Genomic DNA, 55,211 nt, shown 5'->3' with positions numbered 1-55,211 from the left:
ATTCAATGAACTCGGCCGACGGCGCGACGACGAGGGCGACCAGGACGGCGCGCTCGAAGCCTACGCTCAGGCCAGCGCCGTCCACCCGTACTGGGCGGCGCCCTGGTACAACGCCGGGCTCATCCACAAGTACCGCGGCGAATGGGCCGCCTCGCTGCAGGCCAATGCCCGCGCGGTGCAATGCGAGCCGGACAACCAGGGCGCGCTCTGGAACCTGGGCATCGCGGCCACGGCGCTGGGCGACTGGGCCACGGCGCGGCGCGCATGGCGCCAGTACGGCATCGGCATTCCGGACGGCGAAGGGCCGATCGATTTCTTCGTCGGCCTCACACCCATTCGCGTGCACGGCGACGAGGCCAGCGAGGTGGTGTGGGCCGACCGCATCGACCCGGCCCGCGCCATCCTGCGCAGCGTGCCGACGCCGGCCTGCGGCCACCGCTGGGGCGACCTCGTGCTGCACGACGGCGCGGCCAACGGCTACCGCATGCGCGGCGATCGCGAGGTGCCGGTCTTCGACGCGCTGGAGCTGATCGCGCCGTCGGAGCACGCAACCTATGAAGTGACCATCGAGGGCGTGGCGCAGGAAGACATCGACGCGCTCATCCGGCGTTTCGAGGCGGCCGATGCCAGCGCCGAGAACTGGACCACCAGCATGCAGGTGCTCTGCCGCGCCTGCTCCGAAGGGCGTCCCCACGGCGAGGGGCACAACCACGAACCCGGCGAGCCGCCCGGCGCGCGCGGCCCGTGGCGCCTGGGCATCGCGGCCCGGGAGGAGGGCGCCGCGCTGCGCATCCTTGCGGAATGGCGCGAAACAGCGGCGCCGGGCTGCGTGCTCGGCGAGCTGCGCTGCCTGCTGATGGGCGTGCCTCGTACTTGATGGCGCGCTATGCTCGGAAAACCATGAAGCTGCACAACTATTTCCGCTCCTCTTCCTCGTTCCGCGTGCGCATCGCCCTCAACCTGAAGGGCCTCGATTACGAGTACGTTCCCGTGCACATCGCGCGCGGCGAACACCGCACCGGCTCCTATCCCGCCATCTCCGCCGACATGCTGGTGCCGTTGCTCGAAGACGAGGGCGAGCGCTTCTCGCAGTCGATGGCCATCATGGAATACCTCGACGAAGTGCACCCCGAGCCGCCGCTGCTGCCCAGCGACCCGGCCGGCCGTGCGCATGTGCGCGCGCTGTCGCAGTCGATCGCCTGCGAGATCCATCCGCTCAACAACCTGCGCGTGCTCAAGTACCTCGTGAAGGACCTGAAGCTCGACGAGGAAGCCAAGAACAACTGGTACCGCCACTGGGTGCGCGACGGCATGCTTGCCTTCGAGCGCCAGCTCGCGCAGCACCCCGCCAGCACGTACTGCTGGGGCAACACGCCCACCATGGCCGACTGCTGCCTGGTGCCGCAGATCTTCAACGGCCGCCGCTTCGACTGCGACTTCAGCGGCCTGCCGCGCACCATGGCCGCATTCGAGGCCTGCATGGAGCTCGACGCCTTCCAGCGCGCGCAGCCCTCGCAGGCGCCCGACGCGGAAGCCTGAAGCCGATGGATGCGCGCTGGCTCGTGCCCGAGTGGCCCGCGCCGCCGAACGTGCGGGCCGTGTGCACCACGCGCGACGGCGGGGTTTCGCAGGGGCGCTACCAGAGCCTGAACCTCGGCGACCACGTGGCCGACGATGCCGCGCACGTCGCCGAGAACCGCAGGCGCCTGCGCGAAGCCATCGGCGCGCGGCCGGTCTTCCTGCAGCAGGTGCACGGCACCGGCGTGGTCGCCCTCGACGACGAGCGGCACGTGGTGCGCTACGGCACGGCGGCCGATGGCTGCACCGCCACCGCCACGGGGCTGGCCTGCACCATCATGGTGGCCGACTGCCTGCCCGTGCTCTTCACCGACGAAGCGGGCCACCGCGTGGCGGCCGCGCATGCCGGCTGGCGCGGACTGGCGGGCGGCGTGCTCGAGCAAACCGCACGGTCGTTCGCACCGGACTTGTCCGGCAAGGTCATCGCATGGCTGGGGCCCTGTATCGGGCCGAAGGCCTTCGAGGTCGGCCCCGAGGTCAAGGCCGCGTTCGAGGCGCATGCGCCCGAGGCCGCCGCGTGCTTTGTCCCTTCTGCATCCGCCGGCAAGTGGCTGGCCGACCTGCCCGCGCTCGCACGCCAGCGCCTGAACGCGGCTGGCGTCGCTTCGGTGCATGGCAACGACGGCACCGACGCGTGGTGCACCGTCGCCAATGGCTCAAGGTTCTTTTCGCACCGGCGCGACGGCGTCAGCGGGCGTTTCGCCGCGCTGGTCTGGAAGGTCTGAGGCCGCTGCTTCTTCGGCCCTGGCGGCGCGGCGTGCGGCTTCCTGCGCTTCGGCCTCGCGCTGCTTGATGGCCCGCCGCCGCGCCGGGGTACTCATCAGGTAAACCACCAGTGCCAGCGGCGCCAATCCGTACAAAAGAAATGTGAAGATGGCGCCCAGCACCGTGCCCGTGGTGTTGGTGGCTTCGGCCACCGCCATCATGAGTGCGACGTAGAGCCAGCCGATCACGATCAAATGGATAAACACGGAATTTCAGTCGGTAAGGGAAAGAGCGGCGTTGTGGGTGCCTTGTGAATGCAGGATACTCAAATCACGCAAGCCATCCGTTTCGTTTCAGGCGAGGACCAGGAGACATGATGAAGCAACAAGCCGCGGGGGCCGATGCGTTCGCGCCCTTCCAGCAAGCAATGACCGAGGGATGGACCAAGGCGCTGGAAGCTTTCCAGCAATCCGCCACGCAGGGGGCCACGGCCTTCAACGTCGGCGGTACGCCGCTGTGGCAGATGCCGCAGATGTCGCCGTCGAAGCTGCCCGAGCTGCCGAAGCTGTCCATCGACCCCGAAAAGCTCAAGGCCATCCAGCAACAGTACGTTGCAGAAGCAACCGATCTCTGGCGCCGCGGCTTCGACGCCAGGCCCGAAGGCGACAAGCGCTTCGCCAGCGAAGCCTGGGGCAGCAACCCGCTGTCGGCCTTCTCGGCGGCCGTGTACCTGCTCAACGGCCGCACCATGCTCAGCATGGCCGAGGCCATCGACGCCGACGAGAAGACCAAGGCGCGCATGCGCTTCGCGGTCGAGCAATGGATGGCGGCGTCTTCGCCCAGCAATTCGCTCGCCTTCAATGCAGAAGCCCAGAAGAAGGCCATCGAGACGCAGGGCGAGAGCATTGCCAAGGGCATCCAGAACCTGCTGCACGACATGAAGCAGGGCCACGTCAGCATGACCGACGAGAGCGCCTTCGAGGTGGGCCGCAACGTGGCCACTACCGAGGGCGCCGTGGTCTTCGAGAACGACTATTTCCAGCTGCTCGAATACAAGCCCCTCACCGCCAAGGTGTACGAGCGGCCGTTCCTGCTGGTGCCGCCGTGCATCAACAAGTTCTACATCCTCGACCTGCAGCCCGAGAACTCGCTCATTCGCTATGCGAACGAGCAGGGCCACCGCGTGTTCGTGGTGAGCTGGCGCAACCCCGACGAGTCGATGGACAAGGCCACTTGGGACGACTACATCGAGAACGCCGCCATCAAGGCGATCCACACGGTGCAGGAGATCAGCGGCAGCAAGCAGATCAACACGCTGGGCTTCTGCGTGGGCGGCACCATCCTGAGCACAGCGCTGGCGGTGCTCGCGGCGCGCGGCGAGAAGCCGGCCGCGTCGGTCACGCTGCTGACCACCTTCCTCGATTTCAGCGACACCGGCATCCTGGACATCTTCGTGGACGAGCAGATGGTGCAGTACCGCGAAATGCAGCTCGGCAAGGGCGGCCTGCTGCCCGGCGGCGACCTGGCCTCCACCTTCAGCTTCCTGCGGCCGAACGACCTCGTCTGGAACTACGTGGTCGGCAACTACCTCAAGGGCGAGACCCCGCCGCCGTTCGACCTGCTGTACTGGAACAGCGACGCCACCAACCTGCCGGGGCCGTTCTATGCCTGGTACCTGCGCAACACGTACCACGAGAACAAGCTGGCCAAGCCCAACGCGCTCACCGTGTGCGGCCAGAAGATCGACCTGGGCAGCATCGACATTCCGGCCTACATCTACGGCTCGCGCGAAGACCACATCGTGCCCATCGGCGGCGCCTATGCCTCCACGCAGCTGCTGCCGGGCAAGAAGCGCTTCGTGATGGGCGCGTCGGGCCACATCGCCGGCGTGATCAACCCGCCCGCCAAGAAAAAGCGCAGCCACTGGATCCGCGAGGACGGCAAGTTCCCCAAGACCCAGGCCGAATGGCTCGCCGGCGCGCAGGAACACCCTGGCAGCTGGTGGACCGACTGGGCACAATGGCTCAAGGGACACGCGGGCAAACAGATTCCCGCGCCCAAGGCGTACGGCAACGGCAAGGCCTACAAGGCCATCGAGCCGGCGCCGGGCCGCTATGTGAAAGCCAAGGCCTGAGCGCAACAGATTTCAAATCACTTCAACGGAGAACCTCATGGAAGACATCGTCATCGTTTCGGCCGCGCGCACGGCTGTCGGCAAGTTCGGCGGCTCGCTCGCCGGCATTCCCGCCACCGAGCTGGGCGCCATCGTCATCAAGGAAGTGATCGCGCGCGCCAACCTCACGGCCGAACAGGTCGGCGAGGCCATCATGGGCCAGGTGCTCGCGGCCGGCGCCGGCCAGAACCCCGCGCGCCAGGCATGGCTGAAGAGCGGCGGCGCCAAGGAAACGCCGGCGCTCACCATCAACGCCGTGTGCGGCTCCGGCCTGAAGGCCGTGATGCTGGCGGCCCAGGCCGTGGCCACGGGCGACAGCGAGATCGTGATTGCCGGCGGCCAGGAAAACATGAGCGCCGCGCCGCACGTGCTGCCCAATTCGCGCAACGGCCAGCGCATGGGCGACTGGAAGCTGGTCGACACCATGATCGTGGACGGCCTGTGGGACGTCTACAACCAGTACCACATGGGCATTACCGCCGAGAACGTGGCCAAGAAGTTCGGCATCGACCGCGCCGCGCAGGACGAGCTGGCGCTGGGCAGCCAGACCAAGGCCGCGGCCGCGCAGGACGCCGGCAAGTTCAAGGACGAGATCGTCGGCGTGAGCATTCCGCAGAAGAAGGGCGACCCCGTCATCTTCGATACCGACGAGTTCATCAACCGCAAGACCAGCGCCGAAGGCCTGGCCGGCCTGCGCCCCGCGTTCGACAAGGCCGGCGGCGTGACCGCGGGCAATGCCTCGGGCCTGAACGACGGCGCCGCTGCCGTGATGGTCATGACGGCCAAGAAGGCCGCCGCGCTCGGCCTGAAGCCGCTGGGCCGCATCGCCAGCTACGCCACCGCCGGCCTCGACCCCGCCATCATGGGCATGGGCCCGGTGCCCGCGTCGACCAAGGCGCTGCAGCGCGCCGGCTGGAAGGCCGCCGACCTCGACCTGCTCGAGATCAACGAAGCCTTCGCAGCGCAGGCCTGCGCCGTGAACAAGGAAATGGGCTGGGACGTGAACAAGGTGAACGTCAACGGCGGCGCCATCGCCATCGGCCACCCCATCGGCGCGTCGGGCTGCCGCATCCTGGTGACGCTGCTGCACGAAATGCAGCGCCAGAACGCCAAGAAGGGCATCGCGTCGCTGTGCATCGGCGGCGGCATGGGCGTTGCGCTGACGATCGAACGCTGATCGCAGCAACCGGGCGCTTGCGCCCGTCGGTGTCGCCGCTCAGCGCGACATCGACGGCCGCTGCGCCATTGCAGCGCGCCAGCGCAGCAGCTCGGGGTGCTGCTCCCCCGGCTTGACCCGCACCACGCGGGCGAAGTCCACCGCGACCACGGCGGTGATGTCGGCAATGCTGAACCGGTCGGTGGCGATGAATTCGCGGCCGGCCAGCCGCTCGTTCAGCGTCTTGAAGAAGTGCTGCACGCGCGCCAGCCCGCGCTGCGCGAGCTCGGGAATCTGGGCGTAGTTCACCGGGCCCGGCAGGGCGCGGTCGGCCATGGCCGGCGAGCCGTTGCGCAGTGTTTCGGCAATGGCCAGCAGGCCTTCGAATTCCACGCGCCAGTTCCAGCTGGCGATCTCGGCTTTTTCGGCTGGCGTGCGGCCCAGCAGCGGTGGCTCGGGGTAGCGCGCTTCCAGCCAGGCCGCGATGGCGGCGTTGTCGGTCAGGAGGCCGTCTTCCTCGGTGCGCAGCGCGGGCACCGTGCATTGCGGATTGATCTCGCGATAGGCGGCGCCCAGCTGTTCGCCGCGCACGAGGTCGACCTGCACCGTTTCATGGGCAATGCCCTTCTCGGCAAGCAGGATGCGCGCGCGCCGCGGGCTGGGCGCCGTGGCGCAGTCGTAGAGAATGATCATCGTCTGTCCAACTCCTGGAATTCATCGCATGAATGGCACGACCGCCTATACGCCGCCCACCGTCTGGTCCTGGAACAAGGAAAGCGGTGGCCGCTTCGCGAACATCAATCGCCCGATCGCGGGTGCCACCCATGACAAGGACCTGCCGACCGGGAAGCACCCGCTGCAACTCTATTCGCTCGCGACGCCCAACGGCGTGAAAGTCACGGTGATGCTGGAAGAACTGCTGGCGCTGGGCCATGCCGGCGCCGAGTACGACGCCTGGCTGATCCGCATCAACGACGGCGACCAGTTCGGCAGCGGCTTCGTGGCGGTGAACCCGAATTCCAAGATCCCGGCGCTGCTGGACCGCAGCGGCGCGGCGCCCGTCCGGGTGTTCGAGTCGGGCGCGATCCTGCAGTACCTGGCCGAGAAGTTCGGCGGTGCCTTCCTGCCGGCCGAGCGCGCGGCGCGCGCCGAATGCCTGTCGTGGCTGTTCTGGCAGATGGGCAGCGCGCCTTATTTGGGCGGCGGCTTCGGGCACTTCTACGCCTACGCCCCGACGAAGATCGAATACGCCATCGACCGCTTCGCGATGGAAGTCAAACGCCAGCTCGACGTGCTCGACCGCCGGCTGGCCGAGAGCCGCTACCTGGCCGGCAGCGAATACACCATTGCCGACATGGCCGTCTGGCCCTGGTACGGCACGCTGGCCAAGGGACAGCTGTACGAAGCGGGCGAGTTCCTGCAGGTGGGCGAATACAAGAACGTGCTGCGCTGGACCGACGAGATCGCGCAGCGCCCCGCGGTGCAGCGCGGGCGCATGGTCAATCGCGCCTGGGGCCAGCCGTCGAGCCAGTTGCTCGAGCGGCATGACGCCAGCGACTTCGACACCCGCACGCAGGACAAGCTGCAACCGCCGGCCTGAGCCAACCCGCAACAAACAAGGAGCTTCGATGAGCGACAGGATCCTGGTCTTCTACGGCTCGTACCGGTCCGACCGCATGGGCGTGCGCCTGGCCGACTACATCGTCGCGGGGCTCAACGGGCGAGGCGCGCAGGCGGAGCTGATCGACGCCAAGGCCGTCGACCTGCCCATGCTCGACCGCATGTACAAGGAGTACCCCAAGGGCACCGCGCCGGCGGCGATGGAAGCCCTGGCCGAAAAGATCCGCACGGCCGACGCCTTCGTCTTCGTGACCGGCGAATACAACTGGGGCCCGCAGCCCGGCCTCAAGAACCTGACGGACCACTTCCTGGAGGAGTGGTTCTGGCGGCCCGCCGCGGTTGCGAGCTACTCGGCGGGGCGCTTCTCGGGTGTGCGCTCGGGCACGGTGTGGCATTCGATCCTGTCGGAGATGGGCATGGTCGTGGTGTCGAGCACGCTCGCGGTCGGGCCGATCTCTCAGACGCTGGACGCGCAGGGCAAGCCCACGGGCAGCGCGGGCGATTCGCTCGAGCGATCGTTCGGGCGGTTCGCCGACGACCTGGCCTGGTGGACCGAGGCGGCACGGGCGCAGAGAGGGCGCAAGGCGCCGCCTTACTGAGCCCTGAAAGCCCGGTATCGGCGGTGCGCCCGAAGCATCTTGTTCACCGCCCAAAATTTAGGCAGGTTGTTGAATTCCCTTATAAAACAACAGCTTAGATTGCTTTTACAAGGCTCCACCTGAGTTACCCCCAAAGTTGTGCACAGAAAATGGGGAGTAACCCTGGCGGGTGCGGTTCCGCGCGCAAGTTGGCGGCACGCGGCGAAAAAATTTTGCTCTGCATCGTGCGTTCAGGTCGCGCTCCAACGATCCTCTGCTAGGAATGCGACTAGAAAAATGCCTTCGGACCGGTGTCCGGGCGCCAAGGTTGTGCACCGCTCAAATTTTGAGCAAAGTGTGGAATACCTATATAAAACAACGAGTTGTAGCGCTTTTACAATGCTCCTCATGAGTTACCCCCAAAGTTGTGCACAGAAAATGGGGAATACGCGCATCGGCTCAGGTTTCGCGCGCAACTTAGGGTGAATCGGGCTGCCCCAGCGTCCGCGCCTCGTCGGCGTAGTGCCGGCACAAGGTTTCCACCAGCGCCTGTGCATAGATCGGCAGCGCCGCCCGGTCGCGCACCAGCAGGTAGCGCTCCCGCACGCACCATGCATCGCTGAGGTCGATCAGCGCGAGCTGCATGCTGTCCTGGTTGCGCCGCGCGGCCGACTCGGGCACCACGCCGATGCCCACGCCGCTGCCGATCATCCGGCACATGGCGTCGAAGCTGCCCAGCTGTATGCGCAGCTTCTGGCGCTTGCCCAGGTTGTCGGTGATCTGCGCCAGGAAGGTCTGCAGCGTGCTGCCCTGCTGCATGCCGATGGCGTCCTCGTCGAGCGTCTCGGCAAAGGCGATGCTGCGGCGCCTGGCGAAGCGGTGCTTGCGCGAAGTGACCAGCACCAGCCGGTCGGTGCTGAAGTGGATGGCTTCCAGCCCCAGCGTGTCGACGCGGCCGGCGACGATGCCGATGTCGGCGCGGCCGTCGAGCACGCCGCGCGGAATCTGAGCATTCGGTTTTTCCTGAAGGTCGACGTTGATGCGCGGGTTGTTCGCAAGAAAGCCCGGCAGGATCTCGGGCAGGAAGTCGGTCACGGCCGTGGTGTTGGCGAACACGCGCAGGTGTCCGCGCAGGCCGCCGCCGTATTCGAGCAGGTCGGCGCGCAGCTGCTCCGTCTGGTGCAGCACGAGGCGCGCGTGGTGCAGGAAGGCTTCTCCCGGCGGCAGCAGCCGCACGCCGCGGGCCTCGCGCTGCAGCAGTTGCAGGCCAGCCTGCGTTTCCAGCGCCTTGATGCGCGCGCTGGCGGCGGCCAGCGACAGGTGCTGGCGCTCGGCGGCCCGCGTGAGGTTGCCGAGTTCGGCCGTGGCCACGAAGAGCCGCAGGTCGGTGAGGTCGAAGAGCATCGCCTGATCTTAGTCAAGCCTTCGGAATCGCAGAAGGCTGGGTTCCGAATTCGCAGATTGCGCGCGCGGGTGGCGCCGACGACCATGCGGCCATGGAGACAAGAAACATGAGCTTTCGCGCATTCGCGCTGCTGGCGCTCGCCGCCGCGGCCACCCTGGTGCAGCCGGCTGCGGCCAGCGCCGAGCCATACCCCTCGCGCCCCGTCACGCTGGTCGTGCCGCAGGCGGCCGGCGGCACCAACGACATCGTCGGGCGCCTCGTGGGCCAGAAGCTCGGCGAAGTGATGAACAACGCCAGCGTGGTGGTCGACAACCGGCCCGGCGCGGGCGGCAACATCGGCACGCAGCTGGTGGCCAAGGGGCCGAAGGACGGCTACACCCTGCTCATGACCATCAGCAGCAGCCAGGCCATCAACCCGGCGCTGTACAAGAACCCCGGCTTCGATCCGGTCAAAGACTTCAAGCCCGCCGGGCTGATCGGCTCGGTGCCCAACGTGCTGCTGGTCAACCCGTCGTTTCCGGCAAAGAACTTCGCCGAGTTCCTGAAGCTCGCCCGGCAGAAGGGCGCCAACTACCAGTACGCCTCAGCCGGCAACGGCACGCTCAACCACCTGCTCGGCGAAATGCTCAACAGCATGGCCGGCATCTCGCTGCAGCACGTGCCGTACAAGGGCGTGGCGCCCGCGCTCAACGACGTGCTGGGCGGGCAACTGCCGATCGTGTTCGCGAGCCTGCCTTCGGCGCTCTCGCACATCAAGGCCGGCAAGCTGCGCGCGCTGGCCGTGAGCGGCGACAAGCGCTCGCCTGTGCTGCCCGACGTGCCCACCATCTCCGAGGCCGTGCCCGGCTACAACGGCACGCTGTGGATCGGCCTGTTCGCGCCCGCCGGCGTTCCGGCCGACGTGCTCGCGACATTGCAGGACGCCACGCGCAAGGCGCTGGCCTCGAAGGACCTGCGCGACAAGCTGGACCAGCAGGGCGTCGAGATCGCGCCCGACACCACCCCCGAACAGTTCGCGAAGCTGCTGCAGGACGACCTCGCCAAGTGGGCGCGCATCGTCAAGGCATCCGGCGCCGCGGTCGATTGAACCGAAGCATCGAAGCAACCCCCACCCATGAGCGAGCAAACCTCCCCGAACCTCCGCCTGATCGACGACGACACCCTGGCGAAGCTGCAGGCCTGGCAGGGCCGCAGCGAAACGCTGGCCGACGACATCACCGCCGCGCCCGTGCGTGCGCTGTCCGCCACCCTCGACCGCGACGACGCCGCGACCGCGGCCGGCACGCGCCTGCCCGAGCTGTGGCACTGGCTCTACTTCCTGCCGCACCACCGCCAGTCGGAAATCGGCGAGGACGGCCACGCCCGGCGCGGCGGCTTCCTGCCGCCGGTGCCGCTGCCGCGCCGCATGTGGGCCGGCGGCCGGCTCCATTGGGAGGCTGGCAATCCGCTGCGGGTCGGCGACAAGGCGGAGCGCACCTCGACCATCGCGTCGGTCACGCACAAGGCGGGCCGCACCGGCGAGCTGGTGTTCGTGCTGGTGCGCCACGAGGTGCGCAACGAGCGCGGCCTGGCGCTGACCGAGGAGCACGACATCGTCTACCGCGCCGCCGCGCAGCCCGGCGAATCGGGCCCGCCACCCACGCCGGCGCCGAAGGACGCCGCCTTCAGCCGCGACATCGCGCCCGACGACGTGCTGCTGTTCCGCTACTCGGCGCTGACCTTCAACGGCCACCGCATCCACTACGACCGCCGCTACGTGACGCAGGTCGAGGGCTACCCCGGCCTGATCGTGCACGGCCCGCTGATCGCGACGCTGCTGGTCGACCTGCTGCGCCGCAACGTGCCGGGCGCGCAGCTCGCGCGTTTCGAGTTCCGCGCGGTCCGCCCGACCTTCGATACCGCGCCGTTCCGCGTGCACGGCAAGCCGGGTGCGGACGGCAAGACATTCAGCCTCTGGGGCGAAGACGCCGACGGCTGGCTCACGATGCAGGCCACGGCCGTGCTGGCCTGAAGAGGGAGGACGAACACATGACCCGACCACTGGACGGCATCACCGTCGTTTCCCTCGAACACGCCATTGCCGCGCCGTTCTGCACCCGGCAGCTGGCCGACCTCGGCGCGCGCGTCATCAAGGTGGAGCGGCCCGGCGCCGGCGACTTCGCGCGGGCCTACGACGAGCGCGTGGGCGGCGAAGCCTCGCACTTCGTGTGGGTCAACCGCTCGAAGGAGAGCATCACGCTCGACCTCAAGCAGCCCGCCGCGCTCGAGGTGCTGCGGCAGCTCGTGGCCGAAGCCGACGTGCTCGTGCAGAACCTCGCGCCCGGCGCGGCGCAGCGCATGGGGCTCGGCGCACAGGCACTGCAGGCGGAGCATCCGAGGCTCATCGTGTGCGACATCTCGGGCTACGGCGACGACGGCCCGTACCGCGACAAGAAGGCCTACGACCTGCTGATCCAGAGCGAGGCCGGCTTCCTGTCGGTCACCGGCACGCCCGACGAGCCCTGCAAGTCGGGCAATTCCATCGCCGACATTGCGGCGGGAATGTACGCCTACACCGGCATCCTCGCGGCGCTGCTCCAGCGTGGCAAGACCGGCAAGGGCTCGCACATCGACGTGTCGATGCTGGAGTCGCTCGCCGAATGGATGGGCTACCCGATGTACTACGCCTACGACGGCGCACCGCCGCCGCCGCGCAGCGCCGCGTCGCACGCGACCATCTATCCCTACGGTCCGTTCCCGGCGGGCGACGGCGGCACGGTGATGCTGGGCCTGCAGAACGAGCGCGAATGGCGCGTGTTCTGCGAGAAGGTGCTGCTGCAGCCGGGGCTCGCGACCGACGCGCGCTTCGACAGCAACGCACGGCGCAACGAACACCGTGAGACCCTGCGCGCGGTGATCGTCGAGACCTTCGGCGCGCTGAGCACGGCGCAGGTGCTCGAGCGGCTCGACACCGCGCAGATCGCCAACGCGCGCATGAACGACATGGCCGGCCTCTGGGCGCATCCGCAGCTGCAGGCGCGCGAGCGCTGGCGCCAGGTGGGCTCGCCGGCCGGGGACATTCCCGCGTTGCTGCCGGCCGGGCGGCAGAGCGCGTTCGACTACCGCATGGACCCGATCCCGGCGGTCGGCCAGCACACCGACGCCATCCTGCGCAACCTGGGGCGCAGCGAGGCGGACATCGCGGCACTGCGCGAGGCGGGGGCGGTGTGAGCGGCAATTCCCTCGCGTCCCTGGCTCCCCTGGGGCCCTTGGCGCTGGCGCGCGCCTTCCTCTTCGTGCCGGCCGACCGGCCCGATCGCCATGCCCGCGCGCTGGCGACCGGCGCTGGCGGCGTGATCGTCGACCTGGAAGACGCCGTGGCGCCCGAGCGAAAGGTAGCTGCGCGCGACGGGCTCGAGGCCTCGTTTGCCGCACTATCGGCCGCCCAGCGCGGCCGCCTGCTGGTGCGCGTGAACGCCCAGGGCACGCCGTGGCACGGCGACGACTGCGCGCAGGTCGGCAAGCTGGTGAGGCAAGGCCTGGTCGCGGGCGTCGTGCTGCCCAAGGCCGAGCGCGCCGAAGACCTGGCGCGGCTGGCGGAAGCCGTCGGGCCTCGGGGCGTGCTGGTGCCGCTGATTGAATCGGCCGCCGGCCTTGCCGCCGTCAACGAGCTGGCCGACGCCCCGCAGGTGCTGCGACTGGCTTTCGGCAATCTCGACTTCCAGGCCGACCTGGGCCTGGCCTGCGGCGCGGACGAAGCCGAACTGGTTCCGGTGCGGCTGGCACTGCTGCTCGCCACGCGCCGCGCCGGGCTGCCCGCACCCATCGACGGCGTGACGCCCGACTGGCGCGACGCGCAGCGCCTCGCGGCCGACACCGCGCGCGCCCGCCGCGGCGGCTTCGGCGCCAAGCTGTGCATCCACCCCGACCAGGTCGCGCCGGTGCATGCGGCGCTCGGCCCGAGCGCCGACGAACTGGCCTGGGCCCGCCGCGTGATCGAGGCGACGCGGGCGTCGGGCGGCGGCGTGGTCAGCCTCGACGGCCGCATGGTCGACGCGCCCGTCGTGCGGCTCGCCGAGCGGCTGCTCGCGCTCGATGCCCCGCCTTCAATCTGAGACAGCTACCCATAACCATAGGAGACAAAGAAGTGACAGCAACCAAGAAGACCTGGAAATTCAAGACCCTGATCGCGGCCTCCTCGGCGGGCGCCTGCCTGCTGGCGGCGCAATCGCCCGCCTCGGCGCAGGCCGCGTGGCCCGACAAGCCCGTCACCATGGTCGTGCCGTATTCCGCCGGCGGCCCGACCGACGTGGTGGCGCGCATGCTCGCCATTCCGATGGGCAAGTCGCTCGGGCAGACGGTGATCGTCGAGAACACGGTGGGCGCGGGCGGCACCATCGCGCCGGCGCGCGTGGCCCGGGCCGCGCCCAACGGCTACACCATCCTGATCCACCACATGGGCATGGCCACCGCGCCCGCGCTCTACAAGAAGCTCAACTACGACCCGCTGAAGGACTTCGAGTACGTCGGCCAGGTGCTGGACGTGCCGATGACGCTGCTGTCGCGCAAGGACTTCCCGGCCAGCAACTACCAGGAACTGCTGGCCTACGTGAAGGCCAACAAGGACAAGGTCACGCTGGCCAATGCGGGCGTGGGGGCGGTGTCGCAGCTGTGCGGGCTGCTCTTCATGAACCAGATCGGCGTGCAGCTCACCACCGTGCCCTACAAGGGGGCGGGCCCGGCGCTGAACGACCTGATGGGCGGGCAGGTCGACCTGCTGTGCGACCAGACCACGCAGACCGCGCCGGTCATCAAGGACGGCAACCGCGTGAAGGTGTTCGGCGTGACGACGCCCAAGCGGCTGTCGAGCATGCCGAACATCCCGACGCTGGACGAGCAGGGCCTCAAGGGCTTCGACGTGCGGGTGTGGCATGGCATCTACGCGCCAAAGGGCACGCCGCCCGCGGTGATCGAGAAGCTGAATGTCGCCTTGCGCGCCGCGCTGCAGGACGACATGGTCAAGCACCGCCTGGCCGAACTCAGCTCGGAGATCGTGCCGCTGGACAAGCAGACGCCGGAGAGCCTGCGCACGCACCTCGCGGCTGAAGTCGACAAGTGGGGCAAGGTGATCCGCGCGGCGGGCGTGCAGGCGGACTGAGCCTTCGCTTCAGGCGGGCGGGGCTTCTTCGGGCTGCGCCCGCAGCGTCTCTTCGAACAGCGCGAGCAGCTGGCGCGCGAACAGGTCCATGTTGAGCGGCCGGTCGGTGCCGCCGTTCTCGATGGTGCGGCTCACCGTGGCCGCGCCGCCGACCACGGCGAGGCACACATGCCCCGGCGCGTCGCCGTAGGGGCTGCCCGCCGGTCCGGCGGCGCCGCTTTCGCTGATGCCCCAGCTCGTGTGGTGGCTGTCGCGCACCCGGCCGGCGACCAGGCGGGCGTAGGGCTCGGTCTCGCCGCGCATGCCGGCCATGTCTTCGGCGGTGAGGCCCAGCAGCGCCCGGCCCGCGCGCCGCGAATAGACCACCGCGCCGCCCCTGAAATACGCCGACGCGCCCGGCACGGCGAGCAGCGCGGCCGACACCAGCCCGCCGGCCGAGGATTCGACGACCGAGACGGTCTGGCCCCGCGCACGCAGCAGGCCGCCCACGCGCGCGGCCAGCACCGCCAGCGGCTCCGGGGTGGAGATGGAGGAGGGCTGCGTGCTCATGGCTTGGCGAACGTGGTGCCGGGGCGCTTCACGTAGGCCGGCGCGCGCTCGTGGCTCGCCGTGCTGCCGTAGACCGTGTCGGCCGGGTAGTACTCGGCCTGCAGCTGCACCTTGGCGGCGGCTTCCTCTCCCGCGGTGTGGGCGATGAAGGCCAGCATCAGGTCGGTGCCGGCCGAAACCCCGGCGGAAGTCCAGACGTTGCCGTCCCGCACGAAGCGCTGCTCGACCACCTTCACGTCGCCCAGCGCGCGCAGTCGGTCGAGCGAACCCCAGTGCGTGGTCGCGGTCTTGCCCGACAGCAACCCGGCCGCGTGCACCACGAAGGCGCCCGTGCACACCGAAAGCAGCGCGCGGCAGGCGGGCGCCTGGTCGGCCAGGAAACGGGTCAGTACAGGGTTGTCGACCTCGCGCCGGGTGCCCATGCCGCCGGGCACCAGCAGGTAGTCCAACGGCGGGCAGTCGGCAAAAGACACGTGCGGGTTGACCGACAGGCCCTTGGCGCAGGCCACCGGCTCGCGCTTCTCGGCCACGATCAGGCAGTTGGCGGGACCGCCGGCCAGCTTGCTCCACATGGTGAGCATTTCCCATGGTCCGACGAAATCGAGCTCTTCGACGTCGGGGAAGATGATGATCCCGAAATTCATACTTTCGAACTCCTTGATATTTCCGTGGCGTTGGTGGTCATGCAAGAACTGCAGGTGCGCGGGCGATGCGAGGATAGAGTCTGCGCTGAAGCCACGCTTCGTGACAGCTGGTTGCAAGCTTGGCTCAGTGTTTTCCTCAGAGTTCGGTGGTCCGAAACTCGCTAGAGTGAAGGCGGCCGTTCAGGCTTTTGCTACGTACATAAAGGAATTCTCATGAGCAAGAAAGTTGCATATGTCACCGGGGGCATGGGGGGCATCGGAACAGCCATCTGCCAGCGTCTGCACAAGGACGGGTTCACTGTGGTCGCAGGTTGCGGCCCCACGCGCGACTACGCCAAGTGGCTCGCCGAACAGAAAGCCGAAGGCTTCGAGTTCCATGCCTCGGTCGGCAATGTCGGCGACTGGCAATCCACCGTCGAAGCCTTCTCCGCCGCCAAGGCAGCGCACGGCCCCATCGACGTGCTGGTCAACAACGCCGGCATCACGCGCGACCGCATGTTCCTCAAGATGACGCCCGAGGACTGGAGCGCGGTCATCGAAACCAACCTCAACAGCATGTTCAACGTCACCAAGCAGGTGGTGGGCGACATGGTCGAGAAGGGCTGGGGCCGCATCATCAACATCAGCTCGGTGAACGGCGCCAAGGGCCAGGCGGGCCAGACCAACTATTCGGCGGCCAAGGCAGGCATGCACGGCTTCACCATGGCGCTGGCGCAGGAGCTGGCCAACAAGGGCGTGACGGTCAACACCGTGAGCCCGGGCTACATCGGCACCGACATGGTCAAGGCCATCCGCCAGGAAGTGCTCGACAAGATCGTGGCCACCATCCCGGTCAAGCGCCTGGGCGAGCCGAGCGAAATCGCGTCGATCATCTCGTGGCTCGCCACGGACGAAGGCGGCTACAGCACCGGGGCCGACTTCTCGGTCAACGGCGGCCTTCACATGCATTGAACATGCTGACCGGCACCTGAAGAAAAAACCCGCCTCGGCGGGTTTTTTTGTTCACGATGCGGCTTCTACGAATGGAAACCTGATCCGACGCAACCTACAGTTCCGAATCCTCCGGAGGCATCCATGGAAAACACAACAAGTAAATCCGCCAAGAAGCTCCCTCTGTACCGCTCCCTCTACGTGCAGGTGATCACCGCGGTGATCATCGGCGTGCTGCTCGGCCATTTCTACCCCTCGGTCGGGGAAGCGATGAAGCCGCTGGGCGACGGCTTCATCAAGCTCATCAAGATGATCATCGCGCCGATCATCTTCTGCACGGTGGTGGTCGGCATCGCCGGCATGGAAGACATGAAGAAGGTCGGCAAGACCGGCGGCCTGGCGCTGCTGTACTTCGAGGTCGTCTCCAGCATCGCGTTGGTGGTCGGGCTGGTGCTGGTCAACGTGCTGCAGCCCGGCGCCGGCATGAACGTCGACCCGGCCACGCTCGACACCAAGTCGATCGCCTCGTACACCGGCCCCGGCAAGATGACCGGCACCGTCGACTTCATCCTGAACATCATCCCCAACACCATCGTCGACGCGTTCGCCAAGGGCGAGATCCTGCAGGTGCTGCTGATCGCGGTGCTGTTCGGCTTTGCGCTGCACCGCTTCGGCGGGCGCGGCACGCTGGTGTTCGACGTGATCGAGAAGGGCTCGCACGTGCTCTTCGGCATCGTCAACTACATCATGAAGCTGGCGCCCATCGGCGCCTTCGGCGCGATGGCCTTCACCATCGGCAAGTACGGGCTGGGCAGCCTGTTCTCGCTCGGCAAGCTGATGGGCACCTTCTACCTGACCTGCCTGCTGTTCATCTTCGTGGTGCTGGGGCTCATCGCGCGCTTCCACGGCTTCAGCATCTGGAAGTTCATCAAGTACATCAAGGAGGAGCTGCTGATCGTGCTGGGCACGTCGTCCAGCGAATCGGTGCTGCCGCGCATGATGGAGAAGATGGAGAACCTGGGCGCCAACAAGACCTGCGTGGGCCTGGTCATTCCCACGGGGTACTCGTTCAACCTGGACGGCACGTCGATCTACCTGACGATGGCGGCGGTGTTCATCGCGCAGGCCACCAACACGCCGATGACGCTCACGCAGGAGATCACGCTGCTGGCGGTGCTGCTGCTCACATCGAAGGGGGCCGCGGGCGTCACGGGCAGCGGCTTCATCGTGCTGGCGGCCACTCTGTCGGCCGTGGGCCATGTGCCGGTGGCGGGGCTCGCGCTCATCCTGGGCATCGACCGCTTCATGTCGGAAGCCCGCGCGCTCACCAACCTGATCGGCAACGGCGTGGCCACCATCGTGGTCGCCAAGTGGACCAACGAGCTGGACGAGAACCGGCTGCAGGCAGGGCTCAACAACGAGACCTGGGTCGAGGCGCAGGAGCCCGAGGCGCTGGACGCCGCGCGCAGCAGCAAGATGGCCGGATAGCCGGGGAGCAGCCCCCTGCAACACCAGCGGCCCGGCGGTAAAGCCGGTCCCACGGTGTTGCGTGAAGAGTCCTGCCAGCCTCGAAGGTTGGGCATCGTTCCTGCAAAATGGAGCGATGCCCCATAGCGTCTCCCTCATCAACACCATTGCCGCCGGCCTGGGGCTTGCGCTCGTATTCGGTTTCCTGGCGGCCAAGCTGCGGCTGCCGGCGCTGGTCGGCTACCTGCTGGCCGGCGTGATCATCGGCCCGTTCACACCGGGCTTCGTGGCCGATGCGGGCATTGCCGCCCAGCTCGCCGAGATCGGCGTGATGCTGCTGATGTTCGGCGTCGGCCTGCATTTCTCGCTGGACGACCTGCTGGCGGTGCGCAAGATCGCGCTGCCCGGCGCACTCGCGCAGATCGCGGTGGCCACGCTGCTCGGCGGCGGCCTGGCCATGTGGTGGGGCTGGAGCCCCGGCGCTGCGCTGGTGTTCGGCCTGGCGCTGTCGGTGGCCAGCACGGTGGTGCTGCTGCGCGCACTCGAGAGCCTGGGCATCCTCGATTCGTTCACCGGGCGCATCGCCATCGGCTGGCTGGTGGTCGAAGACCTGGCAATGGTGCTGGTGCTCGTGCTCATGCCGCCGCTGGCCGGCACGCTGGGCGGCCATGCCGCGCAGGAAGGGCCGGCCGACCCGTTGTGGCAGACCCTGGGTCTCACGCTGCTGCAGGTCGGCGGCTTCGTGGCGCTGATGCTGGTGGTGGGGCGGCGCGTGTTCCCGTGGATCCTCTGGCAGGTCACGCGCACCGGTTCGCGCGAGCTGTTCACGCTGTGCGTGGTGGCGGCCGCCGTGAGCATCGCCTTCGCGTCGGCGGCGCTGTTCGGCGTGTCGTTCGCGCTGGGCGCCTTCTTCGCGGGCATGGTCATGCGCGAGTCGCAGTTCGCGCACCGCGCGGCGGAAGAGTCCCTGCCGCTGCGCGACGCCTTCGCGGTGCTGTTCTTCGTGTCGGTCGGCATGCTGTTCGATCCATCGGTGCTGATCGAGCGGCCGCTTCAGGTGCTGGCGGTGGTGCTGGTGATCGTGCTGGGCAAGTCGCTCGCGGCCTGCGCGCTGGTGCTGGTGTTCCGCTACCCGCTGGGCACCGCGCTCACGGTGAGCGCGAGCCTGGCGCAGATCGGGGAGTTCTCATTCATCCTGGCGGGGCTGGGGGTGTCGCTCGGCCTGCTGCCGGTGGAGGGGCAGAGCCTGGTGCTGGCGGGCGCGCTCATCTCCATCGCCACCAACCCGCTGTGGTTCAGCCTGATCGGGCCGATGCAGAAATGGCTGCATGCGCACTCGTCGTTCGCGCGCGGGCTCGAGTCGCGCGACGACCCGCTGGCCGAACTGCCCATGACGACCGAGGCCAAGTACCTGTCGCGGCAGGTGGTGCTGGTGGGCTACGGCCGCGTCGGTCGCCGCATTGCGGCGGAACTCGACGCCAACGACATTCCCTACGTGGTCGCCGAGCAGAACCGCGAACTGGTCGAAAAGCTGCGCGAAGCCGGCACGCCGGCCGTGTGGGGCGATGCCGCCGATCCGGCGGTGCTGATCCAGGCGCACGTGGCCCGCGCGCGCGTGCTGGTGGTTGCCACGCCCGACGCCATGAACGTGCGCCAGATGATCGAGACTGCGCGCACGCTCAACCCCACCATCCAGACCGTGATCCGCAGCCACAACGAACAGGAAGCCGCGCTGCTCACGCGCGAGGCGGCCGTGACCGTGTTCCTGGGAGAGCAGGAACTCGCGCAGGCCATGGCGCGCGACGTGGTCCAGCGGGCCGTGTCGATGGCGGCCCCGGCCTGACGAACTCAGAGGTCTTCGATCACCAGCGTGCGGTAGCGCTGCGCGATGGAGTAGGGCACCGTGCGCACCAGCACCATGAGCTGCTCGGCCGCTTCGCTGTCCTCGGTCTTCACCAGCAGCGCCGTGTGGCCTTCGCGCGCCAGCTTCGTGTATGCGCGCACGGTCGCGCCTTCGGTGCCGGCGGAGGGCAGGGGGTCGTCGGCAGTTTCCACGGTGGGCGTGATCTGGGAGAGCACGGTTTGCGCGGGAAGCAGGTAGACGTCGTCGCCGCTGGTGCCTTGCTCGATCAGCCCGCGGCCGACGCGCTGGGCATCTTCCGCGTCCGGAAACATGACCATCGAGTAGCCGGTCGGATAGAAGGCTCCGCCGATGGTTGCCCGCATGCCGGGTTCGAGAGTGAAGTTCTTCATGCTGTCTCCTGCTTGTGCATGTGCAAAACATAAAAACATAGGCTGCACGGGGAATCCCCTCTGTAGGAGAAGCCCGGAAGCTGTCAACCGGCCTTGGCCTCCACCCATTCACCAATAAGCACTGCCCAATCCATTCCATGCACACACAGAGAAACATCGCGCTCACTGTCCATGAGCTGGAAAAAGGGGAGTTCTACTGGGTGCTGATGGAAGCGGTCGCCGGAGAGCCCGGAGACGCCTCCCACTTCTACGAGCCGCTGGAAGCGGCGCTCGAGCCCTACGCCAGCTATTCGAACGCGCTGGTGGCCGGCGTGGCGGTGATGCGGCGCCTGTTCGGACCCGACGGCAATAGCGGCTACTTATAATTTCGCGGTTATGGTTTGTTAATTCTCACGAATCAAACCAGTCAACACGGTTCGAAGGTGCCCCGCCCGCCATGCCATGGCGCCGGGGTTAAACGGGAAGCAGGTGCGCCGGGTCATAGCCGACCCGGTCATTCCTGCGCTGCCCCCGCAACGGTCAGCGGATCGGGAATCCTCAAGCCGGCGCCTCCTTGAAGAGGCCGGCGGCCACTGCGCTTCGGCGTGGGAAGGCGAGGGTTTCTGCTCCGATGCGCATTTCGCGCGTCGGAGCGCTCCGCAAGCCCGGATACCGGCCTTGGAAACCGCCTTCGGACGCTGCGGGAGTGCGTGTCCGGGCCTGCCGCCTCCGCGCTCGCGCCTGGACCGTCATCGCCCCTCCGCTTCTCCCGCCTCGTCCTTTTTCGGACAGAGGAGCCTGCGGGGACGCGGGCCGGAGGAGAGATCACATGAGCCGACAGGCATCGCCATCGCGCGATCGCACGGGCGCGCCGCAAAGCGTGCGGCTTTCGGGTATTTCACTGGGGCTGGGGCTCGCCCTCGGGCCTGCCGCGGCCCTCGCACAGGCCGACGGCAGCCAGAGCCTGGCGCCGGTGCAGGTCGAGGCCGACCGCCAATACGCGGCTCGCCATCGACGAGACCACTCAGACCGGCAGCCGCCTGGGCCTGACGCCGCTGGAAACGCCGGCCAGCATCGAGGTGCTGGACGGCGACACCATCCGCGCACGCGGCGACGCCTTGGTGATCGATGCCGCCACCCGCGCCACCGGCATCACCGGTTCGCCCGGCCCCGGCAACGGCGGCACCGCGATGGCGGCGCGCGGCTTCCTGGGCCACGGCTCGGTGATGCAGCTGTTCGACGGCACGCGGCTGTACGCGGGCGCGGGAACCGTCACCTTCCCGTTCGACACCTGGTCGGTCGACCGCATCGAGGTACTGCGCGGCGCGGCCTCGGTGATGTACGGCGAAGGCGCCATCGGCGGCGCGATCAACGTGGTGCCCAGGAAGCCCACGCGCGGGCCGATCCAGAACCAGGCGCTGCTCACCGTCGGCTCCGACGCCACCCGCCAGGTGGCTTTCGGCAGCGGCGGCGCGATCAATGACAGGCTCTCCTACCGCTTCGACATCAGCCACCGCCAGACCGACGGCTTCATGCAGCGCGGCCAGGCCGAGAGCCTGGCCGTGGGCGCGGCGGTGCGGCTCGACGTGTCGCCGCAACTGCAGTTCACGCTCTCGCACGACGAGGGCCGGCAGTCGCCGCAGCGCTACTACGGCGTGCCGCTGATCGACGGCCGCCTGAGCAGCCAGATGCTGCGCCAGAACTACAACCTCGACGATTCCGAGATCAAGTACCTCGACAAGTGGACCCGCCTCGACGCCCAGTGGACGCCGAACGATTCGGTCACCGTGCGCAACCAGCTCTACCGGCTGGAGAGCAAGCGCCACTGGCGCAACAGCGAGACCTACACCTACAGCGCCACCACGCGCCGCGTGACGCGCGGCGACTACCTGGAGATCGGCCACGACCAGGAGCAGATCGGCAACCGCACCGACGCCACCTTCAAACACGGCCTGTTCGGCCTGGCCAACCAGGTGCTGGTGGGCTTCGACGTGAACCGCATCGACTTCCAGCACACCAACGATTCGCCCTATGGTGGGCGATCGGTGGTGGACCCCTTCGTCTTCAACCCGGGCTACTACGTTTCGCCCGTGGCCTACACGCCTCGCTACCGGACCAGGACCGGCACCTACGCCTTCCTCACCGAAGACAAGCTGGCCTTCGACGATCAATGGTCGGTGGTGGGCAGCCTGCGCTGGGACCACGCGAAGATCGCCCGCGCCGACCTGCAGAACGCGGCCAACAATCTGGGCAAGACCTTCGAGTACGCCACCGGCCGCCTGGGCGTGGTGTATGCGCCCGATGCGTCGCAGTCTTTCTATGCGCAGGTGGCGCGCGCGGCCGATCCGCTGACCTCGCTCATCAGCACCTCGGCCACGCAGGTGCCGTTCGAGCTCAGCACCGGCCGGCAGGTCGAGGTCGGCTACAAGCGCCAGTTCGCCGACAACCGCGGCGCCTGGACCGTGGCGGCCTACCGCATCGAGAAGAACAAGCTGCTGTCGCGCGACGCGAGCGACCCGGGCAAGACGCAGCAGATCGGGCGGCAGTCGTCCGAGGGCATCGAGGCCACGCTGGACATGGCGCTCACGCCCACGCTGGACCTCGAGGCCAACATCGCCAGATTGCGCGCGCGCTACGACGACTTCAACGAAGTGGTCGGCGGCAGGCTGATCTCGCGCGCGGGCAACACGCCCAGCGGCGTGCCCGAGCAGACGGCCAACCTGTGGCTCAACTGGCGCTTCCTGCCGCAGTGGGAGGCCGCGTTCGGCGTGCGCCATGTCGGCCCGCGCCAGGTCGACGCCGCCAACTCGCGCAAGATCGGCTCGTACACCGTGGCCGACGCTTCGCTCAGCTGGCAGGCGAACCCTTCGCTGAAGCTGGCGCTGCGCGCCTACAACCTGGCCGACCGGCGCTATGCGGTGTCGTTCTCGAACGGCGGCAACCAGTGGCTGCTGGGACGCCCGCGTTCGTTCGAACTCTCGGCGCTGGTCGATTTCTGAGCGACGCGCGCATGACTTCCGCATGGCGCCGCGCCTGGCCGCGCATCCGGCACGGCCTCTACTGGACCCACCGGTGGCTGGGCATCGGCGGCTGCCTGCTGTTCGTCATGTGGTTCGTCTCGGGCGTGGTGATGATGTACGTGGGGTATCCCAACCTGACGGACGCCGAGCGGCTGGCCGGGCTGGGGCCGCTGCGCTTTTCGCAGGCAACGGTGTCGCCCGCGGCCGCGCTCGATGCATTGCCGCCCGCCGCACGCGCGCAGCCGCCCCGGCGCATGGTGCTGGAGATGCAGGGCGGCACCGATCCGCAGCCCGTGTGGCGCATCGTCGATGCGCACGGCGGCCGGCATACGGTCTCGGCGCGCGACGGCCGTGTGCCGGGCCCGGTCGATGCCGCGCAGGCCGAAGCCATCGCGCGCGCGTTTTCGGGCCGGCCGGGCGCGCGCTGGGCCGAGACGCTGGAGCGCGACCAGTGGACCGTGCCTCAGGGCCTGAACCCGCTGCGCCCGCTGCACCGCATCGAGCTTGGCGACGCGGCCGGCACCGAGCTTTACGTGTCTTCGCGCAACGGCGAAGTGGTGCGCGACAGCAACCGCTCCGAGCGCTTCTGGAACTGGCTGGGCTCGGTGCCGCACTGGATCTACTTCACGCCGCTGCGCGCCGACCCGCCCCTGTGGCACGACGTGGTCGTGTGGCTGTCGGCGGCGTGCATCGTCTCGGCGGTGACGGGCATCGTCATCGGCATCCTGCGTGTGCGGCTGCGCAGGCGTTTTCGCAGCGGATCGGTCACGCCGTACAGCGGGTGGATGGCCTGGCACCACATCGCGGGGCTGATCGGCGGCTTTTTCGTGCTGACCTGGATCATCAGCGGCTGGCTCTCGATGAACCCCAACGGCTGGTTCCAGCGCGGGCCGGGCGACGCGGCGGCGATGGCCCGCTACAGCGGTGCTGGGGTGTCGCCGTTCCCCTGGCCGCCGGCATCGTTGCCGCACGGCGGGGGCGCCGCCGCGCCGCGCGAGGCCATGCTGCTGTGGTTCGACGGCCGGCCGCTGCTGCAGTTGCGCGATGCGCAGGTGCGCGCGTGGGTGGTCGATGCCGCCAGCGGCGCGCCTGCTTCCATTGCCAGGGACGACATCGTGCGCGCCGCTTCGGCGCTGCGTCCCGGCGCCCGTGTCACCGAGGCGGTGCTCCAGACGCGCGAAGACTTCCACTGGTACGGCCACCACCGCGAGCGCATCGTGCCCGTGTGGCGCCTGCAGTTCGACGACGCCGCGCGCAGCCGGGTCTACATCGACCCGGCCAGCGGGCAGGTGGCGGGCAGCAACGACAGCAACTCGCGCCTGCGCCGCTGGCTCTTCAACGCGGCGCACAGCCTCGACTTTCCCTGGCTCATCCAGTACCGGCCGGCCTGGGATGTCGTGATGTGGCTGCTGTCGGTGGTCGGTGCGGTAGCCTCGGCCAGCGGCGTGGTGATCGGCTGGCGCCGGCTGCGGCGCAAGCCACGGCGGGCGGCGGCCTCGAAGGGGCTTGCGCAGGCAGGTCCATGAACCAACAATCAACTTTCGCACTGCGGTGCATTTCAGGAGGTGCTCGATGCACATCGAACCAGGTCTCGTCGACGGAACCAAGATTTTTCTCAGCTATGCCACGGCCGCTGCCGCACTCGCCTACACAGGCAAGGTGACCATCGAAACCGCGGTGAAAGACGGCCTTGCCGCACTGGTGCTGCGCTCCGCCGTTGCCGTGGCGCTGGTGTTCTGCTTCTTCGAGGTGTTGCCGCATCACCCGGTGGGCGTGTCCGAGGTGCACCTGATCCTCGGCACCACGCTGCTGCTGGTGTTCGGGCTGGCGCCCGCGGCCATCGGCCTGGCGGGCGGGCTGCTCATCCAGGGCCTGTTCTTCGAGCCGCAGGACATTGCGCAGTACGGCATGAACGTCACCACGCTGCTGGTGCCGCTGTTCGCGACCGCCGCGCTGGCGCGCCGCATCATCCCGAAGAACGTGGCCTATGTGGACCTGAGCTACCAGCAGGCTTTCAAGCTGTCGGTGGCCTACCAGGGCGGCATCGTGGTGTGGGTCGGCTTCTGGGCGCTGTACGGCCGCGGCACCGGGCTCGAGAACCTCGGCCAGATCGCCAGCTTCGGGGCTGCCTACATGACGGTGGTGCTGGTCGAGCCGCTGGTCGACCTGGGCGTGCTGGCCGCCGCCAAGGGCTGGCGCCGCCTGCAAGGCTCGGTCTTCGTCGAGCGCCGCCTGTACGGCGGCGTCTGATTCACCGCGCTCTCCTTCTTCCCGGGTTCCAGGCTCGCTTGGCGGGCCTGGCGCCGATCCTCTCGTGATGGCCACCGGAACGCCCATGCTGGCGCCCGGTGCCCGTTCATCTCTCCGGCCGCCACGGGCGCCCCAACGAACACTCCAATGACCCAAGCAAGCAACGCCAAGATCCCCGTCACCATCGTCACGGGCTTCCTCGGCAGCGGCAAGACCACGCTGCTGCGCCACATCCTCGGCAACGCCGAAGGCCGCCGCATCGCGGTGATCGTCAACGAGTTCGGCGAGCTCGGCATCGACGGCGAGATTCTTCGCGGCTGCGGCATCGGCTGCGACGACGAAGGCAACGAGCGCGAAGGCGCGCTCTACGAGCTGGCCAACGGCTGCGTCTGCTGCACCGTGCAGGAAGAGTTCCTGCCCGTGATGCTGCAGCTGGCCGAGCGGCGAGGCGACCTCGACGCGGTGCTCATCGAGACCTCGGGCCTGGCACTGCCCAAGCCGCTGGTGCAGGCCTTCCAGTGGCCGGACATCGCCAACATCTTCACCGTCGACTCGGTGGTCACCGTGGTCGACGGCCCGGCCGCCGCGTCGGGCCAGTTCGCGGAGAACCCCGAGGCCGTGGACGAAGCGCGCCGCGCCGACCCCAACCTCGACCACGAATCGCCGCTGCACGAGCTGTTCGAAGACCAGCTCTCGGCCGCCGACCTGGTGGTGCTCAACAAGACCGACCTGATGGACGACGCCGCGCGCGCGAAGGTCGAGGCCCTGGTGCGCGAGGAACTGCCGCCCGAGGTGAAGATCGTCGCTGCCACCGAGGGCAGGCTGCCGCTCGCGCTGCTGCTGGGCCAGGGCCGCGCCGCCGAGGCCACCATCCACCTGCGCGAAAGCCACCACGACCACGAGGAAGACCACGACCACGACGAGTTCGACTCGCTGGTGATCGAGCTGCCGCCCGTGGACCGCGACAGCCTGCTGGCCGTGCTCGGCAAGCTGGTCGAGCAGCACACCATCTATCGCGTGAAGGGCTTCGTCGCCGTGCCGGGCAAGCCGATGCGCCTGCTGGTGCAGGGCGTGGGCCGGCGCTTCGACCACCACTTCGACCGCCGCTGGCGCGACGGCGAGGCGCAGCGCACGCGGCTGGTGTTCATCGGCGAAGACCTGGACGAAGCGGCGCTGCGCAAGGCGCTGCAAGAGGCGGCCGCGATCGCCGCATGACGGCTTGACGGCTGAACACCTGACCGCATGCACCTGCTGAGCACCCAGCCCGGACGCTTCGTCGAGGACGACAGCGTCGTCACCCGCCTCGACCAGACGCCGGGCGACATCGTGGTGCTCAGCTCGGCCGACACCACGCTCGCACTGCTGGCCGCCGCGCGCACCGCTCTGGCCGGCACCGACCCCGGCTACCCGTCGCTGCGGCTGGCCAACCTCATGTACCTGAAGCAGCCGGCCTCGCTCGACCTGTACATCGACGAGGTGCTGCAGCATGCGCGCGTGGTGGTGGTCGACCACCTGGGGGCCGAATCGGCCTGGGCCTATGGGCTGCAGCAGCTGGAGAAGCTCGCGAAGCGCAAGGGCCAGCAGCTCGCGATGTTCTCCGGCGACCTGCAGGAAGACGAAGACCTGCTGGCGCGCGGCACCGCGCCGCGCGCGGTGGGCCGGCAGCTCTGGCAGTACATGCGCGCGGGCGGCGCGGGCAATGCGCTGCAGTTCCTGCGCGCGGTGGCCTTCCACGGCCTCGGCCATGGAGAAGCGCCATTGCCGCCGCGCAGCCTGCCGCAGGTCGCGCTGCATGTGCCGCGCGGCATGGACACGGCGCACACGGTGGCCGGCATCGACGACCTGCGCGCCGGTTGGCACGCGGGTGCGCCGGTGGTGGCGCTGGTGTTCTATCGCTCGCACCTGCTGTCGGGCAACACCGTGGCCTTCGATGCCATCGCCGCCGCGCTGGGCGCCGAGGGGCTGAACCCGCTGCCCGTGGCGCTCGATTCGCTGAAAGACCCGTTGTGCCTGTCGGCGCTGCGCGAGCTGTGCGCCGCGCATGACGTGCAGCTCGTGCTCAACACCACCGCCTTCGCCGCGCTGGGGCAGGGCACGCAGAAGGAAGAGGGCGAGAGCCTTGCGCTGGCCGGCGACGCGCCCGTGCTGCAGGTGATCGTGAGCGGCGGCAACCGCGAAGACTGGCTGGCCGACAGCCAGGGCCTGCGCCCGCGCGACATCGCGATGCAGATCGCGCTGCCCGAGATGGACGGCCGCATCATCACGCGCGCCGTGAGCTTCAAGGGCCTGTCGCACCGCTGCGAACTCACGCAGACCGAGGTGGTCAACTACCAGCCCGAGCCCGACCGCGTTGCTTTCGTTGCCGAGCTGGCGCGGCGCTGGTGCCGGCTGCGCGCGCTCGGTGCGCCCGACAAGCGCATCGCGCTGATCCTGGCCAACTACCCCGGCAGCGAAGGCCGCATCGGCAGCGGCGTGGGGCTCGACACGCCGGCTTCGGTCATCGCCATCCTTCGCGCGATGCAGGCCGAGGGCTATGCGCTCGGCGACCCCGCCGCGCTGCCCGAAGACGGTGACGCGCTGATGCGCCGCCTGCAGGAAGGCATCGCCAACGACCCCGCGCAGTGGGCCGCGCGCCCGGCCTGGCAAAGCTATGCGCTGGCCGACTACCGCGCGCGGCTCGCGTCGCTGCCTGAAGGCATGGCCGACGCCATCGACGCCCGCTGGGGTGCGCCCGAACAAGACCCGATGGTGCGGCAGGGCCGCTTCATGATCGCGGGGCTGCGGCTGGGCCGGGTGTTCGTCGGCATCCAGCCCGCGCGTGCGCTGGGCACCCTGGGCGCGGCCGACTACGCGAGCTACCACGACGCCGAACTGGTGCCGCCGCACAGCTACCTCGCCTTCTATTTCTGGCTGCGCGACGCCTTCGCCATCGACGCGGTGGTGCATGTCGGCAAGCACGGCAACCTCGAATGGCTGCCGGGCAAGAGCATCGCGCTGTCGCAGGCCTGCTGGCCCGACGCCGTCCTGGGGCCGATGCCCAACGTGTATCCCTTCATCGTCAACGACCCGGGCGAGGGCGCGCAGGCCAAGCGGCGCACGCAGGCGGTCATCATCGACCACCTGATGCCGCCGCTCACGCGCGCCGAGAACCACGGCCCGCTGCAAGACCTGGAGCGGCAGGTCGACGAGTACTACGAGGCGCTGCTGGTCGACGCGCGCCGCGCCAAGGTGCTGCGCGCGCAGATCCTCGCGGCGGTGCGGGCGCAGCACCTGGTCGAGGAACTGGGCATGCCGGGCGCGGAAGACGACGCGGTGCTGGCCCGTGTCGATGCCTACCTGTGCGAGCTGAAGGAAACGCAGATCCGCGACGGGCTGCATGTGTTCGGCGCATCGCCCGCGGGCCGTTTGCGGCGCGACACGCTGCTGGCGCTCGCGCGCTATCCGGCCGCGGAAGGCGCGGGCGAGAACGCGGGGCTGCTGGGCGCGCTGGCAAACGACCTGCTGGCCGGCGAAGGCTTCGATCCGCTGGACATCGACGCGGCCAGGCCCTGGCAGGGCGCCCGGCCCGCGCTGCTGCAAGCGGTCAGCACCGATGCGTGGCGGCACCAGGGCGACACGCGCGAGCGGCTGGAGCTGCTCGCGCAGCGGCTGATCGAATCGCGCGATTGCCCGCCCGATCTGCCGCGCACCGCGGCCGTGCTCGGGCGCGTCCAACGCAGCCTGGCGCCCGCGCTCGACGCCTGCGGCACGCAGGAGCTACTGCAACTTTCCCGTGCCCTGCAGGGCCGCTTCGTGCCGCCCGGACCGAGCGGCTCGCCCTCGCGCGGCCGGCCCGACGTGCTGCCGACCGGGCGCAATTTCTACGCGGTCGACACCCGCGCCATTCCCACGCCCACGGCCTGGATGCTGGGCCTGAAGTCGGCCGCGCAACTGGTCGAGCGCCACATGCAGGAACATGGCGACTACCCGGTGGCGCTGGGCCTGTCGGTCTGGGGCACGGCCACCATGCGCACCGGCGGCGACGACCTGGCGCAGGCCTTTGCGCTCATCGGCGTGCGGCCGAAGTGGGCGCCGGGCAGCCAGCGGGTGGTCGATTTCGAGGTGCTGCCCACGGTGGGGCTGGGCCGCCCGCGCATCGACGTCACGCTGCGCATCTCGGGCTTCTTCCGCGACGCCTTTCCCAACGCGGTGCAGATGTTCGATGCCGCCGTGCAGGCCGTCGCTGCACAGGAAGACGAAGACGCCGAGCGCAACCCGATCCGCGCGCGCATCCTGCGCGAAGCCGCCACGCTTCAAGCGCAGGGCGTGGCGCCCGAAGCCGCCCGCACCCAGGCCGGCTGGCGCGTGTTCGGCTCGGCGCCGGGCAGCTACGGCTCGGGCCTGCAGCCGCTGTTCGACCACGGCGACTGGCAGACCGACGACGACCTGTCGAAGGCCTATGTCGGCGGCAGCGCCCATGCCTACGGGCAGGGCAGCGACGGCGTGCCGGCCGCCGGCGCGCTGGTGCGCAGGCTGCGCGCCATGGACGTCGTCATGCAGAACCAGGACAGCCGCGAACACGACCTGCTCGACTCCAACGACTACTACCAGTTCCAGGGCGGCATGGCCGCCGCCGTGCGCCACCTGAGCGGCCGGCAGCCGGCCATGTACCACGGCGACCACGGCAACCCGCAGGCGCCGCGCGTGCGCACGCTGAAGGAAGAAATCAGCCGCGTCATCCGCTCGCGCGTGGTCAACCCCAAGTGGATCGACGGCGTGAAGCGCCACGGCTACAAGGGCGCGTTCGAGATGGCCGCCACGGTCGACTACCTGTTCGGCTTCGACGCCACCGCGCGCGTGGTCGGCGACCACCAGTACGCGATGGTGGCCGACGCCTACGTGCTGGACGAGGCCACCCGCGATTTCGTGAGCGAGCACAATCCGCGCGCGCTGCACGACATGCTCAGCCGCCTGCTCGAAGCCATGCAGCGCGGCCTCTGGCAGTCGCCCGGCGACTACCGCACCCGATTGGAGAACCTGCTGCTCGACCAGGAGCAGCGGATGGAAGGAACCCCCCGATGACCACAGCCGCCCCGATGCCGCTGCCTTTTCCGTTTGCCGCGATCGCCGGGCAGCCGCAGTTGCGGCAGGCGCTGCTGCTGGCCGCGGTCGATCCCGCGCTGGGCGGCGTGCTGATCGAGGGGCCGCGCGGCACGGCCAAGACCACCGCCGCGCGGGCGCTGGCCGAACTGCTGCCCGGCGCGCCCTTCGTCACGCTGCCGCTGGGCGCGAGCCTCGAAAGCCTCGTCGGCACGCTGGACCTCGGGCAGGCGCTGGCCGGCCATGAACTCAAGTTCGCGCCCGGCCTGCTGGCGCGCGCGCACGGCGGCGTGCTGTACGTGGACGAAATCAACCTGCTGCCCGATGCGCTGATCGATTCGCTGCTCGACGCGGCGGCCAGCGGCGTGAACGTGGTCGAGCGCGACGGCATCTCGCACCGGCACGCCGCGCGCTTCGTGCTGGTCGGCACCATGAATCCGGAAGAAGGCACGCTGCGGCCCCAGCTGCTCGACCGCTTCGGCCTGTGCGTGCAGCTGCGCAACATCGACGATGCAGCCGAGCGCCAGGCCATCGTGCGCGCGCGGCTGGCGTTCGATGCCGATCCGGCCGCCTTCCGCGCGAAGCACGCGCAGGCGGAGGCCGAGCTGTCCGCCGCGCTGGCGCGGGCCCGCGCGCGGCTGGCCGACGGCTCGGCGCTGCCCTATGGGGACGCGGTGCACGACGCGGTCGGTGCGCTGTGCATCGAGGCCGGCGTCGATGGCCTGCGCGCGGACCTCGTCATGCTGCGCTCGGCGCGAGCGCTCGCGGCATGGGAGGACGCCGAAGCCATCACCACCGATCACGTGCGGCGCGCGGCCGAAGCGGTGCTGCTGCACCGGCGCAAGCCGGAAGCCGCTGGCGCGCCGCCGGCCAAAACCCCCGCCCCCGCGCCCGCGCCTGCACCTCGTGGCGCGGAGACGAACGGCGCCTCCGGCACAAGCAGTGCCGCCGACGAAGACTGGGGCGCCATGCCGCCCGAGCCTGTCGGCATCGAGCGCGTGAAGCCGCTGCGCCCGCTGATCGCTTCCCGCCCGCAGGCCGCGCCAAAAAAAGCCTGAGCCTCCGGGACGCCGCACCCGCTGGCGCGCGCCAGGGTGACCGGAGGCAGGGCACGCAGAGGGACGCGTGGCATGGCGCCGTGCCGCAGGGCACAGCCTTCGACTGGCCGCGTACTTTTGCTGCGCGCGGTGCAGGCCAGTTGCGCGCAGAACACCTGAGACACCGTCCGCGGGAGGCGCGCAGCGGCGCGCTGCACTGCTTCCTGCTCGACTGCTCTGCCTCGATGCGCGACGACGGCAATCTCGCGCGCGCCAAGGGCCTGCTGCTCGCGTTGATGGAGGAGGCCTACCAGCGCCGCGACCATGTCGCGCTGCTGTGCTTTGCCGGCGAGGTGGTCGAACTGCGCCTGCCGCCGCGCCGCGCCAGCGCCTGGAACGACGACTGGGTCGCGCCGATTGCCGCCGGTGGCGGCACGCCGCTGGCGTTGGGCGTGCAGCGCGCCGAGCAGTTGCTCGCGAAGAGCGAGGCGCGACAGCGCTGGCTGTGGCTGCTGACCGACGGGCGCAGCAGCGAAAGCCCCGCGCGGCCCGAAGCTGCCGATGTCGCATGCGTGGTCGATTTCGAAGCGGCGCGGGTGCCGCTGCACCGCGCGAAGCAACTCGCCGAGGGGTGGGACGCGCGCTACCTCGCCGTGTAGGGCTGAGCGGTGTTTTTTGCCGCCGTTGCGTTACCGTGCGGCATGAGCGTCAAAACCTTCTTCCTGGCCCTTGTGTCGAGCGTGACGCTGCCTGCCTTCGCACAACCCGCCGTGCCGCCGGACAGCGCCACTTGCCAGGCCGAGGAGGCTGCCCTGGAGCGCGACATCGATCTCGCGCGTTCGCGGGGCCAGATGCTGCGGCGGCGGGAGCTTGCCGAGGCCTTGAGCGCGTTGCAGGCGCAATGCAAGGCCGCGGCGCCGGCCGAGAGCCGCGCTGCCCATATCGACAGGCTGGAGCAGCAGGCCAGGGCGCTTCGCCTGGAGCTCGACCGCACCGAGGAGCAACTGCGCAGGCTGAAGAGCGAGTCGCCCTGACGCCGGTGCCGGGGCGCTCAGGGGGCGGGTGCCTCGGCCTCTTCGGGCGCCAGCATCGTCCCCCGGCAGTTCGCCGAACCGCAGTGGCAGGGGTACTTGGAGGGCGGCGAGCCGTCGTCCGCCGTCAGCGAATAGTCGATGAACAACTCGTCGCCCGCGTCCACGGCCGTGATCGTCTGGAACTTCAGCACCAGCTCGCCGCCCTCGTCGTATTCCTCGACCGCCTCGCAGTTGGGCTCGCACGAATGATTCAGGTGCCGCGTGGCGTTGCCGCCCTTGGCGCCGTCGATGGTCTCGTGGTTCGACAGCGTGAACAGGTAGGTGAGCTGGTCGTTCCAGACCTTGGTGGCGATCTCGGCCTTGGTGTAGCGGCGGCCTTCGTACAGGCCCAGGAAGGCTTCGGGCGGCAGGTCGCGCGTGGCGAAGGCGCCAAGGCCGTGCACGCCGCTGGGGCCGACCCGGACGAAAGGCGTGGACGATGTGGTTTGCTTGCGGTGCTTCATGGGGGAGCGAGGGTCAGGCGAGAGGGGCGTCGTTGTCTTGATGCAAGGTCAGTGCCATTTCGACCTGGCGGATGACCGGAACCGCGCCGCGCGCGCTGGCCGCGCGCAGCAGCGGGCTGCCCTCGGGCTCGTCCACCAGCCGCCAGCGGGTGCCGGGGCGGGCGGTGGCCAGGGCGTCGAGCAATTCGTGCGCGGCGGTTTCGTCGAGGGCCGCGGCGTCGAGCAGCGCACCCTGGCCATCGCCGGGCGGCGGCATCACCGCGTAGGCACACAGCGTGTCGTCGCGCCACACGCCGAGCGCGACGGCGTGCTCGCGCACCAGGGCGTCGAGCACGGTCGGCCATTCGCGGCGCCAGGTGGGCCGGCAAACCTCGGCGCAGGCGCGGTGCAGCTGCTGGAGCGCAGCGGGTTCGGGGCGCGTGCTGGCTTTCCTGCGATGCTTCTCGAAGCTCCATTCGCGCACGTCGAGCATGCGCAGCTCCTTGAAGCCGGCCCGCCGGTAGAGCGTGCGCGCCGGGTTCTGCTCGATCACTTCGAGAACCGCCAGCGCGATGCCGGCACGCGACAGGGCCGCGGCTTGCGACTTGATCAGCTGCCCGCCCAGCCCTTGGCGCCGGTGCGAATCCGCAATGCCGAAGCCCGCGAGGTACGCGCGCTGCCCGCGCCGGCCGACCAGCGAGATGCCGCAGGCCGCGCCGTCCACCGCCAGCACGCGCGACAGCGTGAGGTCGACGTCGCCGCGACGCAGGTGGCGCTCGAAGCGCTGCTCGTCGAACGCGACGGGCACGAAGTAGCCCTCGTAGGCGCGGTTCCAGAGTGCGGTGAGTTCACCGTGAGAAAAGTCCGTGGCGGGGACCACCGCCATGCCGCTGCTGTTCTGCATGAAGTGTCAGGCGACCGGGAGCTTCGCCACGAAACAGGTCCCGTCTTCCGCGCAGGAGGTGACCTCCAGCGTTCCGCCATGGGCCGCGACGATTTCCGCGCATATATAGAGGCCCAGCCCCAGGCCGCCGCCGGGCTTGCTGTTCTCGGGGCGCCAGTAGGGCTGGAAGATCCTGGTGATGTCGCCAGGCGGAATGGGCTCGCCGCCGTTGGCCACCGAAAGCTCCAGCTGGCCGTTGCGCACCTCGGCGCGCACCACGATCGGCTGGTTCGGCGCGCCGTGCGCGACCGCATTGCCCAGCAGGTTGGACAGCACCTGCTGGATGCGCCCCGGGTCGCAGCGCACGGTGCCGCTGATGGAGATCTCGTCGCGGATGTCGAGCGCCGGATGGGCGGCGCGCACTTCATCGATCACGTCCTTGAGCCCCGAGGCCAGCGAAGCGGCTTCGCGGATCTCCAGGCCCATGCCCGAGCCCAGCCGCACGCGCGCGAAGTCGAGCACGTCGTCGATCAGCGCCGACATGCGGCGCGTGCTGGCCTTCAGCCGGGTGCCCAGCTTCACGAGGTTGGGCTCGGCCTGCCGGCGGATCAGCAGCTCGGCCGCCGCGCCCACCGACGACAGCGGGTTGCGCAGGTCGTGCCCCAGCACGGCGATGAACTGCTCGCGCAGCTCGGCCGTGGCCTGGGCCGATTGCAGGGCGGTTTCGGTGCGTTCCTGGCGGTCTTCGGTTTCTAGCTGGCGCGCGATCAGGTCGGCGAAGGCGGTGAACATGGCCACCACGCGCGGCTCCGACACCTGGGCCGGACGCGGGTCGATGGCGCAGAGGTTGCCGAAGTAGTCGCCGTTGGTGTGGATGATGGGCACCGAGATGTAGCTCTCGATGTTGTACAGGCGCGGCGTGTGATGGTCGAAGTAGACGGGGTCGGTGCTGGCCTGGTCGATCACCACCGGCTGGCGCGCCGCGCGCGACTCGCTGCACAGCGTGGTCCGCACCTCCAGCTGGCCGCCGGGCTTGAGGCCGAACTGGATGTTGTCTTCCACCGCGCAGGCGGTCCAGGTGCCGTCCGTCACGCGGGCCACGGCCGCGAACCCCATGCCGGTGTGCTGGCAGATGACCTTGAGCAGCGATGGCACCGCGCTGATGCGGCCGATGGCGGCCACGTCCCGCGCGATGGCCTCGTCGGTATCGACGGCTGCTACAGGCGCGGAAGAGGCGGGCGATGTGGTCAAGATGCCGGAATGGTACGTCAGGGCCGCCGCCGAGGGGCGCGGTCGGTCAAGGCTTGGGCTCGCCCAGCGAGGCGAGGCACCCCACGATGGCGTCGGCGGCCTCGTCCAGCCGGGGGCCGGGGCGCATCATCAGGTCGAAGCGGGCCGAGGCGAAGCTGCAGACCCGCCCGCGCTTTATCGCCGACATGGCCGACCAGCCCGGCCGCCCGGCCATGGCCGAGATTTCGCCCAGTGCCGACACCATCAGCACGTCGGGGTCGGCGCGCACCACGAATTCGGGGCTCATCTTGGGAAAGGGGCCGAGCGTGCCGGGCACCGCGTTGCCCAGCCCGAGGCGGGCGAGGGTTTCCCCGATGAAAGAGCTTTCGCTGGCTGCCGCCATGCCGCCATGCACTTCGAAGTACACCCGCCGGCCCTGCCAGCCGGCCGGCACGCGGGCCCGGGCGGCGTCCAGCCCGGCATCGAGCTTGCGCCAGTAGGCCTCGCCGGCGCCGGGGCGGCCGGTGGCGCGGGCCACGGTCTCCATCACGCGGCGCAGGTCGGCATGGGTCTTGGCGTCGAGCGCCAGCACCTTGATGCCCAGGCGCTCCAGCGGCTCGGCGGCACGGCTGCGCGGGCGCAGCAGCACCAGGTCGGGCTTGAGCGCGACGATGCGCTCGATGTTGGCGTCGTCGATGCCGCCCACCTGCGGCAGGCCCTTCACCGAAGCCGGCCAGTTGGCATGGCGGTCGATGCCGACAAGCCGGTCGCACGCGTCCAGCGCGCAGACGGTTTCGGTCAGCGAGGGCATCAGCGACACGATGCGCCGCGCCGGCGCCTGCAGCTCCAGCGTGGTGCCCCGGTCGTCCTGCAGCCGGATGGCCGTGCCGGCGGCCTCCGCGGCCGGGCCGAAGCCCAGCGCCACGAAAGCCGCGGCCTTGGCGACCCGGCGGACGGTGGAGGCCAGGAACTGGCGCGGGGCGGGAGTCGGCAGGGCGGAGGAGGTCATCGGGCGGGCGGGCGTTGGCCCGCCTATTGTCGCGGCGTGCGCAGGCGCAGCAGCCGCGCGGCCTCTTCCTCGCGCGCGTCGTCCACCTCGCGCAGCACGTTGCGCAGGTCGACAGGGCCGGTCTCGGGCACGAAGCTGCCGGTCAGCTCGGTCTCGGGGCGCAGCTGGCCGCGTTCGTAGAGGTGCCAGATCTCTTCGCCGAAGCGCGTCTTCAGCAGCGCGGGCGCGAACTGGCCGAAGAAGTTGCGCAGGTTCTCCACGTCGCGCAGCAGCATGCGCCGGGCGTGGTTGTTGCCCGCGGCATCGACCGCCTGCGGCAGGTCGATGACGACCGGGCCGTCTTCGGCCAGCAGCACGTTGAACTCCGAAAGGTCGCCATGCACGATGCCTGCGCACAGCATGCGCATCACCTCGCGCAGCAGGCTGGCGTGGTGGCGCAGCGCGTCTTCGGGCGAGAAGGCCACGTCGTTCAGGCGCGGGGCGGCGTCGCCGTTGGCGTCGGTCACCAGGTCCATCAGCAGCACGCCCTCCAGGAAGTTGTGCGGCGTCGGCACGCGCACGCCGGCGGCGGCCAGCCGGTAGAGCGCATCGACCTCGGCGCTCTGCCAGATGGCCTCGGTCACCTGGCGGCCGAAGCGCGTGCCCTTGGCCATGGCCCGCGCCTCGCGGCTGTTCTTGACGCGGCGGTTCTCGGTGTAGTCCACGGCCTGGCGGAAGCTGCGCTTGTCGGCCTCCTTGTAGACCTTGGCGCAGCGTGTCTCGTCGCCGCAGCGTACGACGTAGACCATGGCTTCCTTGCCGCTCATCAGCTGGCGCACCACGGTGTCGATCAGGCCTTCGTCGATCAGGGCCTGCAGTCTCTGGGGTGCTTTCATCGAGATGCCTCCTCGGGCGTAGTGGAACGGGTGGCGAGAAAGTCCCGCAGGCTTCGGGTGCCGACCTGGTAGAGCCTGTCGTGCCGGTACGGCGCGAAGCCCAGGCGGTGGTTGATGGCGAGCATGGGCGCGTTGACCTCGGCGTTGCTGGTGATGGCGAGCGTGACCTCGGGATGGCGCTCGCGCACGAGTTGCAGCATGGCGGCCTTCACGCCCTTGGCGAGACCCTTGCCGCGCCATTTGCGCGACACGGCCGTGAGGCGCTGGCTCATGCGGTCGGGGTAGCGCGCATTCCAGCTGGCCTCGCACATCGCGGCCAGTTCGTCGCCGTCGAGCAGCAGCACCAGGAAGTGCTCGCCGCCGCGGCGGTCCATTTCCGCGTACCAGGGTGCGAAGTCTTCGAGGTCGTAGCGAAAGGGCGGACGCTGCAGGCCGGAGGTGGGTGCGTCGTCGAACAAGCTGGACATCGGGCCCACCAGCGCCGCCAGCCGCTCGTGCGGCACGCGGCCGGCATGCACCTCGGCGCGAAGGCCGTGTGCAGGCGCGAAGCCTTCGGTGCGCCAACGCGCGAGCTCCTGCCAGTCGAGGCCGTCGAAGCGCATGCGGTTCTCGACGCTGCGGTGCTTTTCGCTCGCGCCGATGGCCCGCAGGAAGGCGTGGCCCCCGGGCATGTGCGCCTTGATGGTCGCGATGGATTTGCCGTGCTGCTCCATCTGCGCCAGCAGCGTGCGCAGCAAGGCGCTCGCCACGCCGCGCCGGCGGTGCGGCAGCAGCACGCCGCCCCAGGCGTCGATGAAAGGCGCAAAGGGCTTGCTGTCCGGAGTGCTCGGGCGGCGGAAGCTGGTGCTCAGGCTGCCGATGAATTCGCCGTGCTCGCCCACGGCCAGCACGCGATGAAAGGCATAGAGCGGGGCTGTTTTCAGCACCTCGCGCCGGCGGTCGGCGTCGGTCTGCACGGGCTCTCCGGGATGGTCTTCCGCGGAGCGCAGGCGCCAGTAGGCGAGAAAGCGATCCCAGTCGGCTTCGCTCGCGCGCTGGGGATCGAACACGGTAGTGGTCACGGTATGCCGCGAATGCGCGGCACGGGGTTCAAGCATGGGTTTGCCTTGATTCGAAAAGGAACGGGGCGCGGCCGGCACACGCGTGCTGGCGGCGGCGTTTGAATCGGGGCGGTTTGTTGTCGCTGCGGCGAAAGGGCCGCGGGTACCAGACTGGCCGCGCCCGTCAGGGGCACGTGCTGCGCGGGTGAAGCGTCAGCAGTCGGTCAGAGGGCTAGGGGAGGCACGACAAACCGCACGATGCGGGGGGCGTGAACAGCGGTGTCTTCCATCGCGTACCTCCTTCTGTGGCTGTTTGTCGGAGCGACGACTGTAGCTGGCTTGCCTTGCGCTGTGAAGCGGCGTGTGGTTTTGGCGCTCGCTCACTTGCGCATGCTGTGCACGAGCGTAGCCACCGCGGAAGACACGAAGACCGCCGCCAGGAACCCGCCCCATCCGCTTTTTCGTCGCAGGAAGTTGCTGATGAACACGCCGCCGGTGAGCAGCCAGATCAGCGGGCTGGAGCCGGCCAGGAAGGTCGTGACCACGTAGAGCGCCTGGAACATCATGCTGACGATCCAGCCGATGCGGGACAGGGCGCCGGGCGCGGGGGCGGCCGCGGGAGTGGATGGCGCGGATGGCGCCTGCGTCTGCGCCGGGCGCGCCGCGGCCTGTGGCGCAGCTGCTCCAGCGGCAGCCTGTGCCCGGGCCGCATCGCGTTGTGCCTTCTTCTCTTCGGCGATCTGCTCCGCTGTCTTCTCCAGCACGGGCGCCGCTGCCTGCGCGGGCTGCCACCACGCGGGCCACGGCGCCTGTCCCGCGGCCGACCGCTTGCGGAACTGGCCCGCGGGCAGGCTGCGTTGCGACGGCGTCTGCGGCACGGCTGGCGCGGCCGCCTTGCCGCCGCCGTGCTTCGCGGCCAGTGCGCGAACGCGTTCCACGTAGGGCGCACCGCGCGCCGCGTCGGTCATCGCGATGAAGTTCGCGTAGCCGCGCAGCGCGCCGATCACGTCGCTGTTGCCGTTCCACTGCAAGCCCTGCGGGCCATGCCGTTCGGCCTGGTGCAGCACCGCGCGAAAACGGCGCATCGTGTCGCGGTCGAGTGATAGCTTGTCGTTGACCACGATGCCCGTCACATGCTGCTGCCGGTGCCTGCGCATGACCTGCTGCTTGTCGGGGTGCACCGTGAGGCCTTCGCTGGCCACGATCTGCTTCACGCGCCACAGCAGCTTGGCCGTGTCGCGGCTGTGCGCGGCGTCGGCCGAGAAGCTCAGGTCGTCGGCGTAGCGCGTTTAGCGAAAGCCGAGCTTGGCCGCGCTGGCGGCCAGCCGTGCGTCGAGGCGGCGGCACAGCAGGTTGGTCAGCATGGGGCTGGTCGGCGCGCCTTGCGGCAGCACGCGCTCGCCGCGCGCAACGAAGTAGCGGCGGCCGTCGAGCTGCACTTCGTCGGTAGGTGCCTCGGTGCACACCAGCGCGAGCAGGCTCGCCACCTGCTGTGAATAGCCCAGCTGGCGGAACACGCCGCGCACGCGGCGCATGCCGATCGACGGAAAGAAGTCCTTCAGGTCGAGGTTGATCACCACGTCCTGCCCCACGTGCGGCGCGGCATTGGTGAGGATCGAGCGGCCCGGCAAAAAGCCGTGCACCGCGTCGTGTACCGGCATCTTCGCGAGGATGTTGTCGAGCACCCAGTACTGCGCGCGCTTCATGCGCGGCATGGGCGCGGAAATATGGCGCTCGCCGCCGCTCTTCTTGGCAATGGTGAAGCGCTGGTAGTGGCTCACGCTGGCTACGTCGCGGTGCCAGGCCAGGAAGCGCAGTTCGCCCAGGCCGATGCCCATCGCCTGCGCGAGGTCGCCCGCGTGGTGCAAGGCGGGCAGGGCGTTGCGCGCCAGCACCTCGGCGTCGCTGCGTGCCTCGCCCAGGCCGCCGGACACGCCTTCGCCCACGTAGAGCAGTTCGCGCTGGCGCCGCTCGTGCCATGCCAGAGCGCGCGCATGGCGGCCCTGGGCGAGGCGCTGGCGGGTTTCCTCGCGGCGCTCGCGGGCCTTGGCCATGCGCTCCTTGCGCATCGTCTTCAGGGCCTTGTCGCGGTCCTCGATGCCGCGCAGCTCCTCGCCGAGCTTGCTCAGTGCGGCCTGCAGCTCGCTTTCGCGGCGGATCAGCCGGGCCTCTACCGTGGGCTGCGCCGCGTCCTGCGGCCAGAAGCCCAAGCGCTGCATTTCCTCGAGGACCACCTCCTGCTTCGAACCCTTGCGGATGCGCTCGTAGAGCTGCTCGCGCGTGAGTGCCGAGTCGGGAATGGAAGATGCGGGGGGAGACTGCATGGTCATGGCGCTGCGCCACCGGCCGATGCACTGCTGAAGAAAAAAATGCGAACGAAGCGGGAATCTCGTCGAAGAGCCTCGGGACTGGAGGGCTCCACTCGACGCCGTACACGCATGGTGACGCCGATGAGCTTCGAGGAAGCCGTACTGTTGTCGCGTCACCATGCGTGTACGGCACAGTGAAGAGACGTCCAGTGACGCTTGGGAAGTGCTGTGTGCGAGGGTGGCGATACGCCAACCGGATTGCAAGAGCCTTCCCGCTCCGTTCGCAAAAAGCAGTGTATCAGCCGATGTGTGCGGTCCTTTCCTGATCTGTCGTCGTTGTCGTTGCGTTCTGGATGCCGGCCGTGGTCGGCAAGGCCGACAGGCGCAGCGCGAGCATGTGCTCGCACGGTCCCTTGGTCATGCGGTGGCGCACGAAATGGCTGCACTGGCAGTCGCCCGAGGCCACGCGCTGGTCGGTGTCGAGCTGCAGGCTCACCAGGTATTCGCGCTGGCCGGTCGCGCCCTTGCACTTGCCGCTCAGCGCGAGGCCGCCGTCGGGCCGCGCCTGCGTCTTCACGTTGGCGATGCGGCGTGCGCGCACCAGTTCGGCGGCGGCTTCTTCCTCGGGGCTGGCATAGCGCAGCTTGTCCATGGGCAGCGGCTCGCGGCTGAGTTCGCGCAGGCGCCAGACGCCGTGCGCCAGGTCGTACACCACGCGGCCGGCCTGCACGTAGCCGCCGAGCGCCGCGTCGACCGTGAGCGTCGACAGCCCGGTGGCTGCCGCCAGCTCGGCGGTGGTGGCGCGCCAGCGTTCGCCCAATGCTGCGAACACGCGAAGCTGGCTGTCCTGGTCGACCGTGTGGCGCGGTTGAAGCAGTTCGAAGTGGCCGTTGCGCGACCAGTCGTTGGCGGTCCAGCCCGAGAGGCCGAGCGTGAATTCCATGTCGGGCAGCTGCGCCACCCAGAAGCTGGGCATCCCGGTGCCCAGCAGGTGCAACGTGAAGCCTTGCGCCACAGGCACCAGGCGTTCGAGCTGCAGCAGCCGGCGCCGGCCCCAGACGCGGATGTCGATGTCCGAGGTGGCGCTGTGCGTGGAACGCGGGCACACCAGCTCGTGCCCCCAGGGCTCGAACAGGATGCGCACCGGCTGGCCCGGCCGCAGGATGAAGCGCAGCGAGCGCGGCCCCACGCGCTCCTTGCGCCGGCGCAGCACGAGGCAGATGTTGTGCACGTCCATCGGGTGCAGCTGCAGCCGCTGCGCCGGCAGCAGCATCGCGCTGCTCACCTGCAGGAAGCCGCGCACCCAGCTGTCGGGCACGTCGATCTTCGGCTCGTGGAAGGCTGGGTCGTTGTCGCTCTGAACCTGGAAGCCGCCGGGGTCGATGGCCAGCCGCGTGGTCTTGTAGTCGCGGATCTTCTGGAACTCGTCGTACAGAGACTCGGAGTAGTCTACGTTGGTGGTGCCGAAGGCATGGTCGCTCACCCGGTCGAAGATGTCGTGGCTGCACGAGAACATGCCGTAGCTCGACTCGTCCTGGCTGAAGCACTCGAAGAACACGCGGTCGGGGTGCACCGTGATGACCGGATCGAGCACGAACCACGCCTCGCGGTTGACCTTGTAGATGTGGTCGAAGTAGCTCTTCTGCGCGCGCAGGAAGGGCTGCAGCACGGCCGACTTGCGCTTGCGCAGCTCGGCCAGTTCGTCGCGAAGAGGCGCCATCTGAGTCTTCAGCTCGTCGCTGCGCGCCATGAACTGCGCGAGCAATTCGCCTTCCTGCCCGGCCAGCCATTCGAGATACGCGCTCTTGTCGCGCGGCTGGAAGCGCAGGTCGCCCACCACCACGTCGTGCAGGGCCGACATGCCTTCGCGGAACGGCAGGTGGCGGTTGATGTCGGCCACGAAGTGCACCGGCGCGCGCAGCGTGTCGGGCGCGAACTGCAGCGCGGTGCTGTCGGCCGTGTGCTGCGCGCCGGACTGGCCGAAGTAGCGGTACTGGAATCTCATGCGGCGCTTCCTCCGCCCGGGGCGGCGGGCAGCGCGCGGCGCGGCGCGACGCTGCGTACCGGGGCGGTCTGCAAGGGGTTGTCGAGTTCGGGGAACTGCGCCTGGATGCCGCGCAGCCCCGCTACGTACTGTGCGCGCTCGGTGATGGCGCCTGTGACGGCCTGCCGCGCGAACACGCGCGCCACGATCCGCGCGATGTCTTCCGAATGCGCCGCCTGTGCCGCGAGGAACTGCATGACGCGCGCCTTGGCCAGCCGGCCGCGGTTGGCCTGCGACAGCACGCTCAGGAAGTAGGGCTCCAGCCGCGCGAGCACGTCGGGCTTCTGTCCGGCGGCCGAAGCCAGCCAGTTGGTCACGAACAGCTGCATGCCGGGTGAGGGGTGCTGGCTCAGCTGCAGCATGTAGGTGGTGACGTCGGTCACATCGAAATGCGTGGTGAGCAACTCGCGGCCCAGCCGCTGCGCGCCGGCGTCCTTGTGGTCGCACAGGCGCACCAGCAGCGCCGGCGTCCATTGGGGCGCGTTGCCCTGGGCGCCGAACCACTGGCGGGCCCAGTCGCGGGCATCGTCCCAGCGGCTGTCGAAGATGCGCAGCGCGTCGCCGAGATTCGCGAGCGTTCGTTCCGGCTGTGCGGCGAGCTGGTCCATGGCCCAGCGGCGCGCGGCGGCGGTGTCGACGAGGCCGAGGCTCGCCGTCTGCAGCACGTCGAAGCCCTGCGGGTCTTGCTGCGGCAGCAGCCATGCGCCGAGCTGTTGCGCGCCCTTGCTGCGTGCTTCGAGCAGGCGCAGCGTGACGGCGGGCTCGCCCCTGCGCGTGTGCTCGGCGAGCGGGCCGCGCAGCCATTGCAGCAGGGCATCGAACACGCCCTCGGCGGCTTCGGCGCGGAACAGCTCGTCGCGCAGCATCGGCATCAGCGCCGCGCCGAACGCCGGATGCTCCGGCAGCAACTGCGCGAGCTTCGGCGCCACGGCCGCGCGAACGAGCGCCATCGGGCTGGCGCAGAAGGCTGCGAACAGCTCGGGCTGGCCGAGCAGCGTGTCGTCGGGCAGGGCGGTGAAGAGCCGCACGCCGGCGCCGCGCAGGCGCGCATCGTCGGACTGCAGCAGCCGTGTGAGCACGGCCACCGGCAGGCCTTGCACCGAGGCCGGGTGCAGCAGCAGCCACTCGGCCGCTGTCGCCACGACCTCGGCTGCGGGGTGATCGAAAAGCGCGAGCAGCTCAGGCAGCGGCGCCTTGGCCGCCGCGGTGCGCAGCAGGCCCTGCAACGCCCATTGCAGGTTCTCGCAGATGGCGGGCAGCTCGGGCGTATCTGCATCGCTGCCCGCGAGCCAGGCCAGCAGTTCGACGCACAGCGCATCGAGCGTCGAGAGGTTCGACGCCGCCGCCTGCAACAGCAGCCGCGAGGCACGTCGCACTTCGGCATCGGCCGAGGTGAGCAGCATCAGCAGCAGGTCGACTTGCTGGCTGTACAGGCCCGGATCGCGCGCGATGCATTCGAGCGCGTAGGCGCGCGCCTCGGCGAGCGGAGAACGCAGCAGCGCCGGCAGCCATTGCATGGGCGCCGTGCCCGCCGCGATGCGCTGGCGCGCGATGGCGAGCGCGAAGCGCGCGGTGTCGTCCCAGTTGCTGGCGAGCAGGCTCCACACGGTGGGCGCGTCCAGCGCCTCGCAGAAGGGCTTGTTGTCTTGCAATGCGCGGGCGGCAAAGGCGTGCACCGCGGCGCAGCGGCCTTGCTGCATCAGCTGCAGCAGGGCTTGCGGATGGCGGTCCCAGCGCTCCGGCCAGGCTTCGGTACGGTCGATGCGCTGCGCGGGCAGCGGGCTGTGGCGGCGCCAGCGCAGTCCGCCGCGCTGGGCTTCCCATTCGGCGTCGTGGCGGTGCAGCAGCTGCATCAGCACCAGCCAGTTGCTGTAGGGGCCGGTGTGCCAGCGGCCGGGTTCCTCGCTCCAGCGCGGGTCGCGTTGCTGGCCGGCGGTGCCGGCGTCGGCATCGTCGGCGGCGAGCAGCACGCCCATGGCCAGCTGCAGCCAGCTTGCCTCATCGGCCGTGCCGGCCAGAGCCAGACGGCGCAGGCTGCGCCAGGTGCGGCGGCGCAGATAGTCGCGCGTGCGGTGGCTGTAGGCCAGGCGGCTGTCGGGCCGTACGATTTCTTTCGCGATCTCTACATAGCGGCCGTTCGCCATCGCCCAGCGCCCGCCGGAGCGGAATGCCGCGCGCTGTGTTTCGAGCCGCTGGTGCAGCACGCCGAGCAGTGCGTAGTCGCCCGCAAATTCGGCACCCTTGTAGAGGCGCCGCCATGCGCGGAAGCTGCCGGCCGCGAGCTGCAGCGTCTGAGCGATCTCGCGCAGCGCGGCGTGCACCAGGCTGTCGGTGGCGGGGCCTTCGAGCAGCGACAGGTCGAACAGCTGCTCGACCCACGCGGCAAATTTCATTCCGTTCCACAGCGCGCTGTCGGCCAGGTGATCGCGCAGGCGGGGCATGGCTTGTTCAAGCGGCAGCTCCAGCAGCTCGGCCCAGGCGCGGCGCAGCGCGGCCGGCCAGTCGTCGGCGATGCGCGCCATTTCGCTGGCGCGCTGGTCCTGCGGCCACAGGCTCAATGCGGCCCAGCGTGCCGCGCGCGTGACCACGGGCGTGCGGCCGCGCCGGGACAGCTCGCGCATGGCCTCGAACGCACCGCCGTCGCCGCAGCGGCCAATGGCCCAGGCGATGCAGTAGTCGAGCATCGGCTCGCCGGTCTCTATGAGGTCTATGAGGCGCGGCACCGAGGCGGCCAGCCGGCGTTCGCCGATGCGCCATACCACGCGGCTCTGGCGCACCGGCGGCAGCAGTCGCCAGGTGTCGGGGTGGAGGCTGGCGAGCAGCACGGCGTCGCCGGGGTGTGCGAGCGCAACGGGGGCAGGCGATGCTGATGGGGCAGTGGCAAGTGGGGTGCCCTCGATGGTGTAGCCCTGCGCGATCTGCGCCGCCACGGCCTGCTCGAAGGCGGCGGTGGCGGCATCCAGCGGCAGCGGCGAGGGTGTGTGGACGGTTTCCTTCCACTGCTGGCCGTCGCGGCTGGTGCTCACGTGCACCACGTGGCCCGGGGCTTCCGGCAAGGCGAACAGTTCCACCGTGCTGAAGCCGCTCGCGCCCAGCGCGCCCGGCTTCATGCGGATCAATTTCTCTGAGCGAATGCGCTTCACGCGGAGGCCTCCCTGCCTTCGGGTTGGATGCTTGTGCTTCTTGTTCCGCCGAGCATCTTAGCGGGCAGGGGCGCCTGTTGGCCGTGTGTAGCATCGTGCTCGGCAGGCATCTTTTCGAACAGGCAGGCAATGAGCGCGATGGCGAATACGGAACACTTACAACAATCGAGTTTTCTCTACTTCACGGGCCAGGGCTCGGACAAGGTCTACCAGGTGCACCTGCGCCAGAAGGACGACGGCTGGGTCGTCGACTACGGCAACGGCCGGCGCGGCGGCACGCTCGCCACGGGCACCAAGACCAGCAGCCCGCTCGCCTATGAGGCCGCGCTGAAGATCTACGAGAAGGTCGTGAAGGAGAAGACCTCCAAGGGCTACACGCCCGACCAGTCCGGCGCGCTCTACACCTCGACCGAGCTCGCCGGCCGCGTGAGCGGCGAGCTGCCGCAACTGCCCACGCTGATTGCCGAGGAGCAGCTGGCGCGCTACCTCGACGACCCCGGCTGGGGCCTGCAGGAAAAGGCGGACGGCGAGAACCGCATCCTGCTGATCGAAGGCGGCACGGTGCGCGGCACCAACCGGCGCGGGCTGTTCGTCGACATACCGCAGGCATGGGTCGGCGCCGCTGACGCGCACGCCGGTCGAACGGTGATCGCGGGCGAGCACGTCGGCGATGCTTTCCTGGCCTTCGACCTGCTGGAGATGGCGGGACAGGACCTGCGCGGCGCGCCATTCATCGAGCGCTTCGGCCATCTGCGGAAGGCCGCGGCGACGGTGCCGTGGATCACGGTGCTCGCGCTCGAACTGAGCGCCGAGGGCAAGCGCCGGCGTGCCGCCGAACTGCTGGCCGCGCACAGTGAAGGCTATGTGCTGAAGGCGCTCGACGCGCCGTTCGCGGCGGGCCGCAGCAGCGCCAGCCTGAAGTTCAAGTTCAACCAGAGCGCGACCTGCGAGGTGCTTCGCGTCAATGCGCAGCGCTCGGTGGCCGTGGGCTTGCGCGACGAGACCGGCGCGATGGTCGATCTCGGCAACGTGACCGTGCCGCCCGGCGAGGCGCTGCCGGCCGTGGGCACGCTGGTCGAGGTGCGCTACCTGTACCGCTATGCCGGCGGCAAGTTCGAACAGCCCGTCTACAAGGGCCGGCGGCCCGACATGACACCGGCCGATGCGGTGCTGTCGCAGGTCACGCGCATCAAGGACCGCAGCGCGGCGCTCGAGGAAGACGGCGAAGCCTGACGCGCTTCAGCCGAACGCGGCACGAAGCAGGGCCGCGAGCCGGTTCGCCTCGGCGGCGCTCGCGATGTTGGTGAAGCCCATCAGCAGCCCTTCGTCGCCGGACGCCGCGACATGCCGGCCCGACAACGGCTGGCAGTTCAGCCCGGCCTGTTGCGCACGGCGGGCCAGCTCCGCATCGCGATGGCCGAGCCCGTCGAAGCGGGCGATCAGGTGCATGCCGCCGCTCTTCAAGTCGATGCGCACCGCGTCGCCAAAAGCTTTCAGCAAGGCCGAGGCGAGCATGCTCCGGCGGCGCGCGTACAGCAGCCGCATCTTCTTCAGGTGGCGCGAGAAATGGCCCTCGCGCATGAAGTCGGCCACGATGGCTTGCATGAGCTGCGGGCTGCCGTTCGAGCCGATGCGCGCTACCTCCTCGAAGCATGCGCGCAGCGACTCGGGCACCACCAGGTAGCCGAGTGCCAGGCCCGGATACAGCACCTTCGAGAAGCTGCCCGCATACAGCACGCGGTCGTTGCCGTCCAGGCTCTTGAGCGCCGGCAGCGGCGGACCGGCATAGCGGTATTCGCCGTCGTAGTCGTCCTCGACGATCCAGGCATTGGCCGTGGAGGCCCATTCGAGCAGCTGCAGCCGCCGTGCCAGCGACATCGACACGCCCAGCGGTGCCTGGTGCGAGGGCGTGACGACGGCCATGCGCGCCTTCGGCGCCTTGCGCAGCCCGCGCGAGACCACCAGTCCCTCTTCGTCGACCGGCACCGGCACCGCGCGCTGGCCGGTGCGGCGCAGCACTTCATGTGTCGGCGGAAAGCCCGGGTCTTCGATCCACACGCGGTCGTCCTTCTTGAGCAGCACGTTCGCAACCAGCGCGAGCGAGGCGCGGTAGCCCGGTGTCACCAGCACCTGCGAGGGATGGCAGGCCACGCCGCGCGACACCTGCAGGTAGGCTGCGATGGCCTCGCGCAACGGCGCGAAGCCCGCGGGCGCGCCGTAGAACATGTCGGCCACGCCCATGCCCCGCATGCGCCGCGCCGCCAGGCGCGACCACAGCTTGCGCGGGAAGGCATCGAACGAAGGGATGCCGAGTTGCAGCAACGGTGGTTCGCCCGGCTGCATGAGTCCGCCGATGGCGACGGGCGCCTCCACGCGCAGGGGTTCGCGCCGCGCCGCATGCTGCACCGGCAGCGACGGCGAGACCACCGTGCCCGCCTGCCCGCGCGACGAAAGATAGCCTTCGCCCGTCAACTGGCTGAAGGCCGCCTCGACGGTGCCGCGCGCCACGCCCAGTTCGCTGGCCAGGTTGCGCGCCGATGCCACGCGGTCGCCGGGGCGCAGCGTGCCTTGCTCGATGGCGTTTCGGTAGCGCTCGTAGATCTGCCGGAACAGGGGCGTGGCCCTGGCGCGGTCGAGCGTCGGAGTGTTCCTCGATGGTTTCTTGCCGCTTGCCATGGCCCAGTCGTTTTGTCGATTCTTGGTTCTTTCGGGTGAGGCATCGTAGGCCTAAGCTCGTTCCATGAACAGCTTGAAGGAATCGATGCGATGAGCGAGAAAGTTTTTTTGGCGGGCGCGACCGGGGCCGTGGGCACCGCGCTGATTCCGCTGTTGAAGGACGCGGGCTACGTCGTGTACGGCAGCACGCGGCGCGCCGACCGGGCAGCCGGGTTGGAAGCGCTGGTCGTGCGCCCGGTGGTCGTCGATGTATTCGACGCGACGGCATTGACGGCAGCGCTCGCGCGCATCGCGCCGTGGGGCGTGATCCACCAGCTCACCGACTTGCCGAAGGACCTCGATCCGAAGCGCATGGCCGAGGCCGCCGTGCTCAACGCGCGGGTGCGCACCGAGGGCACGCGCAACCTCGTGGCCGCTGCGGCGGCAGCGGGCGCGAAGAGGCTGGTGGCGCAGAGCATCGCGTGGGCCTATGCGCCCGGTGCCAAGCCCTTCACCGAAGACATGCCGCTCGATCTCGGCGCGGAGGGTGTGCGCCGCGTCAGCGTCGACGGCGTCGTCGCGCTGGAGCAGGCGGTACTGGGCGCGCCAGGCATGACGTCCACGGTGCTGCGCTACGGCCAGCTCTATGGTCCGGGCACCTCGACGGCCGAGCCCAAGGGCGCGAGCCCGCTGCATGTGGAGGCCGCCGCCGTTGCGGCGCTGCTGGCGTTGCAGCGCTCGGAAGGCGGCGTCTTCAACATCGCCGAGGATGGCGATGAAGTCAGCAGCGAGAAGGCGAAGCGTGCGCTGGGGTGGCGCGCGGATGCCCGGCTGCCGCTGGGGGCGGTGCGGTGAATGCGAAGGAGCCTTTGCTGTCGTGGCACCGCACGTGCCTCGGCTTCGGCGCGCTGTCCGTCGCCGCCGCAGCCTGGGCGCTGCTGCCGCATGCGGGCAGGCAGTCTGCCGTTCGGTTCATCGACGACATCTGCAGCACGGTGAGCCGGCCGATGTTCGCGTCGGCACCATCGGTGGAAGGACCGGGCGCCGCCGCGCGGCCGGGCACTTCGGTGAAGGTGATCTCGTGCGAGCCGCTGCCGCATGTGCCAGGGAAGTCCGTCACCACCGCCATCGTCGACTTTCCGCCGATGGCCTATTCGCCGGCCCATCGCCATCCGGGTTCGGTGACCGCGATCATTCTCGAAGGCACGGTGCGCTCGCAGCTTGCCGGCACGCCGCCCGGCAACTACCGCCCCGGCGAGACCTTCTTCGAGCCGCCCGGCACGCTGCACCTGTTTGCGGAGAACCCCGACCCGGTGAAACACGCGAAGCTGGTGTCGGTGTTCGTGGCCGATGAGAGCTGCGGGCCGCTGGTGCTGCCGCCCTGACGGGGGCCTATCGCTTCCAGAACTGCCAGCGCGGCGCTTTCGGTTCGGGCGGCGGCTCTGCCGCCGGCGTTGCGCCTTGGGGCAGCAGCGTGCAGGCAACGTTCGAGATGCGGCCGGATTCATCGAAGCTGATTTCGATGTGCCCCTCGCCCGCGCGCTCGGCCCGGATGGCCGCCGCGGTGCTCGATGTGGCCTCCAGGCCCTGCTGCCGCAGGAAGCTCGTCGCCATCCGCCTGTGGTTCACGTCGAACTGCGAGATCACCTCCATCAGCACCGTGACCGCGCGTGGCAGCGTCACAGGTGCCAGTACCTCGCGCGGCACGTCGTCGAGCAGCACGAAGAGGGCGCCGCCGTCGTAGGGCGCGCGGTAGTAGCAGCGCCCGCCTTCGAGGCCGCCGCACGTCATGGCGATCATGTGGTCGGTGAGGGCATCGTCCAGTTGCAGCGACGCGGAGGTGAAAGCCTCGATCGACTCCGCTTCTCCGCGCTGCCGGATGCGCAGGGCCGCCTCGGTGTGCTGTTCGGGGATGTTGCTCTGCGCGTTGGCCCAGACCCACAGCCACGTGCCGGGGCCTAAGGCGTGCGTGCCGAGCAGTTGCGCGGGGTATCGCAGGTCATCGCCGAAACTCAGCACGCCCTTCTGCACGTCGATGCCCCAGGACCTTTCTCCGATGACATCGCCCAGTGCCATCTGTCTGGCCAGGGCGGAGGCTGCTTGGTCCGAAAAATGATCCTGGAATGTGCTCACGTCAGATCCTGTGTTCGTTGATGAAAGCGCTCAGCGCACCCGATCCCCGTCGCGCACCGATTCCACCGCTCCGTTGTAGAAGCGCACGATGCCCAGGAAGTTGCCCTGGCCGCGGTTGTAGACCCAGTCTTCCATCGGCACGCATTGCTGCGTGATCACCTGTTGCGCCGGGCCGCCGGGGTAGGGCGAAAGCACCCAGGCGACTTGCGGGCGCGGCACGCAGACGAATTCCTTGGACATCGGATCGCCGCATTTCTGCACGACCGAATACTTGGAGTCGCCCACGCCCGAGAGCATGCCGCCGCAGCTCAGCGATTGGGCGGACGCGCCTGCGCCGTGCAGCAGGGCGGCAATACCGAAGAGGACGGCGCTCGCGGTGGTGGTGCGCATGGGCGGCAAAGAGAAGCAAAAAGGAGGCTGTTCCGGCTCGGACTTTATCCGCTGCTTGAAGTTCTGGGCCTTTGCGGTAGTGCGGGAAATGTGCGATGGCGGCCGTGATGGATGCGGGGTGGTGGCTGACACGCGGTTTCGCCAAGCGATGCGAGCATCGACGCTCAAACATCAAACTTGGAGGAACACCCGATGACCAGAAAGATCCTGATCGCGCTTGCAGCATCGCTGACGATGCTTGCCGCCGGCACCGCCAGTGCCCAGATCGGCAAGGCCGCCTCCGACGCGACCGACGCCGCCAAGCACAAGATCGACGAGAAGCGCGCGGACAGCGACGCCAAGAAGAGCGGCCCGGTGGGCAAGGCCGTGAACAACGTCAAGTCGGGCTATCACAAGAACCGCTCGAAGAGCTCGGCCGAGAAGGCGAAGAAGGCGTTGAAGGACGCAGGCTGAGCCCAGGCCAAGCGGATCAGGGCTGCCGCGGCTGGATCAAAGGATCGAGCTCCGCGCGCAGCTGCCTGATGGCGATTTCGTGGCGCAGCGTCTGCGGCCCGCGGCCGTAGGTACCCGCCTTGCGGATCAGGCGAAGTTGCTCGCGCTGCAGCCGGGTCTTCAGCCGCCTCGCGCGCCAGCCGTAGGTCCAGCCCATCTCGCGGCGGACCTTGTAGCGCTGCATGGGCGCGCCCAGCCGCACCCATTCGTCGTCGCGGATCAGCTCGCGCTCGGGCACGAAGACGGCTGCCAGCGCATGCAGGTACGTGCCGTTCTCTTTCACGGCCACGCGCCATATCAGGCCCGCCGCGACCAGCGCGGGAATGCCCTTGACGAACAGCAGCACGGCCATTTCGCCGTAGCCGTTGTCGAACAAATCTTCGAGGAACGGCGAATTCCAGATGAAGTGCATGGCCCACGCGAGCGCGAAGCTCGACAGTGCCGCCGCCACCCGCACAGCCATCGGCCGCTCTGGATGCAGCAGGAACCAGGCGATGCCGAAAGACGCGATGGTGGTGTAGGCCGCATGGCTCCACAGTCCGCTCATGAGCCCGCGCGTGAGCAGGTTGAGGAACACCGGATAGACCTGGTTCTCCAGCGGAAAGTGCATGGAGGCGTTGACGGTGTAGCTCAGGTTCTCGATCACCTGGAAGCCCAGCCCCGCCAGCGCGCCGACGATGAGCACCGAGAGATACGTCTGGAACTGGTTGCGCGCGACCAGCACCAGCAGGATGACGCCCGCGATCTTCAGGAACTCTTCCGTGATCGGCCCCGCGATGGCCGGCCCCCACACCGCCACGAACTCCGGCGATATGAGCTTGGCGCACAGGCTCTGGATCGCGATATTGGCCGGCGCCGCGAAGTACACCGCGCCCATGCCGCCCCAGGCGAAAGCCAGAATGAACGCCTCCGGCGGATGCTGCTCGAGCAGGTCGAGCGTGCGGAAGGCGGCCAGGAAGATCAGCGTGTAGAGCCCCCACACCAGCAGCCCCAGGAAGGCCGTGACCGGGACCACGCGGAATCCGAGCGAGAACATGTTCACCGTGTAGAACAGGCCGTTGACGATCAGCGCCGTGAGCACCCAGAACGCCGCGCGCTGCGGCTGGAAGAAAGAGTCGGTACCGACCGGCCACGAGGCCTGGTCCTTGTCGAGGACGGGAGCGTCGATGTTCATTCCTGCGGCGCCTCGATGTCCATGGAGTCCAGCATGCCGCGCGCTTCGGCCAGCGCGCCGTCCAGCCCTTCGTTGGGTCCGTAGAAGTCGATCTGCACGAGCGACTTGCGCCGCATGTCGACCACCTGCCAGAAGCGACCGGCCAGCTTGGAGCCGTAGTACGCGAAAGTCTTGCCCTGCAGGCCCCATGACGTCACGAAGTCGGACACGTCGCCGTCGATGGTCAGGCCCTGGCCGCGCTCCATGAGCCGCTGCTGCCGCACCAGCGGACCGTCGGGGCCGCCGGCCCAGGGCTGCGTCGTCACCCGAAACTTATGGCCGCCCTTGAGCAGCATCAACGAGCGGCCGGCCTTGGAGCGCGCCACGTCCATCTTCCACCCCTCGGCCGGCACGAACCGCGCCTGGCCCGCATCGATGGTTTCGCCGGCCGCCAGCGCCAACGGGCGTGCGCCGGGCGTGTGGCGGTCCCAGAAAGTCAGCCCGCCGACGTAGGCGGCAATGGCGAGCAGAACCGCGAGCGCACCTGGCCAGGTGCGGTAGGGGATTCGGCGGGAGGGCTCGTGCATGGGTTGATCGTGCCATATGGACGACCTTCATCGCCCACGAGTCACGCCCGAGGTCCGCGCGACTTTGCGACGCCGAAACCCACGATCACGGCCGCGCAAACAAAGGCCAGCAGCGCCAGCCACACCGACCTGGTGAACCCGTAAGTGCCCAGCGCCACGCCTGCCGCGACAAAGATGCCGAGCCATTCGAGCACGGCGTCGAGCCAGCTCCTGGGCCTGGACGCTGGCTGCGCGGCCTGTGGCGCGACTGGCTCCCGCCTCGGCTTCTTCCTGTCAACCTGCGGAAACTGGCCTTTCAGTTCCTCCGTGGGCCAGGACCCCGCATCGGTCGAGCCCGCGCCCGACAACAGCCATACCGGGTTCGCGCCGTATGCCGACAAGTCTTTCGCCAGCTGCTTCATCTCGCCACTCGCGGTATCGGGCGTGTCGATGGCCGCCAGATCGGCGCGCAGCCATTTCTCGGCTTCGGCGGCGTCGGGCAACCCACTGGTCCGCAGCAGCAGATGGTCCGCGAAATCATGCGCGATCAGTTCCGCAAAGCCGTCGTAAATGGGCCGGTAACGCTCGCCGACTGCCGCCAGGATGGCCTCGCGCCGGCTTGCCAATCGCGCCAATGCTGTTCGCTTGTCGGTCACGAGATAGGGGTACGTGGCCTCCGCGCCGAAATGTTCCAGGCATTCCGCGCGGTCCGCGGCGGCGGCTTCATCGTCGATGTCGTATTCGTCGATGAACCGCGCATGCCGGATGTCGTCCGCGCCGAAGAGCGCGCGCCAGAACAGCGGGAAGAACGCATTGGCTTCCAGTTCGCCGCCGTGACCGAAGAAGCCGCGCCATTCGTTGCGGCTGCCCTCGGGCATGCGAGGCAGGGCGGAACTGGACAGGAAGACGGGATGCGACATGGATTCCTTCCGGCGCGGCGGCACAAGGCTGCGTAGATTACTTTCTTGTCACCGGCCCGTCAGGCTATACGTGGATGGGCTTCCTACAGTGCGGCGCGGGCGGACATTTCGTTCATCCGTTCACGGCAAGGCAACGCAAGAGAAGGAAAGCCATGGTTCGCATCAGACTCCACATTCCCGCCATCGCGGCGCTGCTCGCATTGGCGGCCACCGGCGCCGCCGCATCGGGCACGCATGCAGGCGGCCACGACGCCGCCGCCGACAGCGCCATCGGCAAGCCCGGCGTGGCCGGGAAATCGGTTCGAACGATCCATGTCGACATGACCGACAACATGCGCTTCACCCCGTCCGACATCAGTGTGAAGCAGGGAGAGACGGTGCGCCTGGTGGTCAGGAACGTGGGTGTCCTGAAGCACGAGCTGGTGCTGGGAACTGGGAAGGACCTGCGCGCGCACTACGAGGCGATGATGAAGAACCCCGAGATGGAGCACGCCGATCCGAACATGGTGACGCTGGCGCCGGGCAAGACCGGCGAGGTGCTCTGGCAGTTCACGCAGGCGGGCAAGGTCGATTTCGGCTGCCTGCAGCCGGGGCACTACGACGCCGGCATGAAGGGCGCGGTGAGCGTGGCGAAGGCTGGCCGCTGACCTTCTGCGTGCCTGCCCGCCCGATCGCCGCTCAGCCGCCAATGGGCGAGCACAGCTCGACCAGCGTGCCGTCGGGGCAGCGCACATAGGAGACCACCTGTCCCCATGGCTTGGAGACGGGCGCGGCCAGTTCGGATGCCCCTGCCGCAATCGCTCGTGCATGCGCTCCCGCGACATCATCGGTGACGAAGCCCAGCTCCATGCCCAGCGGCTTGGCCGAAGCCGATGCAGCAACATGCCCCTGCGGGAAATTCGACTCCGCAAGCTCGTGCGCGGCAAAGGCGAGGGTGGTCTCGCCGGTCGCGAGTTCGCCGTAGGTGTTCGATTCGTGGAGGAACCTGCGCGTGAAGCCGAAGGCCTGTTCGAAGAACTGAAGCGATTGGGCGACGTCGGGAACGTAGACGATGGTGTAGCCGAATTTCATGGGTGTCGGATGCGTGAATGCGCGGTCGAGTGAAACAGCCGGCACTCTATCTGGAGTCGATTGGCGGTGTGAGCCGCGAAAGGCCGGGCAGCTCGACCGCCTGGCATCGCCGTATCACCTCGGCGAAGCAGGGCTCGAACACGCGGTTGGCGGCCTCCCACTTGCCGTGTTCCTGCAGGTAGGCGGGCAGAAGTTCGTCCAGTTCGGCCCACACCGCCGATT

53 protein-coding genes and 1 riboswitch (2 of these 54 only partly in view) are annotated in these 55,211 nt (G+C 69.1%); of the genes, 29 read left to right on the top strand and 24 right to left on the bottom strand.

From position 1 onward, the window contains the following. The 3 genes in view from WIX39_RS20570 to pgeF are tightly spaced (at most 23 nt apart) and all read left to right on the top strand, a layout consistent with a single transcriptional unit that may run on beyond the window. Positions 1 to 877, top strand: the 3' portion of a protein-coding gene (locus tag WIX39_RS20570) for a tetratricopeptide repeat protein (protein ID WP_106934133.1). It extends 38 nt beyond the left edge of the window; 877 of the gene's 915 nt are visible here — the last part of the coding sequence; its start codon lies off the left edge, out of view; its stop codon occupies positions 875 to 877. A 23-nt stretch (positions 878 to 900) separates the two neighbouring features. Next, positions 901 to 1,539, top strand: coding sequence for a maleylacetoacetate isomerase (maiA, locus tag WIX39_RS20565; protein ID WP_081269583.1), 639 nt, complete (start codon positions 901 to 903; stop codon positions 1,537 to 1,539). Between the two features lie 5 nt (positions 1,540 to 1,544). Further along, positions 1,545 to 2,303, top strand: a complete 759-nt coding sequence (pgeF, locus tag WIX39_RS20560) for a peptidoglycan editing factor PgeF (RefSeq protein ID WP_409195729.1) — start codon at positions 1,545 to 1,547, stop codon at positions 2,301 to 2,303. On the opposite strand, the gene WIX39_RS20555 is transcribed toward pgeF, so the two are convergent. After that, positions 2,235 to 2,549, bottom strand: coding sequence for a hypothetical protein (locus tag WIX39_RS20555; protein ID WP_409195728.1), 315 nt, complete (start codon positions 2,547 to 2,549; stop codon positions 2,235 to 2,237). The genes pgeF and WIX39_RS20555 overlap by 69 nt on opposite strands. 110 nt (positions 2,550 to 2,659) lie before the next feature. On the opposite strand from WIX39_RS20555, the gene phaC reads away from it, so the two are divergent. Next, positions 2,660 to 4,417, top strand: a complete 1,758-nt coding sequence (phaC, locus tag WIX39_RS20550) for a class I poly(R)-hydroxyalkanoic acid synthase (RefSeq protein WP_106937415.1) — start codon at positions 2,660 to 2,662, stop codon at positions 4,415 to 4,417. 37 nt (positions 4,418 to 4,454) lie between these two features. Continuing rightward, positions 4,455 to 5,633 carry an acetyl-CoA C-acetyltransferase gene (locus WIX39_RS20545; protein WP_081269580.1) on the top strand — a complete coding sequence of 393 codons (1,179 nt, stop codon included), beginning with the start codon at positions 4,455 to 4,457 and terminating at the stop codon, positions 5,631 to 5,633. A gap of 39 nt (positions 5,634 to 5,672) precedes the next feature. Here the strand turns inward: WIX39_RS20545 and WIX39_RS20540 are convergent, their stop codons facing one another. After that, positions 5,673 to 6,305, bottom strand: a complete 633-nt coding sequence (locus WIX39_RS20540) for a glutathione S-transferase family protein (protein ID WP_409195727.1) — start codon at positions 6,303 to 6,305, stop codon at positions 5,673 to 5,675. Between the two features lie 28 nt (positions 6,306 to 6,333). On the opposite strand from WIX39_RS20540, the gene yghU reads away from it, so the two are divergent. Together yghU and WIX39_RS20530 are read left to right on the top strand one after the other, a co-directional pair. Further along, positions 6,334 to 7,212 (top strand): glutathione-dependent disulfide-bond oxidoreductase, encoded by an 879-nt coding sequence (gene yghU / locus WIX39_RS20535; protein WP_409195726.1) that lies wholly within the window; start codon positions 6,334 to 6,336, stop codon positions 7,210 to 7,212. A 28-nt stretch (positions 7,213 to 7,240) separates the two neighbouring features. After that, a complete protein-coding gene (locus tag WIX39_RS20530; protein WP_409195725.1) occupies positions 7,241 to 7,831 on the top strand; it encodes an NADPH-dependent FMN reductase in 591 nt (196 codons plus the stop codon). A gap of 456 nt (positions 7,832 to 8,287) precedes the next feature. Here the strand turns inward: WIX39_RS20530 and WIX39_RS20525 are convergent, their stop codons facing one another. Continuing rightward, positions 8,288 to 9,214 (bottom strand): LysR family transcriptional regulator, encoded by a 927-nt coding sequence (locus WIX39_RS20525; RefSeq protein WP_106934138.1) that lies wholly within the window; start codon positions 9,212 to 9,214, stop codon positions 8,288 to 8,290. A gap of 107 nt (positions 9,215 to 9,321) precedes the next feature. On the opposite strand from WIX39_RS20525, the gene WIX39_RS20520 reads away from it, so the two are divergent. The 5 genes from WIX39_RS20520 to WIX39_RS20500 are packed head-to-tail and all read left to right on the top strand — an operon-like array spanning position 9,322 to position 14,352. After that, complete coding sequence (locus WIX39_RS20520) at positions 9,322 to 10,302, top strand: tripartite tricarboxylate transporter substrate binding protein (RefSeq protein WP_409195724.1); 981 nt, start codon at positions 9,322 to 9,324, stop codon at positions 10,300 to 10,302. Positions 10,303 to 10,329: 27 nt separating this feature from the next. After that, a complete protein-coding gene (locus WIX39_RS20515) occupies positions 10,330 to 11,226 on the top strand; it encodes an FAS1-like dehydratase domain-containing protein (RefSeq protein WP_409195723.1) in 897 nt (298 codons plus the stop codon). A 17-nt stretch (positions 11,227 to 11,243) separates the two neighbouring features. Beyond that, entirely contained in the window at positions 11,244 to 12,425 is a 1,182-nt protein-coding gene (locus WIX39_RS20510; RefSeq protein WP_409195722.1) for a CaiB/BaiF CoA transferase family protein, read from the top strand. Next, positions 12,422 to 13,309 carry an HpcH/HpaI aldolase/citrate lyase family protein gene (locus WIX39_RS20505; protein ID WP_409195721.1) on the top strand — a complete coding sequence of 296 codons (888 nt, stop codon included), beginning with the start codon at positions 12,422 to 12,424 and terminating at the stop codon, positions 13,307 to 13,309. The genes WIX39_RS20510 and WIX39_RS20505 overlap by 4 nt, the downstream gene beginning before the upstream one ends. Positions 13,310 to 13,341: 32 nt before the next feature. After that, positions 13,342 to 14,352 (top strand): tripartite tricarboxylate transporter substrate-binding protein, encoded by a 1,011-nt coding sequence (locus WIX39_RS20500; protein ID WP_409195720.1) that lies wholly within the window; start codon positions 13,342 to 13,344, stop codon positions 14,350 to 14,352. Positions 14,353 to 14,361: 9 nt separating this feature from the next. Here WIX39_RS20500 and WIX39_RS20495 read toward each other — a convergent pair whose 3' ends face one another. Both WIX39_RS20495 and WIX39_RS20490 read right to left on the bottom strand, forming a co-directional pair. Beyond that, complete coding sequence (locus WIX39_RS20495) at positions 14,362 to 14,901, bottom strand: CinA family protein (RefSeq protein ID WP_409195719.1); 540 nt, start codon at positions 14,899 to 14,901, stop codon at positions 14,362 to 14,364. Beyond that, a complete protein-coding gene (locus WIX39_RS20490; protein WP_409195718.1) occupies positions 14,898 to 15,545 on the bottom strand; it encodes a DJ-1/PfpI family protein in 648 nt (215 codons plus the stop codon). The genes WIX39_RS20495 and WIX39_RS20490 overlap by 4 nt, the downstream gene beginning before the upstream one ends. A 213-nt stretch (positions 15,546 to 15,758) precedes the next feature. Here WIX39_RS20490 and phbB point away from each other — a divergent pair, with 213 nt between their 5' ends. The 3 genes from phbB (at position 15,759) to ybaL (ending at position 19,785) form a co-directional block, all read left to right on the top strand. Further along, positions 15,759 to 16,496: an acetoacetyl-CoA reductase gene (gene phbB, locus WIX39_RS20485; RefSeq protein ID WP_081269077.1), complete on the top strand. Its 738-nt coding sequence runs from the start codon at positions 15,759 to 15,761 to the stop codon at positions 16,494 to 16,496. 123 nt (positions 16,497 to 16,619) lie between these two features. Continuing rightward, entirely contained in the window at positions 16,620 to 17,963 is a 1,344-nt protein-coding gene (locus tag WIX39_RS20480; RefSeq protein ID WP_081269076.1) for a dicarboxylate/amino acid:cation symporter, read from the top strand. Positions 17,964 to 18,078: 115 nt separating this feature from the next. Beyond that, positions 18,079 to 19,785: a YbaL family putative K(+) efflux transporter gene (gene ybaL, locus WIX39_RS20475; RefSeq protein ID WP_081269075.1), complete on the top strand. Its 1,707-nt coding sequence runs from the start codon at positions 18,079 to 18,081 to the stop codon at positions 19,783 to 19,785. A 5-nt stretch (positions 19,786 to 19,790) separates the two neighbouring features. On the opposite strand, the gene WIX39_RS20470 is transcribed toward ybaL, so the two are convergent. Next, positions 19,791 to 20,195, bottom strand: a complete 405-nt coding sequence (locus tag WIX39_RS20470) for a hypothetical protein (RefSeq protein WP_081269074.1) — start codon at positions 20,193 to 20,195, stop codon at positions 19,791 to 19,793. A 137-nt stretch (positions 20,196 to 20,332) separates the two neighbouring features. Here WIX39_RS20470 and WIX39_RS20465 point away from each other — a divergent pair, with 137 nt between their 5' ends. From WIX39_RS20465 to WIX39_RS20425, 9 genes are all read left to right on the top strand, one after another. Continuing rightward, entirely contained in the window at positions 20,333 to 20,560 is a 228-nt protein-coding gene (locus WIX39_RS20465) for a hypothetical protein (protein ID WP_081269073.1), read from the top strand. Between the two features lie 39 nt (positions 20,561 to 20,599). Beyond that, positions 20,600 to 20,869, top strand: a riboswitch (cobalamin riboswitch). Between the two features lie 384 nt (positions 20,870 to 21,253). Next, the gene (locus WIX39_RS20460; RefSeq protein WP_409195717.1) at positions 21,254 to 23,173 is read left to right on the top strand and encodes a TonB-dependent receptor; all 1,920 of its coding nucleotides are present in this window, start codon (positions 21,254 to 21,256) and stop codon (positions 23,171 to 23,173) included. An 11-nt stretch (positions 23,174 to 23,184) separates the two neighbouring features. Further along, a complete protein-coding gene (locus WIX39_RS20455) occupies positions 23,185 to 24,720 on the top strand; it encodes a PepSY domain-containing protein (protein WP_106934146.1) in 1,536 nt (511 codons plus the stop codon). Between the two features lie 46 nt (positions 24,721 to 24,766). Next, the gene (locus WIX39_RS20450) at positions 24,767 to 25,444 is read left to right on the top strand and encodes an energy-coupling factor ABC transporter permease (RefSeq protein ID WP_106934147.1); all 678 of its coding nucleotides are present in this window, start codon (positions 24,767 to 24,769) and stop codon (positions 25,442 to 25,444) included. 147 nt (positions 25,445 to 25,591) lie between these two features. Then, positions 25,592 to 26,659 (top strand): cobalamin biosynthesis protein CobW, encoded by a 1,068-nt coding sequence (gene cobW / locus WIX39_RS20445; RefSeq protein WP_106934148.1) that lies wholly within the window; start codon positions 25,592 to 25,594, stop codon positions 26,657 to 26,659. A 27-nt stretch (positions 26,660 to 26,686) separates the two neighbouring features. Continuing rightward, the gene (cobN, locus tag WIX39_RS20440) at positions 26,687 to 30,505 is read left to right on the top strand and encodes a cobaltochelatase subunit CobN (RefSeq protein ID WP_106934149.1); all 3,819 of its coding nucleotides are present in this window, start codon (positions 26,687 to 26,689) and stop codon (positions 30,503 to 30,505) included. After that, positions 30,502 to 31,581, top strand: coding sequence for an ATP-binding protein (locus WIX39_RS20435; RefSeq protein WP_106934150.1), 1,080 nt, complete (start codon positions 30,502 to 30,504; stop codon positions 31,579 to 31,581). The genes cobN and WIX39_RS20435 overlap by 4 nt, the downstream gene beginning before the upstream one ends. A 140-nt stretch (positions 31,582 to 31,721) precedes the next feature. Next, positions 31,722 to 32,219 (top strand): vWA domain-containing protein, encoded by a 498-nt coding sequence (locus WIX39_RS20430; protein WP_234382505.1) that lies wholly within the window; start codon positions 31,722 to 31,724, stop codon positions 32,217 to 32,219. A gap of 42 nt (positions 32,220 to 32,261) precedes the next feature. Next, a complete protein-coding gene (locus WIX39_RS20425; RefSeq protein ID WP_106934152.1) occupies positions 32,262 to 32,594 on the top strand; it encodes a DUF1090 family protein in 333 nt (110 codons plus the stop codon). Between the two features lie 17 nt (positions 32,595 to 32,611). Here WIX39_RS20425 and WIX39_RS20420 read toward each other — a convergent pair whose 3' ends face one another. From WIX39_RS20420 to WIX39_RS20375, 10 genes are all read right to left on the bottom strand, one after another. After that, positions 32,612 to 33,097: an SET domain-containing protein gene (locus WIX39_RS20420; protein WP_106934153.1), complete on the bottom strand. Its 486-nt coding sequence runs from the start codon at positions 33,095 to 33,097 to the stop codon at positions 32,612 to 32,614. Between the two features lie 13 nt (positions 33,098 to 33,110). After that, the gene (locus WIX39_RS20415; protein ID WP_106934154.1) at positions 33,111 to 33,980 is read right to left on the bottom strand and encodes a GNAT family N-acetyltransferase; all 870 of its coding nucleotides are present in this window, start codon (positions 33,978 to 33,980) and stop codon (positions 33,111 to 33,113) included. Between the two features lie 6 nt (positions 33,981 to 33,986). Next, a complete protein-coding gene (locus WIX39_RS20410) occupies positions 33,987 to 35,210 on the bottom strand; it encodes a GAF domain-containing sensor histidine kinase (protein ID WP_106934155.1) in 1,224 nt (407 codons plus the stop codon). Between the two features lie 46 nt (positions 35,211 to 35,256). Beyond that, positions 35,257 to 36,198, bottom strand: coding sequence for an ABC transporter substrate-binding protein (locus WIX39_RS20405; protein WP_106934156.1), 942 nt, complete (start codon positions 36,196 to 36,198; stop codon positions 35,257 to 35,259). A 23-nt stretch (positions 36,199 to 36,221) separates the two neighbouring features. Further along, the gene (locus WIX39_RS20400) at positions 36,222 to 37,073 is read right to left on the bottom strand and encodes a PA4780 family RIO1-like protein kinase (RefSeq protein ID WP_081269061.1); all 852 of its coding nucleotides are present in this window, start codon (positions 37,071 to 37,073) and stop codon (positions 36,222 to 36,224) included. Further along, positions 37,070 to 38,170, bottom strand: coding sequence for a GNAT family N-acetyltransferase (locus tag WIX39_RS20395; RefSeq protein ID WP_106934157.1), 1,101 nt, complete (start codon positions 38,168 to 38,170; stop codon positions 37,070 to 37,072). Before WIX39_RS20395 ends, WIX39_RS20400 begins: the two co-directional genes overlap by 4 nt. Positions 38,171 to 38,493: 323 nt before the next feature. Beyond that, positions 38,494 to 39,327, bottom strand: a complete 834-nt coding sequence (locus WIX39_RS20390) for a hypothetical protein (RefSeq protein ID WP_409195716.1) — start codon at positions 39,325 to 39,327, stop codon at positions 38,494 to 38,496. Between the two features lie 75 nt (positions 39,328 to 39,402). Next, positions 39,403 to 40,437, bottom strand: coding sequence for a reverse transcriptase family protein (locus WIX39_RS20385; protein ID WP_409195715.1), 1,035 nt, complete (start codon positions 40,435 to 40,437; stop codon positions 39,403 to 39,405). Positions 40,438 to 40,720: 283 nt separating this feature from the next. Then, positions 40,721 to 42,427, bottom strand: a complete 1,707-nt coding sequence (locus WIX39_RS20380; protein ID WP_106934159.1) for an SWIM zinc finger family protein — start codon at positions 42,425 to 42,427, stop codon at positions 40,721 to 40,723. After that, positions 42,424 to 45,609: a hypothetical protein gene (locus WIX39_RS20375; protein ID WP_409195714.1), complete on the bottom strand. Its 3,186-nt coding sequence runs from the start codon at positions 45,607 to 45,609 to the stop codon at positions 42,424 to 42,426. Before WIX39_RS20375 ends, WIX39_RS20380 begins: the two co-directional genes overlap by 4 nt. Positions 45,610 to 45,747: 138 nt before the next feature. Here WIX39_RS20375 and WIX39_RS20370 point away from each other — a divergent pair, with 138 nt between their 5' ends. Further along, positions 45,748 to 46,842: a DNA ligase gene (locus WIX39_RS20370; RefSeq protein WP_159053595.1), complete on the top strand. Its 1,095-nt coding sequence runs from the start codon at positions 45,748 to 45,750 to the stop codon at positions 46,840 to 46,842. A 6-nt stretch (positions 46,843 to 46,848) separates the two neighbouring features. Here WIX39_RS20370 and WIX39_RS20365 read toward each other — a convergent pair whose 3' ends face one another. Beyond that, on the bottom strand, positions 46,849 to 48,285 hold the full coding sequence (locus WIX39_RS20365) for a PLP-dependent aminotransferase family protein (protein WP_106934163.1): 1,437 nt from the start codon (positions 48,283 to 48,285) through the stop codon (positions 46,849 to 46,851). Between the two features lie 90 nt (positions 48,286 to 48,375). On the opposite strand from WIX39_RS20365, the gene WIX39_RS20360 reads away from it, so the two are divergent. Further along, positions 48,376 to 49,119, top strand: coding sequence for an NAD-dependent epimerase/dehydratase family protein (locus WIX39_RS20360; protein ID WP_106934164.1), 744 nt, complete (start codon positions 48,376 to 48,378; stop codon positions 49,117 to 49,119). Next, positions 49,116 to 49,649 carry a cupin domain-containing protein gene (locus WIX39_RS20355; RefSeq protein ID WP_409195713.1) on the top strand — a complete coding sequence of 178 codons (534 nt, stop codon included), beginning with the start codon at positions 49,116 to 49,118 and terminating at the stop codon, positions 49,647 to 49,649. The genes WIX39_RS20360 and WIX39_RS20355 overlap by 4 nt, the downstream gene beginning before the upstream one ends. Before the next feature lie 7 nt (positions 49,650 to 49,656). Here the strand turns inward: WIX39_RS20355 and WIX39_RS20350 are convergent, their stop codons facing one another. Next, the gene (locus tag WIX39_RS20350) at positions 49,657 to 50,397 is read right to left on the bottom strand and encodes a DUF6882 domain-containing protein (RefSeq protein ID WP_409195712.1); all 741 of its coding nucleotides are present in this window, start codon (positions 50,395 to 50,397) and stop codon (positions 49,657 to 49,659) included. 30 nt (positions 50,398 to 50,427) lie between these two features. Further along, positions 50,428 to 50,787: a DUF2845 domain-containing protein gene (locus WIX39_RS20345; RefSeq protein ID WP_106934166.1), complete on the bottom strand. Its 360-nt coding sequence runs from the start codon at positions 50,785 to 50,787 to the stop codon at positions 50,428 to 50,430. Positions 50,788 to 50,979: 192 nt separating this feature from the next. Between WIX39_RS20345 and WIX39_RS20340 the strand changes: the two genes are divergently transcribed. After that, positions 50,980 to 51,240, top strand: a complete 261-nt coding sequence (locus tag WIX39_RS20340) for a hypothetical protein (RefSeq protein WP_081269051.1) — start codon at positions 50,980 to 50,982, stop codon at positions 51,238 to 51,240. 16 nt (positions 51,241 to 51,256) lie between these two features. Here the strand turns inward: WIX39_RS20340 and WIX39_RS20335 are convergent, their stop codons facing one another. Genes WIX39_RS20335 through WIX39_RS20325 form a run of 3 tightly spaced genes read right to left on the bottom strand, consistent with a single transcriptional unit; the run spans position 51,257 to position 53,918 of the window. Then, positions 51,257 to 52,453: a PrsW family intramembrane metalloprotease gene (locus WIX39_RS20335; protein WP_106934167.1), complete on the bottom strand. Its 1,197-nt coding sequence runs from the start codon at positions 52,451 to 52,453 to the stop codon at positions 51,257 to 51,259. After that, positions 52,450 to 53,019, bottom strand: a complete 570-nt coding sequence (locus tag WIX39_RS20330) for a hypothetical protein (RefSeq protein WP_106934168.1) — start codon at positions 53,017 to 53,019, stop codon at positions 52,450 to 52,452. The genes WIX39_RS20335 and WIX39_RS20330 overlap by 4 nt, the downstream gene beginning before the upstream one ends. A 41-nt stretch (positions 53,020 to 53,060) precedes the next feature. Beyond that, positions 53,061 to 53,918: a hypothetical protein gene (locus tag WIX39_RS20325; protein ID WP_409195711.1), complete on the bottom strand. Its 858-nt coding sequence runs from the start codon at positions 53,916 to 53,918 to the stop codon at positions 53,061 to 53,063. Between the two features lie 152 nt (positions 53,919 to 54,070). Between WIX39_RS20325 and WIX39_RS20320 the strand changes: the two genes are divergently transcribed. After that, entirely contained in the window at positions 54,071 to 54,565 is a 495-nt protein-coding gene (locus WIX39_RS20320; protein ID WP_409195710.1) for a cupredoxin domain-containing protein, read from the top strand. Positions 54,566 to 54,596: 31 nt separating this feature from the next. Here WIX39_RS20320 and WIX39_RS20315 read toward each other — a convergent pair whose 3' ends face one another. Together WIX39_RS20315 and WIX39_RS20310 are read right to left on the bottom strand one after the other, a co-directional pair. Next, on the bottom strand, positions 54,597 to 54,989 hold the full coding sequence (locus WIX39_RS20315; RefSeq protein WP_409195709.1) for a VOC family protein: 393 nt from the start codon (positions 54,987 to 54,989) through the stop codon (positions 54,597 to 54,599). A gap of 46 nt (positions 54,990 to 55,035) precedes the next feature. After that, positions 55,036 to 55,211, bottom strand: partial view of an amidohydrolase family protein gene (locus tag WIX39_RS20310; RefSeq protein WP_409195708.1) — the end only. The gene runs 1,357 nt beyond the window's last position; the window shows 176 of its 1,533 coding nt (coding positions 1,358-1,533); its start codon lies off the right edge, out of view — the gene reads right to left on this strand; it ends in the stop codon at positions 55,036 to 55,038.

It is taken from the genome of Variovorax sp. AB1(2024) (assembly GCF_037482385.2).
Classification (GTDB): Bacteria; Pseudomonadota; Gammaproteobacteria; order Burkholderiales; family Burkholderiaceae_C; genus Variovorax.
This window is presented reverse-complemented; position numbering and strand designations above follow the sequence as displayed.

Coding starts and splice junctions, on each gene's coding strand:
- ybaL (WP_081269075.1), top strand. CDS start 18,079: ATGCCCCATAGCGTCTCCCTCATCAACACCATTGCCGCCGGCCTGGGG.
- WIX39_RS20490 (WP_409195718.1), bottom strand. CDS start 15,545: ATGAATTTCGGGATCATCATCTTCCCCGACGTCGAAGAGCTCGATTTC.
- WIX39_RS20420 (WP_106934153.1), bottom strand. CDS start 33,097: ATGAAGCACCGCAAGCAAACCACATCGTCCACGCCTTTCGTCCGGGTC.
- WIX39_RS20400 (WP_081269061.1), bottom strand. CDS start 37,073: ATGAAAGCACCCCAGAGACTGCAGGCCCTGATCGACGAAGGCCTGATC.
- WIX39_RS20340 (WP_081269051.1), top strand. CDS start 50,980: ATGACCAGAAAGATCCTGATCGCGCTTGCAGCATCGCTGACGATGCTT.
- WIX39_RS20455 (WP_106934146.1), top strand. CDS start 23,185: ATGACTTCCGCATGGCGCCGCGCCTGGCCGCGCATCCGGCACGGCCTC.
- WIX39_RS20480 (WP_081269076.1), top strand. CDS start 16,620: ATGGAAAACACAACAAGTAAATCCGCCAAGAAGCTCCCTCTGTACCGC.
- WIX39_RS20385 (WP_409195715.1), bottom strand. CDS start 40,437: ATGCAGTCTCCCCCCGCATCTTCCATTCCCGACTCGGCACTCACGCGC.
- WIX39_RS20360 (WP_106934164.1), top strand. CDS start 48,376: ATGAGCGAGAAAGTTTTTTTGGCGGGCGCGACCGGGGCCGTGGGCACC.
- WIX39_RS20520 (WP_409195724.1), top strand. CDS start 9,322: ATGAGCTTTCGCGCATTCGCGCTGCTGGCGCTCGCCGCCGCGGCCACC.
- WIX39_RS20320 (WP_409195710.1), top strand. CDS start 54,071: ATGGTTCGCATCAGACTCCACATTCCCGCCATCGCGGCGCTGCTCGCA.
- WIX39_RS20335 (WP_106934167.1), bottom strand. CDS start 52,453: ATGAACATCGACGCTCCCGTCCTCGACAAGGACCAGGCCTCGTGGCCG.
- WIX39_RS20540 (WP_409195727.1), bottom strand. CDS start 6,305: ATGATCATTCTCTACGACTGCGCCACGGCGCCCAGCCCGCGGCGCGCG.
- WIX39_RS20465 (WP_081269073.1), top strand. CDS start 20,333: ATGCACACACAGAGAAACATCGCGCTCACTGTCCATGAGCTGGAAAAA.
- WIX39_RS20435 (WP_106934150.1), top strand. CDS start 30,502: ATGACCACAGCCGCCCCGATGCCGCTGCCTTTTCCGTTTGCCGCGATC.
- WIX39_RS20370 (WP_159053595.1), top strand. CDS start 45,748: ATGGCGAATACGGAACACTTACAACAATCGAGTTTTCTCTACTTCACG.
- cobW (WP_106934148.1), top strand. CDS start 25,592: ATGACCCAAGCAAGCAACGCCAAGATCCCCGTCACCATCGTCACGGGC.
- WIX39_RS20415 (WP_106934154.1), bottom strand. CDS start 33,980: ATGCAGAACAGCAGCGGCATGGCGGTGGTCCCCGCCACGGACTTTTCT.
- WIX39_RS20525 (WP_106934138.1), bottom strand. CDS start 9,214: ATGCTCTTCGACCTCACCGACCTGCGGCTCTTCGTGGCCACGGCCGAA.
- WIX39_RS20530 (WP_409195725.1), top strand. CDS start 7,241: ATGAGCGACAGGATCCTGGTCTTCTACGGCTCGTACCGGTCCGACCGC.
- WIX39_RS20325 (WP_409195711.1), bottom strand. CDS start 53,918: ATGTCGCATCCCGTCTTCCTGTCCAGTTCCGCCCTGCCTCGCATGCCC.
- WIX39_RS20395 (WP_106934157.1), bottom strand. CDS start 38,170: ATGCTTGAACCCCGTGCCGCGCATTCGCGGCATACCGTGACCACTACC.
- maiA (WP_081269583.1), top strand. CDS start 901: ATGAAGCTGCACAACTATTTCCGCTCCTCTTCCTCGTTCCGCGTGCGC.
- WIX39_RS20405 (WP_106934156.1), bottom strand. CDS start 36,198: ATGACCTCCTCCGCCCTGCCGACTCCCGCCCCGCGCCAGTTCCTGGCC.
- WIX39_RS20450 (WP_106934147.1), top strand. CDS start 24,767: ATGCACATCGAACCAGGTCTCGTCGACGGAACCAAGATTTTTCTCAGC.
- phbB (WP_081269077.1), top strand. CDS start 15,759: ATGAGCAAGAAAGTTGCATATGTCACCGGGGGCATGGGGGGCATCGGA.
- WIX39_RS20545 (WP_081269580.1), top strand. CDS start 4,455: ATGGAAGACATCGTCATCGTTTCGGCCGCGCGCACGGCTGTCGGCAAG.
- WIX39_RS20315 (WP_409195709.1), bottom strand. CDS start 54,989: ATGAAATTCGGCTACACCATCGTCTACGTTCCCGACGTCGCCCAATCG.
- WIX39_RS20365 (WP_106934163.1), bottom strand. CDS start 48,285: ATGGCAAGCGGCAAGAAACCATCGAGGAACACTCCGACGCTCGACCGC.
- WIX39_RS20380 (WP_106934159.1), bottom strand. CDS start 42,427: ATGAGATTCCAGTACCGCTACTTCGGCCAGTCCGGCGCGCAGCACACG.
- WIX39_RS20330 (WP_106934168.1), bottom strand. CDS start 53,019: ATGCACGAGCCCTCCCGCCGAATCCCCTACCGCACCTGGCCAGGTGCG.
- pgeF (WP_409195729.1), top strand. CDS start 1,545: ATGGATGCGCGCTGGCTCGTGCCCGAGTGGCCCGCGCCGCCGAACGTG.
- WIX39_RS20345 (WP_106934166.1), bottom strand. CDS start 50,787: ATGCGCACCACCACCGCGAGCGCCGTCCTCTTCGGTATTGCCGCCCTG.
- cobN (WP_106934149.1), top strand. CDS start 26,687: ATGCACCTGCTGAGCACCCAGCCCGGACGCTTCGTCGAGGACGACAGC.
- WIX39_RS20425 (WP_106934152.1), top strand. CDS start 32,262: ATGAGCGTCAAAACCTTCTTCCTGGCCCTTGTGTCGAGCGTGACGCTG.
- WIX39_RS20515 (WP_409195723.1), top strand. CDS start 10,330: ATGAGCGAGCAAACCTCCCCGAACCTCCGCCTGATCGACGACGACACC.
- WIX39_RS20495 (WP_409195719.1), bottom strand. CDS start 14,901: ATGAGCACGCAGCCCTCCTCCATCTCCACCCCGGAGCCGCTGGCGGTG.
- phaC (WP_106937415.1), top strand. CDS start 2,660: ATGAAGCAACAAGCCGCGGGGGCCGATGCGTTCGCGCCCTTCCAGCAA.
- yghU (WP_409195726.1), top strand. CDS start 6,334: ATGAATGGCACGACCGCCTATACGCCGCCCACCGTCTGGTCCTGGAAC.
- WIX39_RS20510 (WP_409195722.1), top strand. CDS start 11,244: ATGACCCGACCACTGGACGGCATCACCGTCGTTTCCCTCGAACACGCC.
- WIX39_RS20470 (WP_081269074.1), bottom strand. CDS start 20,195: ATGAAGAACTTCACTCTCGAACCCGGCATGCGGGCAACCATCGGCGGA.